The organism is Pseudoalteromonas sp. PSi26 (genome assembly GCF_054960575.1).
On sequence record NZ_JBHNYT010000005.1, the window covers coordinates 173,014 to 230,684 of the forward strand.

At 39.8% G+C, this 57,671-nt stretch carries 53 protein-coding genes (1 of these 53 running past the window's edge); 21 read left to right on the forward strand and 32 right to left on the reverse strand.

The window, feature by feature from the left end:
* Positions 1 to 585, reverse strand: partial view of a 2-hydroxyacid dehydrogenase gene (locus ACFI34_RS07335; RefSeq protein ID WP_462672979.1) — the 5' portion only. 402 nt of this gene lie to the left of the window's left edge; the window shows 585 of its 987 coding nt (coding positions 1-585); the start codon lies at positions 583 to 585; its stop codon lies beyond the left edge, outside the window.
* 95 nt (positions 586 to 680) lie between these two features.
* The gene (locus ACFI34_RS07340; RefSeq protein WP_462672980.1) at positions 681 to 1,232 is read right to left on the reverse strand and encodes a glutathione peroxidase; all 552 of its coding nucleotides are present in this window, start codon (positions 1,230 to 1,232) and stop codon (positions 681 to 683) included.
* A 121-nt stretch (positions 1,233 to 1,353) separates the two neighbouring features.
* On the opposite strand from ACFI34_RS07340, the gene ACFI34_RS07345 reads away from it, so the two are divergent.
* Positions 1,354 to 2,235, forward strand: coding sequence for an NAD(P)-dependent oxidoreductase (locus ACFI34_RS07345; protein WP_462672981.1), 882 nt, complete (start codon positions 1,354 to 1,356; stop codon positions 2,233 to 2,235).
* A 566-nt stretch (positions 2,236 to 2,801) separates the two neighbouring features.
* Here ACFI34_RS07345 and sbcB read toward each other — a convergent pair.
* Entirely contained in the window at positions 2,802 to 4,247 is a 1,446-nt protein-coding gene (sbcB, locus tag ACFI34_RS07350) for an exodeoxyribonuclease I (RefSeq protein WP_462672982.1), read from the reverse strand.
* Positions 4,248 to 4,505: 258 nt separating this feature from the next.
* Here sbcB and ACFI34_RS07355 point away from each other — a divergent pair, with 258 nt between their 5' ends.
* The 4 genes from ACFI34_RS07355 (at position 4,506) to ACFI34_RS07370 (ending at position 7,240) form a co-directional block, all read left to right on the forward strand.
* Complete coding sequence (locus tag ACFI34_RS07355; protein ID WP_462673060.1) at positions 4,506 to 5,261, forward strand: alpha/beta fold hydrolase; 756 nt, start codon at positions 4,506 to 4,508, stop codon at positions 5,259 to 5,261.
* 185 nt (positions 5,262 to 5,446) lie between these two features.
* Positions 5,447 to 5,851 carry a hypothetical protein gene (locus ACFI34_RS07360; RefSeq protein ID WP_462672983.1) on the forward strand — a complete coding sequence of 135 codons (405 nt, stop codon included), beginning with the start codon at positions 5,447 to 5,449 and terminating at the stop codon, positions 5,849 to 5,851.
* 307 nt (positions 5,852 to 6,158) lie between these two features.
* Positions 6,159 to 6,566 (forward strand): hypothetical protein, encoded by a 408-nt coding sequence (locus ACFI34_RS07365; RefSeq protein ID WP_462672984.1) that lies wholly within the window; start codon positions 6,159 to 6,161, stop codon positions 6,564 to 6,566.
* A 146-nt stretch (positions 6,567 to 6,712) separates the two neighbouring features.
* Positions 6,713 to 7,240 (forward strand): M23 family metallopeptidase, encoded by a 528-nt coding sequence (locus tag ACFI34_RS07370; RefSeq protein WP_462672985.1) that lies wholly within the window; start codon positions 6,713 to 6,715, stop codon positions 7,238 to 7,240.
* A 33-nt stretch (positions 7,241 to 7,273) separates the two neighbouring features.
* Here the strand turns inward: ACFI34_RS07370 and ACFI34_RS07375 are convergent, their stop codons facing one another.
* Positions 7,274 to 8,221 carry a sodium-dependent bicarbonate transport family permease gene (locus tag ACFI34_RS07375; protein ID WP_462672986.1) on the reverse strand — a complete coding sequence of 316 codons (948 nt, stop codon included), beginning with the start codon at positions 8,219 to 8,221 and terminating at the stop codon, positions 7,274 to 7,276.
* Positions 8,222 to 8,334: 113 nt separating this feature from the next.
* Here ACFI34_RS07375 and ACFI34_RS07380 point away from each other — a divergent pair, with 113 nt between their 5' ends.
* On the forward strand, positions 8,335 to 9,279 hold the full coding sequence (locus ACFI34_RS07380; protein WP_462672987.1) for a LysR family transcriptional regulator: 945 nt from the start codon (positions 8,335 to 8,337) through the stop codon (positions 9,277 to 9,279).
* Here the strand turns inward: ACFI34_RS07380 and ACFI34_RS07385 are convergent.
* The 3 genes from ACFI34_RS07385 to ACFI34_RS07395 form a co-directional block, all read right to left on the reverse strand.
* Positions 9,276 to 10,277 (reverse strand): LacI family DNA-binding transcriptional regulator, encoded by a 1,002-nt coding sequence (locus tag ACFI34_RS07385; RefSeq protein ID WP_462672988.1) that lies wholly within the window; start codon positions 10,275 to 10,277, stop codon positions 9,276 to 9,278. The genes ACFI34_RS07380 and ACFI34_RS07385 overlap by 4 nt on opposite strands.
* 70 nt (positions 10,278 to 10,347) lie before the next feature.
* Positions 10,348 to 11,868, reverse strand: coding sequence for an MFS transporter (locus ACFI34_RS07390; protein WP_462672989.1), 1,521 nt, complete (start codon positions 11,866 to 11,868; stop codon positions 10,348 to 10,350).
* Between the two features lie 32 nt (positions 11,869 to 11,900).
* On the reverse strand, positions 11,901 to 13,229 hold the full coding sequence (locus ACFI34_RS07395) for a GH1 family beta-glucosidase (RefSeq protein ID WP_462672990.1): 1,329 nt from the start codon (positions 13,227 to 13,229) through the stop codon (positions 11,901 to 11,903).
* Positions 13,230 to 13,454: 225 nt separating this feature from the next.
* On the opposite strand from ACFI34_RS07395, the gene ACFI34_RS07400 reads away from it, so the two are divergent.
* Positions 13,455 to 16,022 carry a glycoside hydrolase family 3 protein gene (locus tag ACFI34_RS07400; protein ID WP_462672991.1) on the forward strand — a complete coding sequence of 856 codons (2,568 nt, stop codon included), beginning with the start codon at positions 13,455 to 13,457 and terminating at the stop codon, positions 16,020 to 16,022.
* A gap of 52 nt (positions 16,023 to 16,074) precedes the next feature.
* On the opposite strand, the gene ACFI34_RS07405 is transcribed toward ACFI34_RS07400, so the two are convergent.
* The 3 genes from ACFI34_RS07405 to ACFI34_RS07415 form a co-directional block, all read right to left on the reverse strand.
* A complete protein-coding gene (locus ACFI34_RS07405) occupies positions 16,075 to 17,562 on the reverse strand; it encodes a tryptophan halogenase family protein (RefSeq protein WP_462672992.1) in 1,488 nt (495 codons plus the stop codon).
* Positions 17,555 to 19,105 (reverse strand): tryptophan halogenase family protein, encoded by a 1,551-nt coding sequence (locus tag ACFI34_RS07410; protein ID WP_462672993.1) that lies wholly within the window; start codon positions 19,103 to 19,105, stop codon positions 17,555 to 17,557. Before ACFI34_RS07410 ends, ACFI34_RS07405 begins: the two co-directional genes overlap by 8 nt.
* A 95-nt stretch (positions 19,106 to 19,200) precedes the next feature.
* Entirely contained in the window at positions 19,201 to 22,170 is a 2,970-nt protein-coding gene (locus ACFI34_RS07415) for a TonB-dependent receptor (RefSeq protein WP_462672994.1), read from the reverse strand.
* A gap of 804 nt (positions 22,171 to 22,974) precedes the next feature.
* Between ACFI34_RS07415 and ACFI34_RS07420 the strand changes: the two genes are divergently transcribed.
* The 5 genes from ACFI34_RS07420 (at position 22,975) to ACFI34_RS07440 (ending at position 26,244) form a co-directional block, all read left to right on the forward strand.
* Positions 22,975 to 23,661, forward strand: coding sequence for a Crp/Fnr family transcriptional regulator (locus ACFI34_RS07420; protein ID WP_462672995.1), 687 nt, complete (start codon positions 22,975 to 22,977; stop codon positions 23,659 to 23,661).
* Between the two features lie 72 nt (positions 23,662 to 23,733).
* Positions 23,734 to 24,237 carry an Mpo1 family 2-hydroxy fatty acid dioxygenase gene (locus ACFI34_RS07425; RefSeq protein WP_462672996.1) on the forward strand — a complete coding sequence of 168 codons (504 nt, stop codon included), beginning with the start codon at positions 23,734 to 23,736 and terminating at the stop codon, positions 24,235 to 24,237.
* Positions 24,238 to 24,282: 45 nt separating this feature from the next.
* Complete coding sequence (locus ACFI34_RS07430) at positions 24,283 to 25,074, forward strand: SDR family oxidoreductase (protein WP_462672997.1); 792 nt, start codon at positions 24,283 to 24,285, stop codon at positions 25,072 to 25,074.
* A gap of 101 nt (positions 25,075 to 25,175) precedes the next feature.
* On the forward strand, positions 25,176 to 25,766 hold the full coding sequence (locus ACFI34_RS07435; RefSeq protein WP_462672998.1) for a DUF2238 domain-containing protein: 591 nt from the start codon (positions 25,176 to 25,178) through the stop codon (positions 25,764 to 25,766).
* 22 nt (positions 25,767 to 25,788) lie between these two features.
* Entirely contained in the window at positions 25,789 to 26,244 is a 456-nt protein-coding gene (locus ACFI34_RS07440; protein WP_462672999.1) for a GNAT family N-acetyltransferase, read from the forward strand.
* A gap of 32 nt (positions 26,245 to 26,276) precedes the next feature.
* Here the strand turns inward: ACFI34_RS07440 and ACFI34_RS07445 are convergent, their stop codons facing one another.
* The 6 genes from ACFI34_RS07445 to ACFI34_RS07470 form a co-directional block, all read right to left on the reverse strand.
* A complete protein-coding gene (locus ACFI34_RS07445; RefSeq protein ID WP_462673000.1) occupies positions 26,277 to 26,672 on the reverse strand; it encodes a hypothetical protein in 396 nt (131 codons plus the stop codon).
* A 180-nt stretch (positions 26,673 to 26,852) separates the two neighbouring features.
* Positions 26,853 to 27,236 (reverse strand): hypothetical protein, encoded by a 384-nt coding sequence (locus ACFI34_RS07450; protein ID WP_462673001.1) that lies wholly within the window; start codon positions 27,234 to 27,236, stop codon positions 26,853 to 26,855.
* A 117-nt stretch (positions 27,237 to 27,353) separates the two neighbouring features.
* On the reverse strand, positions 27,354 to 27,662 hold the full coding sequence (locus tag ACFI34_RS07455; protein WP_462673002.1) for a DUF1272 domain-containing protein: 309 nt from the start codon (positions 27,660 to 27,662) through the stop codon (positions 27,354 to 27,356).
* Between the two features lie 139 nt (positions 27,663 to 27,801).
* The gene (locus tag ACFI34_RS07460; protein WP_462673003.1) at positions 27,802 to 28,230 is read right to left on the reverse strand and encodes a hypothetical protein; all 429 of its coding nucleotides are present in this window, start codon (positions 28,228 to 28,230) and stop codon (positions 27,802 to 27,804) included.
* A gap of 95 nt (positions 28,231 to 28,325) precedes the next feature.
* Positions 28,326 to 28,646: a hypothetical protein gene (locus ACFI34_RS07465; RefSeq protein ID WP_462673004.1), complete on the reverse strand. Its 321-nt coding sequence runs from the start codon at positions 28,644 to 28,646 to the stop codon at positions 28,326 to 28,328.
* Positions 28,647 to 28,766: 120 nt separating this feature from the next.
* A complete protein-coding gene (locus ACFI34_RS07470; RefSeq protein WP_462673005.1) occupies positions 28,767 to 29,096 on the reverse strand; it encodes a hypothetical protein in 330 nt (109 codons plus the stop codon).
* Positions 29,097 to 29,427: 331 nt separating this feature from the next.
* Here ACFI34_RS07470 and ACFI34_RS07475 point away from each other — a divergent pair, with 331 nt between their 5' ends.
* Positions 29,428 to 30,384, forward strand: coding sequence for an IS110 family RNA-guided transposase (locus tag ACFI34_RS07475; protein ID WP_462673006.1), 957 nt, complete (start codon positions 29,428 to 29,430; stop codon positions 30,382 to 30,384).
* A 28-nt stretch (positions 30,385 to 30,412) separates the two neighbouring features.
* On the opposite strand, the gene ACFI34_RS07480 is transcribed toward ACFI34_RS07475, so the two are convergent.
* Positions 30,413 to 30,751, reverse strand: coding sequence for a hypothetical protein (locus ACFI34_RS07480; protein ID WP_462673007.1), 339 nt, complete (start codon positions 30,749 to 30,751; stop codon positions 30,413 to 30,415).
* Positions 30,752 to 31,270: 519 nt separating this feature from the next.
* On the opposite strand from ACFI34_RS07480, the gene ACFI34_RS07485 reads away from it, so the two are divergent.
* Complete coding sequence (locus ACFI34_RS07485) at positions 31,271 to 31,756, forward strand: hypothetical protein (RefSeq protein WP_010556054.1); 486 nt, start codon at positions 31,271 to 31,273, stop codon at positions 31,754 to 31,756.
* A gap of 18 nt (positions 31,757 to 31,774) precedes the next feature.
* Here the strand turns inward: ACFI34_RS07485 and ACFI34_RS07490 are convergent, their stop codons facing one another.
* Positions 31,775 to 32,980, reverse strand: coding sequence for an anhydro-N-acetylmuramic acid kinase (locus ACFI34_RS07490; protein WP_462673008.1), 1,206 nt, complete (start codon positions 32,978 to 32,980; stop codon positions 31,775 to 31,777).
* 147 nt (positions 32,981 to 33,127) lie between these two features.
* Between ACFI34_RS07490 and ACFI34_RS07495 the strand changes: the two genes are divergently transcribed.
* The 3 genes from ACFI34_RS07495 to ACFI34_RS07505 all read left to right on the forward strand — a co-directional run bounded on the left by ACFI34_RS07495 (position 33,128) and on the right by ACFI34_RS07505 (position 35,497).
* Positions 33,128 to 33,616, forward strand: a complete 489-nt coding sequence (locus ACFI34_RS07495; protein ID WP_462673009.1) for a GNAT family N-acetyltransferase — start codon at positions 33,128 to 33,130, stop codon at positions 33,614 to 33,616.
* Between the two features lie 180 nt (positions 33,617 to 33,796).
* A complete protein-coding gene (locus ACFI34_RS07500; RefSeq protein WP_276755431.1) occupies positions 33,797 to 34,825 on the forward strand; it encodes an NADP-dependent oxidoreductase in 1,029 nt (342 codons plus the stop codon).
* Positions 34,826 to 34,879: 54 nt separating this feature from the next.
* Positions 34,880 to 35,497, forward strand: coding sequence for a glutathione S-transferase family protein (locus ACFI34_RS07505; protein WP_462673010.1), 618 nt, complete (start codon positions 34,880 to 34,882; stop codon positions 35,495 to 35,497).
* Between the two features lie 154 nt (positions 35,498 to 35,651).
* Here ACFI34_RS07505 and ACFI34_RS07510 read toward each other — a convergent pair whose 3' ends face one another.
* Positions 35,652 to 36,320, reverse strand: coding sequence for a response regulator (locus ACFI34_RS07510; protein ID WP_462673011.1), 669 nt, complete (start codon positions 36,318 to 36,320; stop codon positions 35,652 to 35,654).
* Positions 36,313 to 37,638 (reverse strand): DUF4118 domain-containing protein, encoded by a 1,326-nt coding sequence (locus tag ACFI34_RS07515; protein WP_462673012.1) that lies wholly within the window; start codon positions 37,636 to 37,638, stop codon positions 36,313 to 36,315. Before ACFI34_RS07515 ends, ACFI34_RS07510 begins: the two co-directional genes overlap by 8 nt.
* 282 nt (positions 37,639 to 37,920) lie before the next feature.
* Between ACFI34_RS07515 and ACFI34_RS07520 the strand changes: the two genes are divergently transcribed.
* Together ACFI34_RS07520 and ACFI34_RS07525 are read left to right on the forward strand one after the other, a co-directional pair.
* A complete protein-coding gene (locus ACFI34_RS07520) occupies positions 37,921 to 38,574 on the forward strand; it encodes a potassium channel family protein (protein WP_016899132.1) in 654 nt (217 codons plus the stop codon).
* A 2-nt stretch (positions 38,575 to 38,576) separates the two neighbouring features.
* Positions 38,577 to 39,941, forward strand: coding sequence for a TrkH family potassium uptake protein (locus ACFI34_RS07525; protein WP_462673013.1), 1,365 nt, complete (start codon positions 38,577 to 38,579; stop codon positions 39,939 to 39,941).
* Positions 39,942 to 39,977: 36 nt separating this feature from the next.
* Here ACFI34_RS07525 and ACFI34_RS07530 read toward each other — a convergent pair whose 3' ends face one another.
* From ACFI34_RS07530 to ACFI34_RS07545, 4 genes are all read right to left on the reverse strand, one after another.
* Entirely contained in the window at positions 39,978 to 40,286 is a 309-nt protein-coding gene (locus ACFI34_RS07530; RefSeq protein ID WP_462673014.1) for a YkgJ family cysteine cluster protein, read from the reverse strand.
* 140 nt (positions 40,287 to 40,426) lie between these two features.
* The gene (locus tag ACFI34_RS07535; RefSeq protein WP_462673015.1) at positions 40,427 to 40,834 is read right to left on the reverse strand and encodes a phosphate ABC transporter substrate-binding protein; all 408 of its coding nucleotides are present in this window, start codon (positions 40,832 to 40,834) and stop codon (positions 40,427 to 40,429) included.
* Between the two features lie 12 nt (positions 40,835 to 40,846).
* Complete coding sequence (locus ACFI34_RS07540; protein WP_462673016.1) at positions 40,847 to 41,920, reverse strand: porin; 1,074 nt, start codon at positions 41,918 to 41,920, stop codon at positions 40,847 to 40,849.
* A gap of 116 nt (positions 41,921 to 42,036) precedes the next feature.
* Complete coding sequence (locus tag ACFI34_RS07545; protein ID WP_462673017.1) at positions 42,037 to 43,965, reverse strand: RecQ family ATP-dependent DNA helicase; 1,929 nt, start codon at positions 43,963 to 43,965, stop codon at positions 42,037 to 42,039.
* 237 nt (positions 43,966 to 44,202) lie between these two features.
* Between ACFI34_RS07545 and ACFI34_RS07550 the strand changes: the two genes are divergently transcribed.
* Complete coding sequence (locus tag ACFI34_RS07550) at positions 44,203 to 45,507, forward strand: NAD(P)/FAD-dependent oxidoreductase (protein WP_462673018.1); 1,305 nt, start codon at positions 44,203 to 44,205, stop codon at positions 45,505 to 45,507.
* Between the two features lie 110 nt (positions 45,508 to 45,617).
* Positions 45,618 to 47,117 (forward strand): phospholipase effector Tle1 domain-containing protein, encoded by a 1,500-nt coding sequence (locus tag ACFI34_RS07555; protein WP_462673019.1) that lies wholly within the window; start codon positions 45,618 to 45,620, stop codon positions 47,115 to 47,117.
* Positions 47,118 to 47,537: 420 nt separating this feature from the next.
* Here ACFI34_RS07555 and arfA read toward each other — a convergent pair whose 3' ends face one another.
* The 8 genes from arfA to ACFI34_RS07595 form a co-directional block, all read right to left on the reverse strand.
* The gene (arfA, locus tag ACFI34_RS07560; RefSeq protein ID WP_462673020.1) at positions 47,538 to 47,738 is read right to left on the reverse strand and encodes an alternative ribosome rescue factor ArfA; all 201 of its coding nucleotides are present in this window, start codon (positions 47,736 to 47,738) and stop codon (positions 47,538 to 47,540) included.
* A 359-nt stretch (positions 47,739 to 48,097) separates the two neighbouring features.
* Positions 48,098 to 50,638 (reverse strand): TonB-dependent receptor plug domain-containing protein, encoded by a 2,541-nt coding sequence (locus ACFI34_RS07565; RefSeq protein WP_462673021.1) that lies wholly within the window; start codon positions 50,636 to 50,638, stop codon positions 48,098 to 48,100.
* 248 nt (positions 50,639 to 50,886) lie between these two features.
* The gene (locus ACFI34_RS07570) at positions 50,887 to 51,798 is read right to left on the reverse strand and encodes a sensor histidine kinase (RefSeq protein ID WP_462673022.1); all 912 of its coding nucleotides are present in this window, start codon (positions 51,796 to 51,798) and stop codon (positions 50,887 to 50,889) included.
* Between the two features lie 106 nt (positions 51,799 to 51,904).
* The gene (locus tag ACFI34_RS07575; RefSeq protein WP_462673023.1) at positions 51,905 to 53,041 is read right to left on the reverse strand and encodes an HDOD domain-containing protein; all 1,137 of its coding nucleotides are present in this window, start codon (positions 53,039 to 53,041) and stop codon (positions 51,905 to 51,907) included.
* A complete protein-coding gene (locus ACFI34_RS07580) occupies positions 53,038 to 55,047 on the reverse strand; it encodes an EAL domain-containing response regulator (protein ID WP_462673024.1) in 2,010 nt (669 codons plus the stop codon). Before ACFI34_RS07580 ends, ACFI34_RS07575 begins: the two co-directional genes overlap by 4 nt.
* A gap of 294 nt (positions 55,048 to 55,341) precedes the next feature.
* On the reverse strand, positions 55,342 to 56,625 hold the full coding sequence (locus tag ACFI34_RS07585) for a PAS domain-containing sensor histidine kinase (RefSeq protein ID WP_462673025.1): 1,284 nt from the start codon (positions 56,623 to 56,625) through the stop codon (positions 55,342 to 55,344).
* Positions 56,625 to 57,200 (reverse strand): chemotaxis protein CheX, encoded by a 576-nt coding sequence (locus ACFI34_RS07590; RefSeq protein ID WP_008133195.1) that lies wholly within the window; start codon positions 57,198 to 57,200, stop codon positions 56,625 to 56,627. Before ACFI34_RS07590 ends, ACFI34_RS07585 begins: the two co-directional genes overlap by 1 nt.
* Positions 57,197 to 57,562 carry a response regulator gene (locus ACFI34_RS07595; protein WP_462673026.1) on the reverse strand — a complete coding sequence of 122 codons (366 nt, stop codon included), beginning with the start codon at positions 57,560 to 57,562 and terminating at the stop codon, positions 57,197 to 57,199. Before ACFI34_RS07595 ends, ACFI34_RS07590 begins: the two co-directional genes overlap by 4 nt.
* Positions 57,563 to 57,671: the final 109 nt, after the last annotated feature.

The window sequence follows — 57,671 nt, forward strand, 5'->3', positions numbered from 1 at the left end:
GCTTTGGGTAAGTAACGTGTTTAGGTCGGTAATGGAGTAGTTACCCGGTATTGCATTTGGGTCGGACACTAAAACGTTTGCGCCAAATCCATTGAGTATATTACACAGTGCTAAGCCAATTTTTCCGCACCCAATAATGCCCACTGTTTTGTTGTGCAAGTTAAAGCCAAGTAACCCGTTTAGATCAAAGTTGTCTTCGCGCACGCGGTTGTAGGCTTTATGTGTTTTTCGGCTCAGTGTAAGCATAAGCGCAATACAATGCTCAGCTACGGCTTCTGGACTGTATGCTGGTACACGCAAAACATGAATGTTATGTGCTTTTGCCGCATCTAAATCAACATTATTAAAACCGGCACAGCGCAGTAATATAGTATTTACACCTTGAGCTGCTAATATCTTTATAACTTGAGCATTAACTGTATCGTTTACAAATACACACACTGCATTGTAATTGCTTGCTAACACCGCAGTTTGCTCGTTAAGCGATTGCTCAAAATAGGTTATTGCTAAGTTATTATTAGTTGCAATACTCTGATCAAAAAAAGGTTTTTCGTACTTTTGCGCGCTAAAAAAAGCAATGTTCATGGTGTGGCTCCAACAATTTGGTGCGTTTAAAATAGTTAACCTGTTTAAATTAAACTACGTTACTGCCATGTGCTCAAGTAGCGATTACTTTTTATTTACAGCGCTGTGCGCCTATTTAAAGCAGACATAATGGGTGTTGCTTTTATGTCACTTGATTCAACGGTTTTCTGTAGGTGTGTTTCGATAACCTGTTTAAGTGTTTCAGGTTTAGTACGCGGTGCATAGCGTGCGACTAATTGCCCCTGTGAGTTAATTAAAAATTTTGTGAAATTCCATTTCACTGCACGGTTTTGTGAAATACCACGGGTATGGCATTTTAAATAGCTAAATAAAGGGTGAGCGTCTGGGCCATTGACCATAACTTTACCAAATACTTTAAACGAAACACCAAACTGCATTTGGTAAAAATCTCTGATAGCCAAATTATCAAGTGGCTCGTTTTGCCCAAACTGGTTACATGGGAATGCAAGTACCGTAAAGCCACGATGCTTGTATTCTTGGTACAGCTTTTCGAGAGCATTTAATTGCATTGAAAAACTACATTTACTGGCTGTATTGACAATGAGTACGGTTTTGCCTTTTAACTCGCTTAAAGAAAAATTCTCACTGTTATAAAGTGGTGCATTAAACTGATAAATACTATCCATTGGTTACCTACTTAATTTCCAATTGGTGGAAATTTTATAAAGACTTTCATTCGCTTTTTTGTTGGCCGGTTGACATAATCGAGACCTAGTTTCTAAGTTAGCAGTTAAATAGGTCATTTTTATGTCAATGAAAGTCGCATTTATAGGTTTAGGCGTAATGGGTTACCCAATGGCGGGGCATTTAGCCAATAAAGGGCATAGCGTATGTGTATTTAATCGTACGCAATCAAAGGCGCAAAGTTGGGCTGAACAATACAAAGGAAGCGTTGCAGATACCCCACGCGAAGCTGCTCAAGGCGCTGATATTGTATTTATGTGTGTGGGTAACGACGACGATTTACGTTCTGTAGTTTATGGTGACAATGGCGTTTTGGCGGGTATGTTACCGCATACCATATTAGTTGATCACACAACAACCTCTGCAGAAGTTGCCCGCGAAGTAGCTGCAAAAGCGGCGCTGCAAAATATTGACTTTATCGATGCGCCAGTGTCTGGCGGACAAGCCGGTGCAGAAAATGGCGTTTTAACGGTAATGGCTGGTGGCAATGAAGCTGTATTTGCAAAAGTACAGCCTGTAATGGCGGCGTTTAGCCGTTTCAGCCAATTGTTAGGCAGTGTAGGCTCGGGCCAGCTTTGTAAAATGGTTAATCAAATTTGTATTGCCGGCGTAGTGCAAGGTTTAGCCGAGGGCTTACATTTTGCTAAGCAAGCAGGGCTTGATGGTGAAAAAGTAATTGAAACCATTTCTAAAGGTGCTGCAGGGTCGTGGCAAATGGAAAACCGTTACAAAACAATGTGGGCAGGCGAATACGAGTTTGGCTTTGCGGTAGATTGGATGCGCAAAGATTTAGGCATTGCGCTTGATGAGGCTAAAAACAACGGCGCAACGTTACCAATGACTGCAACGGTCGATCAATATTACGCTGATGTGCAAGCGCTTGGCGGCGGCCGATACGACACTTCAAGCCTACTTGCACGAATAGAGGCGCTGCATAAAAAATAATGTAATTAAAGTGAATGATTCACAAAGAGAATATGAGGCGCTGCGCTTTTAGAGGAAGTGATTAGGCAAAGTTATTATTGGCTTATGTTTTATCATTTACTCCTCATTATCTTTTCTTTGTGGGTTGTGTTTTATTTTAGCAATTAAAAGCTTCGCTTTTCACGTGAGCAATCTTTACGCCTACCGCGCTGGTTTAGATGTGGGTTTACTTGTGGACGCGAAGCTTGCGTGATGGGCAAAGCCCGTAAAGTGATTTATTTACGAAGAGGGTAAGAGGCGCTGCGCTTTTAGAGGGAAAGATTAATTAAAAGCTGTTTGTGGCTTATGTTTGCTCATTTACTCCTCATTTATTCCTCTTTGTGCAAATGTTTTTATCTTAAAAGCTACGCTTTTCACGTGAGCAAGCTCTACGTCTACCGCGATGGTGTAGATATGGGTTTTACTTGTAGACGCGAAGCTTGCTTGCGTGATGGGCGAAGCCCATAATAATTTAAACAAAAACGCGACGCTTTAGTAATTAAAGCGTCGCGTTTTTATATGCGCTATATAAATAAATTTAAAGCAAATTACATGCTCTGCGCGTAGTTATATAGCGCCTTTAAAATGGTGAGGTTCTTTTCGCTGTCGTCGTGTTCATGGGCCAAGTTTTCAAGGGTGATCATAAAATCTTGTGCGCTAATTGAGGGTTGATCTTCCCCGTGCATTAACTTGTTTTGGCAATACTGGCGCCATTGATCAAGCTCTTGCTGGTTGAGCGTTTCTGGCCAGTTTCGTGCGCGGTATCTAAACAGTAATGTATTGAATTTTTTATCTTCAAAATCTAAATTTAAGCCTGCTAGTTCATCTGGCTTAGCATCGCGAATAATCGCAAATTTAGCTTTATCGGCGTGGCTTGTAAAGCCATCGTAAAGTAAGTAATCAACGTTAGTGGTCGCGCTGTAATCGCCTTTTTCGTTAAACACCTCGGTGACTTTATCGCGAAGCTCGGTATTGGCTTTTAAAATAGCTAAATTAGCCAGGCATTGCTCGCGGTCAATGCCTAAACGGGCTGCGTTTTCAGGTAATAACGTTTTAGCAGGCGCTAAAATAGGGCACTTGTTTAAATGCACCAGTTTTAAGCCAACAGGTAAGTCACCCTCGACTAAATCAACGCGTTTTGTGTATAAACGTTTACGTAACTCTTCTACGTTTAAATCAAGCAATACTTGCGGGTTTTGGGTTAAATCAAAACATATAACGGCGTTTTTATTTACCGGATGAAAGCTCATAGGCGCCACCCACGTTGTACAACCTTGCGTTGCAGGAATACGCGATGATGTGTGTACCAGCGGCGTCATGTTAAATACATCAACCAACTCGCCAAGCGCTTTTTTATTCCGCAGCCCAAAAAAGAAGTTATAGAGCTTAGGCTGTTTTTCTTTTATTAGCTTAGCCAGTGCAATAGTGGCTGTCACATCGCTTAGCGCATCGTGCGCAGCGGCGTGTTCAATGCCATTAGCTACCGTTAAGTGCTCTAGTTTAAAGCTCGGGCTGCCGTCTTCTTTTAGCGGCCATTCAATACCCTCAGGGCGTAGCGCATAGCAAGCACGTACTAAATCAATAATATCCCAGCGGCTATTATTGTTTTTATATTCACGCTCGTACGGGTCGTAAAAGTTACGATAAAAGCTATAACGGCTAACTTCGTCATCAAACCGAATACTGTTATAACCAGCCACACAGGTGTTTGGCATACTAAATTCGGCATGAACTTTTGCTATAAACTCAGCCTCAACCAAGCCTTTTTTCATCGCCACTTGTGGCGTAATACCGGTAATTAAACATGCCTCAGGGTGGGGTAAGTAATCCGCTTGCGGCTTACAATATTCAATAAGCGGCTCGCCAATAATGTTTAAATCAAGATCGGTACGAATACCTGCAAACTGGCTCGGCTTATCTTTTTGAGGGCTCGCCCCCCAAGTTTCATAATCGTGCCAATAGATTGTTGCTTGATTTTGCTCTTGATATGCCATAGTAAACCCTGAGTAGTTAACTTAAAAACGCCTAAATATGCGCCAAGTTACTAAAATAATGAATTATTTAGATTATGGCATATGGGCGAGGGAGTTTATAGGGACCTTAATTTAAACTTTAGAAATTTTAACTATTGCCGCTGGAAGTCATATTTAATATCGCATAAGGTGTTTTTTAAATTAACTTAAGAAAAAAATATGATGAGAATACTTTTTACCGCAATCATTTTTTATTCGCTTTTCATCCCACACGGTTTAATGGCCAGTACGGCTATGGTTCAAATAAATGGCTTTGACGTTGAATACGAATTAGCAGGTGAAGGTAAACATACTATTTTACTTGAAGCGGGTGGTTCTGCTGGTTTAAGTGATTGGGACCCGGTTTTTGAATCACTTACCAAGCACGGTAAAGTTATACGGTATTCTCGTATTGGTAATGGTGGCTCTGCACAAATAAAGAGAAACTATAGCTCAGAAGAATACGCTGCTGAAGTTGTGTTATTACTCAAAGCACTGAAAGTAGAAGAGCCTGTTGTATACGTTGCCCATTCTTATGGTGCTTATATTGCGCGTGTATTTGCTGCAAAATACCCTAATCAGATTAAAGAGTTAATGTTAATTGAGCATGCATCAGAGCACGATGTAGATATTATGCGCGCAATTGATTTGCCCCGCGCTGAAAAAGAAATTGCTGCAATAAAGCTCGATGATATGAAAAATGGCATGTCGAATCAGTATTTAGATTTTTGGGCAAAACGCCCGCTACCTGATTACCCTCAAATTGCTGATATCCCCGTGACTGTTATCGCCTCCGTTAAAAAGTATAAAAAGCCATCTGTATTATTTTTTACCGACAAAGCGCGTGAAATGTGGGGCGACTTACATTCAAAGTGGGCTAATGCCTTTCCTCAAGGTGAAATAGTAATAACAAATAAAAGCTATCACTATCCACAAAGTGATGAGCCAGAAATGGTTGTAACCCAAATAGTTAAGTTACTTGAACGCACTCAATAAGTTTAAATTTTTGGTTGTTTTGATAAATATCAATTTTCGAAATTAATGGTCGGCATTAGACTAAAGTCTATAAGTTAGATTTCTTCACTTATTAGGTTTGTTTTTATCGTTTGTCGTTTTTATGGGAATTCTCTAAAGTTCAGTTGTCGGCAACAAGCACGACTTAACCAAACAGGATTATGACCATGAAAACTTTTATCAAAACTATCGCTCTTAGCTCTTTACTTACTTGTTCAGCTGTTGCAATGGCTGATCAAAGTGATTACAAATTAATGGTTATTGAAACTGCAACAGCGTCGCAGCCACTTGAGCAATCTTTTAACAGCTGTGCACTTAATGTTAAGTCAAAAAACTATGCACAAGCTGAAGAAGTTTGTACTAAAGCAATTGCGCTTTTAAAGGATGCTGACGCACCACGTTTTAAAGTACGCCAGCTTACTTCATACGCACTAAGTAACCGTGGTGTAGCGCGTTTGAAATCTAATAACGAAACAGCTGCATTAGCCGATTTGTACGAAGCTAACCAAATGTCTAACAGCACTATGGTATCGCACAACTTAAATCGCGCTAAAGAAGAGCTTTCTTTATAAGCTTTTAGCGAGCACATTTTAAAAAAAAGCCCCAGCTAGGTTTAACCTGCTGGGGTTTTTTTGTATCAGCATTATTGTAGTTTGTACGATTACGTTCTTATTGCTAAGAGTAATCGCATTACCCATAGTTTATTAAATGTAAGTACCTAAAAAAGTTGGTATATTTATAATGACGTTAGACTAAAGTCTATAGGTTAATTTTATTCACTTATTGAGTTTGTTTTTATCGTTTGTGAGGTTTGAGCTTTTACTCTAAAGTTAAGTTGTCGGCAACAAGCACGACTCACTTAATTAGGAAAGGCAAACCATGAAACGTACACTTTTAAAAACCATCGCTCTTGGCTCATTATTAACTTGCTCTGCAGCTGTAATGGCTGATTCAAGTGACTATAAATTAATGGTTATTGAAGCGCAAACTGCGCCGCAGCCACTTGAGCAATCGTTTAACAACTGCGCACTGAATGTTAAGTCAAAAAACTATTCACAGGCTGAAGCTATTTGTACTAAAGCTATCGCACTTTTAAAAGATGCAGATGCACCTCGATTTAAAGTACGCCAGTTGACTTCATTCGCGTTAAGCAACCGCGGTATAGCGCGTTTAAAAGCGAACAACGAAACAGCTGGTCTTGCTGATTTATACGAAGCTAAATCAATGTCTAACAGTACAATGGTGTCGCACAATTTAACACGTGCTAAAGAAGAGCTTTCTTTATAATAAGTATTATCATAGAGAAAAAGCCGATGTGAGAGTGATCTTGCATCGGCTTTTTTGTGTTTACTGTTTTTTAAAGTGCTCATTACCTATTCATCATTGCGGGTTAATAATACATTTAATTGTTTAACTCAAAGCAGAGTCCTATTTTGAAGCCCATAAAAATATTACTACTCACCTTAGTCATTATTATATTAACCCTAGTACTCGCCGTGTTTGCTTTGCCTGAAAAAATAGCTAATCCCGTATTGGGGGCAACACTCAACGATTGGAATCATACTACTTTTTGGTATGAGCCATGGGGTAAGTCAGGGGTTCATAAAGGTATTGATATTTTTGGTAAGAAAAATACGCATGTTGTTGCACCCGTTAACGGGCTTGTTGTGTTTAGTGGAGAGCTTAAAAGAGGCGGTAAGGTGGTTGTTATACTTGGGCCTAAATGGCGAATTCATTATTTAGCACATTTAAGTAACTACACTGTAAGTGAAGGTGACGTTGTAAAGCTAAATGAAAATATTGGCTTACTGGGTAGCACAGGAAATGCAGTAGGTAAGCCACCTCATGTTCATTATTCAATTGTGTCTTTATTTCCACTACCTTGGCTTGCAACAAGTGAAAGCCAAGGTTGGAAAAGAATGTTTTATATCAACCCACATACAAAACTGATTAGTCGGTAATGGGCAGTGGCAAGTCACCGCGCTAAATGTTAGTTATTGAATAGCGACGGCAAGCTGGTGGTAAAGGCCAATACCTACTATTACATTGAACGGAAAAGTAACACCCAGCGAGCTAAGCATGGCAAGGCCTATATCGGCTTTGGGAATAGCGGCTTTGATTGCTGCAGGTGCAGCAATGTAAGAGGCACTGGCTACTAGGCTACCTAGTATAACCACTGAACCAAGTTCTAATCCTAATACAGTACCTACGCCCACACCTACTGTGCCTAAACATAACGGGGTAATAATAGCAAAAGTCGCTAATTTCCAATGTTGCCATGGGAAAGGGCGCAGTGTTTGTGCAGCAACTAATCCCATTTCTAGTAAAAATAAAGCGAGCACTACTTTAAAACTGCTTGTTAATAAGCTGGTAACCTGGCTGCCTTGCGATGTGCCGTACATCATGCCAATAATTACACCACCCACTAATAAAATAACACTTTTGTTAGTGAGGGTTTCGTGCCAGAGCGCTTTTAATGAGAGAGTACGTGTTTGGCCTGTTTCTTTATCAAGCTTGCGGTAAAGCAATAAGCCAACAATAATAGCGGGAAGCTCTAGCATAACTAAATAGAGCGTTACTTCAGCGCCAACGGCTAAATTTGCAGATTCGGCATACGCCAATGCAACTGCGAACGTACCTGCACTCACCGAACCATAATGCGCCGCAATACTGGCGCTGTTAGCCACCGATAATTTAATAACATATTTTAAAATGGGGTACAGCATTAGCGGAATAAGTGCACCTAATAGCATCACTGTGCCCATTTCTGGTAGTAGTTGCCAGCTTAAATTGCCGTGAAGTACCATGCCGCCTTTTAAACCAATAGTTAGCATGAGTAATAAGCTTAGTGTTTCATAGGTTGCTTTAGGGATGGTTAAATCAGAGCGTAATATTCCCGCTACTAACCCTAAAATAAAAAACATAACAACTATATCAGGCACAACTTTTCCTTTTAAATATTAAATTAAGTAGCGCTATTGTATTTAAAACTTTGTATAGTAAATAATAAAATAAATACTAGTTAGGTATAGGTAATTATCTATAGGTGGTAATTGTGGATTTACGACATATTTCATTTAGGTTGCTCGAAGTGTTTATGAGTGTAGTAAAAACAGGCTCAATTAGTGAAACCGCGAGGCGATTGCACTTAACTCAGCCCACTGTATCGCTGCAAATTAAACGCTTACAAGAAGCCGTAGCTGAGCCGTTAATGGTTATGCATCACCAAAAAATGCATGTGACCGAAGCTGGACTTGAGCTATATAAAACGTGTCAGCAAGTATTTGGCCATTTTGAAGATTACCAAGACTTTTTAACAGAACTAAATGGTGGTGAGCGAGGTAGGTGTAAAATAGCCATGGTCAATACCGCACAGTATATTTTGCCTAAGTTATTGGGACCTTATAGTAATTTACACCCGCATGTAGAGCTTCCACTTGAAATTGGTAACCGTGCAGCAGTGCTAAACCGATTTGAGCGTGGTGAAGACGATATTTACGTATTCAGCCATCCTCCATCGCTTGAACATGCGCAAGCTGCACGTTTTTTACATAATCCGCTTGAGTTTATTGTGCCGGTTAATCATCCGCTTGCACAAGTAGAGTCAGTAAAGCTCAGCGACTTAATGCAGTACCGATTTTTATTACGTGAAAATGGCTCGGCAACGCGCATGTTATTTGAAAGCGAGCTACAAAGCCGTGGTTTAGTACTGAGTGATTCAGTGCAAATGGCCAGCAACGAAGCAATTAGAGTTGCGGTGTCGTCGGGTATGGGAATAGCCGTTTTATCTCGCCATGTACTCGCAAAAGACGATGCAAGCTTTAAGGTATTAACTGTTACCGATACTCATTTAGCTAGCCATTGGTATTTTGTTATGCGAACCGACAGGCATATATCGCATGCTGCGCGAAACTTTTTAAAATTTGCACAGCAACATTTAGAGCAATACCTCGATTCGCAGTGGGTACGAAACGAGTTAGAAAATTTGCAACTAAATTAATTTATATCCGGGGTTGAGTCTCTTAAAATTAGCTTAGGCTCAAACACCTGAGTAACCTTTATGCCGCTTTTTTGATAAATATCTTTAAGCACTAAATTTGCTGCTGCACGGCCCATTTCGGGTACTGGGTTATCTATTGTGGTAAGCGTAGGGTAAAGGTAATTGGTAAAAATAACGTTATCAAACCCGATTATTGCTAAATCTTTAGGTAAATTAAAGCCATGCTCGCGGGCGTATTTCATTGCACCTGATGCCATTTCGTCATTGGCACACACAAGAGCCGTAATTTGCGCTTTATGTTGAATAAAATGACGCAGGCCATCGCTGCCACCGGTTTCTTTAAAGTCGCCCACATAATATAAGCTTTCGTCAAAGGTGAGGTTATATTCTGCAAGCGCCTTTTTGTGACCTTTTAAACGATCAGAGGCATCTTCTTTAAACTGTGGACCGGCAATATAAGCAATCTGTTTATGCCCTTTGTTAATCATAGCTTTTGTTGCAAGGTAGCCACCCATAACATTATCGAGACTAATGCAGTTTTGCTCTATTTCTTTAACGTAGCGACTCATTAAATAAATAGGGGTTTTACCTTTACTGAGTTCAATTAAATACTCGTTAGATACCGCTTCTACGTGAGCAATAATGGCGTCGCAATTACGGCTAATTAAAAATTCAAAACCGTTTTTTTCTTTTTTTTCATCACTGTGGCCGGGGGTAATAATCACGTGTTTACCCGCTATGCGTAATTGCTCTTCAATGGCTGACATCATTTGTCCAAAAAACGGGCCGTCTAACTCAGACACTAAAATGCCTACACTGTTAGTACGGCTCGATGCTAAAGAGCGTGCAATAGAGCTTGGCTGATAGCCTAGCTCTTTCATGGCTTCCAGCACCTTTTTTTTAGTTTTTTTACTTACGTAGTCGTTGTCGTTAAGCACCCTAGATACAGTTGATAAAGACACACCTGCCATTTCTGATACTTGATAAATAGTCGCCATTTATATCCTAGCTTGTACGCATTTGTTTTAAATGAAATTTATAAAACATAAATTGTGATTAAAGGTTAATTTACACATTACTGCGCCTAATTGCTAAATCTTCTGTTATTTTTTGGGTTATTGCAGGTGTAAGCGGATAAATAAGCATCAACGCGGCACCTAAAAAAGCAAAAGCAGCAGGGATCCAGCTCATTAGTAACTGCATAGCGGGTAGGGCTTGGTTAATTGTAAGCTCATCCATACCGTTATAGCCATAGCCTGCAAGTACCACTAATACAAGTGCACCGGCAAAACCACCACCCGTTTTTTGCACAAAGGTACCTGCTGAATAAATAAGCCCAGTAGCACGGCGTTTATTTTTCCACTCTGAGTAGTCGGCAGAATCTCCCAGCATGCTAAAAAACAAAGTGGGCATCATAGCGGCAAAAAACTCAGCCGCGCAGCCAAACGTAAATACAGCGACAATATTATTGCTAGGCACCCAATAAAATGCAGTGGTTAGTAAGCCGCTTAGCAATAAAGATGCAATAAATAAATTGCGTTTGCCCATAATTTCAGCCAGCTTGCCTGTAGCAAGTGCACCAAAAATAGAGACTATTAATAAGGCAATAAAGTATTGGCCAGCCATGAGTTCATCAGCAACGTGGTACTTGAAGTAATAAGCAATAACACCGTATTTTATACCGTTAAACATCATGGTTAAAAAGCCAATACCCAATAAAACTAACCACGGTTTATTTGTTAGTAAATCGACCATATCGCGCTGCGAACCGGTTAGGTTTTGTTTATTAAGTAGTTTTTTTATAACAATAGTCATTGCCACCATAATTAAAGCAAAAAATAATCCGCTGTATAAATCGCGATAATAAAAAAACAGCGTTGTTGATAACAAAGGTAATATTATAAATGGCAGGTTTTTAGTTAAATCATATAGTTCAGATTTTAAACACCCTTGCTCTGAAGCTGGCGCTATTACACGCTCTTTAGTGCTTACAAAGGTAATACCCATAAGTGCAATAAGTAAACTTGCGAATAAGTACATAGTGAGTTGGTAGCCTTTGGCGTCATTACCGCCTCCAAAATAAGCGACAAGTTCCGGTAAAAAGCCCATTACTAATAATCCTCCACCAAAAGCGCCAGCAAATCTAAATCCTGATAGCTTGGTGCGTTCAGTATCGTTAGGGGTCATTACACCCATAAGTGCAGAGTAGGGTACGTTACTGACTGTATAAGCAAGTGTTAAACCAATATAAGTAACGTAGGCATAAATGAGTTTATTAGTTTCGCTAAAATTAGGTGTAGTAAAACATAGCACCATAAACAAACCCAAAAAGGGGGCAGAGTAGAGTATCCATGGCCTAAATTTTCCAAAGCGTGACTGCGTTCTATCGGCAATCATGCCCATAATTATATCGGTTACACCATCAGATAATCTAACCACTAAAAACAGCATAGCGGCCGCTGCAGCCGATATGCCAAAGGTGTCGGTATAAAATACCGCTAAATAGGCCAATGCGCCGCGCCATACTAAATTAGCACCCGCGTCACCCATGGCATAACCGACTTTTTCGTATAAAGGGAGTTTGTTCACAGTGTGTGTTCTTATTGTTATAAGCCGATAATTTATCGGCTTGTTATGAGTTTAGTGTACGCTTTACCACTGGCTTTAACAGTTCGTTTTTGTGTGTTGTAGTCTACGTGTACTATACCAAAGCGTTTTAAATACCCTTCTGCCCATTCAAAATTATCCATAAGACTCCACGCAAAGTAACCATTTACTTTAACGCCCTGTACTGTTGCATTATGTAGAGCGTTTAAATGTTCGTGATAGTAGTCAATACGATCGGTGTCTTTTACTTCACCGTTTTTTAATTCGTCAGCCATTGCTGCGCCGTTTTCGGTAATATAAATAGGCGGTAGGGTGTATTTTTCGTTTAACGATACAAGTAATTCTGTCAGTGCTTTAGGGTAAATTTCCCAGCCAATATCGGTCATTGGTGCTTTGTGTGGCAGTTCATGATAAAAATCTGTTTTACTTGCTTGATAATGCATGCGGGTATAAAAATTAACGCCTAAATAATCAAGTGGCTGTGCAATAATCTCCATATCGCCTTGTAAAATATCAGGGCGCTGGGCTTTAGGTAATTGGTTAATAATATCAGGATATTGACCTTGCATTACTGGCTGCATATACCATTGATTTATGTAGTCATCAGCAAATGCAGTGGCGTTTAAATCTTCTTCGCAACGGGTAACTGGGTAGCAAGGTGTAAAGTTAAGCACAATACCGTTGAGTGAATTAGGGCTATTTTTAGCAAGTACTTGCATCGCTAATCCGTGGCCAAGTAGTAAATGATGGGCAGCTTTTCTCCCGTATTCTCGCCCTACAATACCGGGGGCATGTACGCCAATTTCGTAGCCTAAATAAGAGCTACAAAATGGCTCGTTTAGTGTTGCGTAAGAATGTACTCGTTCACCAAAGGCTTGGGTAATTAAATCTGTGTAATGTGCAAATTCGTAAGCCGTGTTTCGGTTAAGCCAGCCGCCTTCGTCTTCAATATGTTGTGGTAAATCCCAGTGGTACAAAGTAACAAATGCTTTAATATTACGACGTTTTAGCTCATCTAAAATATCGGTGTAAAACTTAACGCCTTTAGGGTTTAAATGACCTGTTTTGGTCATTACACGCGGCCAAGAAATAGAAAGCCTGTAGGCGTCTACACCTAATGATTCAATTAAATCTATATCGTCTTGCCAACGGGTGTAATGCTCACAGGCAACATCACCATTTGAATTATCAGCAATTTTACCTTCTTTACTACAAAAGGTATCCCAAATGCAGGGGAGACGATCTGCTACGCCCCCCTCAATTTGAAAAGACGCTGTGGCCACACCATAAGTAAAGTGTTTGGCTAAAAGTGGTGAGCCACTAGGTAAAGATAATTGTTTCATTAAGCGAAAACCCCTGCTTTATTTTTAGTAAATTTGCTTTTATAAAGTAAAAAATTGGAAGCGCTTCCATAATTAATTTGATTAATCGCTAGGTATAGTATTTAATAACTTTCAGGAAGCGCTTTCATATTTAGGTTAGTGGCTATTTTTAAACAGGTCAATAGTTATATTTAAATAAGCAAATTACATTATAAAAACACACCCAGACAACACAGGGCCATAACAATGAAAAAAAGCTTAAACACAAAAGCATTAAAAATACTTCCCCTTTTAGTGGGAGGAATATGCGTTTTAACAGCCTGTGATAAACAGCAAACGCAAGGTTTTAACAATCATATTAACGCCTCGCAGCATGAGCAGGGCGATATAACACTTTGGCCAAAACTTAAAAGCAAAGTACAAAAAAGCGCCGAGATTGAAAATACAATTGCCGATTATTTAGAGTCGATGACACTTGAACAAAAAGTAGCGCAAATGATCCAACCAGAAATTCGCGATATAACCGTCGAAGATATGCGTAGATATGGGTTTGGATCTTATTTAAATGGGGGAGGCTCGTTTCCTGATGCTAATAAGCATGCTACTCCTGCTGACTGGGTAGCGCTTGCAGAGAGTATGTATCAAGCATCGGTTGATGATGCGCTTGATGGTAGTAAAATCCCTACCATGTGGGGCACCGATGCCGTACATGGACATAATAACGTCATTGGTGCGACGTTATTTCCACATAATATTGGTTTGGGCGCTGCTAATAACCCTGCGCTTATAGAGCAAATTGCAGCGGCAACAGCGGTAGAAGTAATGGCTACAGGTATTGATTGGGTGTTTGCACCTACCGTAGCTGTAGTGCGCGATGACCGCTGGGGCAGAACTTACGAAGGCTATTCAGAGGACCCTGCAATTGTTCGCGAGTATTCAGCCGCTGTTGTAAATGGCTTACAAGGTAGAGCCGATGGCGACTTTTTAAGTGATAAACGCGTAATTAGCACTGTTAAGCACTTTTTAGGTGATGGCGGTACAGTGAATGGCGACGATCAAGGTAATAATATTGATACTGAAAAAGATTTGTACAACATACATGCGCAAGGTTATATAGGTGGCTTAACGGCAGGTAGCCAGTCTGTTATGGCGTCGTTTAATAGCTGGCATGGTAAAAAAAATCACGGCAATAAATACCTACTTACTGATGTACTCAAAACCAAAATGGGTTTTGATGGCTTTGTAGTGGGAGATTGGAACGGGCACGGGCAAGTTGCCGGATGTACTAACGAAAGCTGCCCACAAGCGGTCAATGCGGGGCTTGATATTTTTATGGTGCCTACAGGTGCTTGGAAAGAACTTTATAACAATACAATAGCGCAAGTAAAAGCGGGCACTATTCCTATGGCTAGAATAGATGATGCCGTCGCGCGTATCTTACGTGTTAAATTACGCGCAGGTTTATTTGAAAAACCTAGCCCCGCTAAGCGTAAATTTTCAGGTAAATTAGCACTAATTGGTGCGCCAGCACATCGTGATATTGCCCGCCAAGCGGTGCAAGAGTCTTTAGTACTGCTTAAAAACAATAACCACATATTACCGATTAACCCATCAAGCAATATACTTATAGCAGGCGATGCGGCCAATAATATTGGTAAACAATCGGGCGGTTGGAGTATTACGTGGCAGGGAACTAATAATCAAAACGCAGATTTCCCTGGGGCAACGTCTATTTATGCCGGATTAAAAGCGCAAATAGAATCTGCTGGCGGCAACGCTACTTTAAGTCCAAATGGTACGTTTGATACTAAACCCGATGTAGCCATTGTTGTATTTGGCGAAGAGCCATACGCAGAAGGGCATGGCGATAAAGATAACCTTGAATTTGAGCGAGGTAATAAACGCTCACTGAAAATATTAAAAGCAGTAAAACAGCAAAATATACCGGTTGTATCTGTGTTTATATCGGGCAGACCAATGTGGGTTAATAGCGAGCTAAATGCATCTGATGCGTTTGTAGCTGCATGGCTTCCTGGCACTGAAGGCCAAGGTATTGCTGATGTATTACTAAGCGATAAACAAGGGAAAGTACAACATGACTTTAAAGGTAAGTTATCGTTCTCTTGGCCTAAATCACCAGTACAAACGTCTGTAAATAAGGGCGATGAACATTATGCACCGCTACTACCTTATGGATTTGGGTTAAGCTATAAAGATAAAAGTACCCTTGCCAATAACCTAAATGAAGACTCAGGTGTTGATGTAAGCAACCTTGCGCCACTGTCTATATTTAATGGCAGCTTTAAAACGCCGTGGCGTTTGTTTTTAAACTCTAATAACCAGCAGCATCAAGTGGCCAGCAACAGTGTAAAGCTTGGCGGCATTACCTATCGTACTGAAGATAAAACCATTCAAGAAGATGCTATGGCGTTTAATTTTACAGGCTCTAGCACAAGCTATATCGAAATTAACAGTAACTTTACTGAAGACAAAGTAGCTTATATTGAGGCCAACTCAACGCTTAGTTTTAGCTATAAAATAAATACAATGCCAACAGAGCAAATACAACTAGGTATGAAATGCGAGCAAGGCTGTGGTGGCGAGCTTAATATTACCAATGAGCTTGAAAATTCAGCCTTAAATACATGGCAAACCATGAGTATAGATTTAACGTGTTTTGCTAAAAAGGGCGTTGATTTTGCCAGAGTAACCAGCCCTTTTATTATTAAAACGGCAGGAGAGCTTAGCGTTTCAGTTGCAGATATTGGCTTTGAACCACAAAACGCTAAAAGTGCCAAGATTAAGTGTGAATAATAAAGTGTAAAAATTGTTGTGTGTACCCAAAGCCCTTTTTTAAGGGCTTTTTTCATGCAGGGCAATAGTGCTTTAAAAACTCATGATGGGGTGGTAATTCGCTTACGCGCTGTTCTATTTGCTGTTTAATACCGTGTAAAAAACGGGTGAGTTCTTCGTCGCTCATCATGCTGGCTATTAAGTGGTGTTGTTCGGGCCCAACACCTTGTCCAAGCATAACTTGCACCCAGGAATCGACTCTAAAAATGTCGCCATCGTCTAAAAATACACGGCCTGTTTGCTTAAATAAATCAATTTTATGCTGAAGTGTTTTTGGCACTTCCATGGCGCTACAATGCTGCCAAAACTCACTGTCATCGCGATTAGTTACTTTGTAGTGCAGCACAATAAAGTCGCGAATATTTTCAATTTCGCTTTTAAGCTGTTTATTGTATTCGTCAATAGCGTGATTGGTTATGCCATTAAACGGAAATAAACGCATAAAGCGAATAATACCCGACATAATTAAGTGAATGCTGGTGGACTCAAGTGGCTCTACAAAACCGCTAGCAAGGCCAAGCGCTAGGCAGTTTTTGTTCCAGCCTTTTAAGCGCCGTCCAGTTTTAAATTTAATAACACGGGGTTCAGTAAGCGCTTCACCTTCAATGTTATTTAATAAGAGCGCTTTGGCTTGTGCATCATCCATATATTGGCTGCAATACACTAATCCGTTGCCTACACGGTTTTGCAGCGGTATACGCCATTGCCAACCGCTTTTATGGGCAATAGAGCGGGTAAGTGGCAATACGGTATCGCTTGTTGATTTTGTTTGTACTGCAATGGCGCTATTGCATGGTAATAAGTGCGACCAATCTTCGTAGCCTGTATGCAATGCTTGCTCTATCAATAAGCCTCTAAAGCCGGTGCAATCTATAAAAAAGTCGCCGTTTATTTGCTCGCCACTATTTAAAAGTAATGATTCTATGTGGCCTGTTTTAGCATTTTTTACTACTTTTTGTATTTTACCTTCAACACGCTTTACACCTAATGGCTCTGAAAATTCACGTAAAAACAGCGCATAGCGGGTAGCATCCATATGGTAGGCGTAGTTAATAGGATTTTGTTGGTTAAACGCAAATTTACCGGCTTTAGCCGCTTGCAGCTCGTAACAGTAATCGCCAAATGGGTTGTGTATTCCTAAAGTTTGGCCTTGTAGCCAAAAGTGATGAAACTCACCCGCCCAACATTCTTTGCCCGTTACGCCAAATGAGTGAATATAACGCGTGTTTTCATCGCCCCAGTTTTCAAAGCTAATACCTAATTTAAAGCTTGCTTGAGTGGCTTTCATAAAAGATTGCTCATTTATACCTAGCAATTTATGAAACGTACGAATAGGCGGAATTGTTGCCTCGCCAACGCCTACAGTGCCAATATCGTCAGATTCAACAAGGGTAACGTGTATATTTTTGCCAATTAATTTTGCAAGTGCAGCCGCAGCCATCCAGCCTGCAGTGCCGCCTCCCGCTATTACTACATTTTTAACAGCATTTGTTTTAGTCATTATGTGGCTGCCTATTATTTGATAAAAGATAATTTAAAAGCGCGCGATTACTTGGCAGTCCATTTAAGCACTGCGCTATTTTTTCACGGTTTTGCTGATAAAAATAATCGCCAGCTTGAGCGCTGGTAAACGCATTGTGTGTTTGAGGTGTTTGTGTATTAAAGCCCATGCCGTATAAAACATACTGGTAACTACTTGATGAAAATACTTCTTCGTTTTCAATAAAGTCAAAGCGGCTAGGGGGCTGAAATTGCCAAAGTTTAAGTAAGTTTTGTAGGCGCTCTGGTGCAGTTGTTAAATCGCGAATGTTTTGCCAGTAAGGGGTATCGTCGCGTTCGCTTAAAACATAATGGAGTTTTAAAAATTCGACAACACGTTGCCAGCGCGTGCTAAAACGACTGTTAAAGCGATTTGCAAGTTGGCTCATATGCGTGCGGTTTTGTGGTAGTTGCTCGCTCAGCATACTAATTGAAAGTTCAACCATGGCAAGTGCAGAGGCTTCAAGTGGTTCTAAAAATCCAGCCGACATACCCACGGCAACACAGTTTTTAATCCAAAAATTTTGCCTGTACCCAGGGCTGAATTTTAATACACGATAATTAAGCTGCTCAGCTTGCTGCTCGCTAGTACTTTTAGCTATGTAGCTTTTTAAAGTATCAGTTGCGCTTTCATCGCTTTGGTATTTACTACTAAATACATAACCTGTGCCACGGCGTGTTGGTAGGGCTATATCCCAAATCCAGCCGTTACTTTGCGCAGTAGAGAGCGTTGCAGAGGCAATTGGCTGATTGATGTGTGCATTAGGTACTTGCGCTGCAACAGCGCTGTTGTTAAATAAAATATGATCTTGCGCTATAAACTCACTATTAAAATGCTCACCAATTAAACGCGCACGAGAGCCTGAGCAATCTATAAATAAATCACCTGTTATATCGCCATTTTTATTTGTTTTTAATGAGGCAATATAGCCATGCTCGTCGTTAATAACGTGGGTTACATCGTCAGTAATATGTGTAACGTTTAGGCTTTTAACGCAGTGATTTTTTAAAAATTCAGCAAATTTACCTGCATCTAAATGATAGCCATAGTTGGTGACCGCTGCGTATTCGGGTGTTTGTAATTGTTTTGGTGCAAGTGCAGCTTGGCATACAAAACTTTGCATATTAACAACGTCAGCAAACTTTTGGTTAGGTGCAATACGTTGCCAACTTGCGTGTAAATTGGTTTGCTCGTAGCCTTGAGGGTCCATAAAAGGGTGGTAGTAGTTTTCTCCCTTACTTAGGTTGCGCCAATTTATAAATTTAGAACCTTGCTTAAAGGTGGCATCGCACTGGGTTATAAAATCAATTTCTTTAATGCCAATACGCTGTAACGTATTTCGCATTGAAGGCCACGTGCCTTCGCCTACACCTAGTATTGGTACATTTGCTGACTCAATTAGCGTGACACTCAAATGTGGATGCTCAGCAGCTAATAAACCCGCACTTAGCCAGCCGGCTGTACCACCACCTAAAATGACTATTTTTTTGACTGGTTTGGTCATGAGTTAAAACCCTAAACTTGATAACACGTAAACTATATCGTTTTAAATACAAAAAAGCCGCTAGTAAAAACTAACGGCTTTGCTTGGTATTACCTTTAGAAGTTGTAACGCATACCAATATTGTAGCGTGCGCCTAGTTGTTGTAAGTTCCATAATTGCACTGATGTACGGCCATGTTCGCGGCTGTTTTGCTCAGTAATATTTATACCTTCAACAAAAAACGAAAGCTGTTCGCTGTAGTTATACGCAACGTTAAAGTCGATTTGATAATACTCTTCAGTAAAACCAGGTTCGTTAACGTAACGCGCAGCGCTATTTAAAAACTTATCACGCCAGTTATAGGCAATGCGGGCTTGAAAGTCATCGTTTTCGTACATGGCAATAAAATTAGCTGTATCACTTAGCCCTACCAGTGCAAACTGGGTTGTAGAAGGGTTAGCATTTACATCAAAGTTTATATCGCCATTAACGGTAGTGTAGTTTGCTTGAACGCCAAAACCGCTTTCACCAAAAAAGTGTTGAAATGCAATTTCAAAACCATCTATGGTGGCGCTTTTATTATTGGTTGGTACTTGTGCAGTGAAATCGAGTAGTGGGTCATCGCTGTTAGCAATAACATCGTACGCCGCTTCAAATTCCTCGTAAGTCATAGAATCAAAATCTACCCCATTTTCGGTGGCCGCAACCATTTGAAATAAGTTTGAATCTGTAACTGCAAGCCCACGGGCTTCAAGCTCTGCAATGGCAGCTTGCGCGCGAGGGCCCGCTGTAGCATCGCGTAAACCATAGTAATTTTGTGTCATTGGTGTTAAACCAATAAAGTTTTCGATATCTTTTGTGTAGTAACCTACCGATACATAACTTGTTTCTGCAAAATACCATTCTGCCGATACATCAATGTTATCTGATTCAAGCGGCACTAAACCTGGGTTACCTGTTGACGCTGTTGCTGGTGACGAACCTGCCAAGATTGTTGGCGCTCCTGGTACGCCCACAGTAGCGGCAGAGCTTAAGTTATCATACGTTGGGCGGGCAATTGTTGTGCTGTAAGAAAAACGCGCTTTAACGTTTTCGATGACTTCTATGTCAAAGTCTAAGCTGGGTAAAAAGTGATCGTAACTAGATTTTAGAGTGAAATCTTGTTTATCTGAGCCAAAGCGAACGTTAAAGTCGTTGTTGCCTTCCCAAGCAATGGCATTTGGCAGGTCGATATTAGCCGTTGAAGTAATATCAGTTGACTCGTGACGTGCGCCAACAACGATGTTGTAAGGCATATCATTAAAATAACCTTTATAAGTGAACTGAACAAAGGCTGCGGTTATATCTTCTTCTATGGTGCGATTTGTTGCAAAAGCGCCATCTGCTGCAAAATTAAAGCCGTATTGCTCGCCTGCCCAATAACCTATTTGTGAAGCGCTACCTGTGTAGCCTTGATTAAATGACCCTGATGTATCGTAATCGTCAAACTCAGCTAAAAAGTTGGTAGGGTTTAAGTAACCATCCGGAAGCTCACCCGGGTTTTCAACTCCCCAGTTTCCCATCGTGTTACGAGTAAGCGACTGCAGTGAATGGCTTTCCATAGAGCGAGACTCTACGCCAAAGTCAATTACACCGTTTTCAAGCTCATATTTACCATGAAGCCTAAATTCGTTTACTTCAGATTCTTGGCTAGCAAAATTAGAATCTGATATCGAGGTACCTACATCTGCAGGGTCGAGCGTATTGTTACAGTTTAAGTTCGCGCGTCGACAATCGTTAAAATCAATAATCATAGAAGGAAGCTCGCGGCTAAAGTCTACTTCTTGTGCATTAATAACATTTGCACCAAGGCCTGTATTAACCCAGCTGCCGTAGGGGGCATCAGGTTTACTTGTGGCTTTTGAATTATGCGCATCAAACATAAAGCTCAGCTCAGAGTTAAAATAATACTCAAGGTTTAACCCTATTGAGTCATTTTTATTTACTTGATTTAACTCTTGCAATGCTAAGCCTAAATCACGCGTTTGTAGATCGCGGCGCTCTTCTCGATAATAAATAGGTGTTTTAACGGTGTTGTCATCAAAGGTTAACGCACTTTTGTAATTGTCCATCCATAGAGACTGTTCGGCACGCGCTTCAAATAAATCTTGCTTAGAGTAGGTGTAATCAAGTGTTGCAGTTAAATCATCAATAGGGCTGTATTGAAATGTTAATTGCGCATTTGTACGCGAACGTTCTCTGTCAGCAATAGTGTAACGTAAGTCTGATGGCATTGAATAAAGCTGGCCAATCTCTGGTGCGTTAGTAAGTACAATATCGTCAGCCGCTTGAGGAATAGTGCCGTCAAAAGCAGATGTATTCCACTGATTTACAAATGCACCTGTTGATGAGCTATCGCGCTGTTGCATGCTTGCAGTTAACGATGCGCCAAATTTAGCTTCGCTGTCGGTCCAGCTAATAATACCCGACAGCTCAGGTGTAATGTCATCGCCTACGCGATTAGTTGTATCGTGAAGTGCTTTAACGCCAATACTTGAAATAAATCCGGGGTTATCTAATGGGCGGGCAGTATTAATATTGATAGTTGCACCAATACCACCTGAGGCAATACTTGCTTTACCTGTTTTATATACTTCAACTGATTTAACGCTATCAGATGCCAAATTTGCAAAATCAAATGCACGAGAGTTGGGAGTGCCACCACCTGCAGGAAGTGATGCTGCAGGCATTGTGCGACCATTTAGGGTTACCATATTGTAATCGGGGCCAAAACCACGGACGGTCACTTTAGAACCTTCACCGTTTGAGCGATCAATCGATACACCCGTAATACGCTGCAGCGATTCGGCTAAGTTGGTATCAGGGAATTTACCTATATCTTCAGCAGAAATGGCGTCTACTACACCTGCTGCGTCGCGTTTTAATCGAGTGGATTCTTTGATACTGCTTTTAAAGCCTGTGACTTGAATTACTTCAACATCTTGGTTCGCTTCTTCTTGTGCAAGCAACGGTAAAGATACAGATGCGCTTAAAATCAGAGATAGGCTGGTCGCTATCTTTGTTTTTTTCACAATATGGTTAGCCATATGTTTTCCCTCGTACTTTTATCATTATTATTAACAGCTTGTGTACGGCTGTTATTGTGTAAATATTAACATTGTCAAATGTGTGGAAGCGCTTCCAGAAAAGGCAATTAAAAAACACCTACATGGAAGCGCTTCCAGAAATGCTAGTTTAATTTTCTTAATGGGTCAATATTTGTTTTAACAAAATGAGAACAAATTGTTTTATTTTTGTTTTTATACCCAAGAAAAAAGAGCGGTCACTTTAATTTATCTCCTAGTTCTTTGTATTTGATAACAAGGCGAAGGTAAAATTTGGGATATTTTAAAAGTAAGTTGAAGCCGATGGGCTGATAGAAGGGGTAATACCTAGTCACTGTAACCACAGCGAAACAACGTATATAAACGATAAAATACAAAAGACAGTACGAAACCCAAGTGAAAAAGTAACCTATACACCTACATAAACTCCAACTGTATTATCGGTATGTGTGGCTAATGATAACGCTGCAATTACCTATCGTTGTGGTACTTTGCTTAACATAGGTTTAGAATACACAGCTACTTAAGCACAACCGTTTGGTAGCAACTATCGACAAATAGGCAAAGTAGGTTAGAGCATTTTGTTTTTTTATAAAGATCATTACTACGTCATAATAAATTTTGATGGCATGGGTAAGGGGGTTACTGCAAATGTATATAAAAACAAATCACTTATTGCGGAGTTTTTTCGGATAATGAAGCTTACAACGACTTTGTAATAGCCAGTAATTTAGACCTGCCAAAAGCGTTAGCTGTTGAGCAACAAACTCATATAAGTACAATGTAATGAGCGGATTAACCAAAGCACAACTTAATGTAATTACTCAAGGCCACTGGTTTTGTGAGCGAGACGAATACTTAAAGCAGTTTTTATTAAGCAACGCAAAGTGCTTAACCCTGAGTGCGCATCAATCACTTTTTTTACGGGGCGATAAACACAACGGTATTTATGCTGTATTGAGCGGCGTTATGCGCATTAGCGGTGTAAGTAACAATGGTAAAGAAGCGGTTCTAAGTTTTATTGATGCCTCGCTTTGGTTTGGCGAAGTTACTTTGTTTGACCAAGGTGTTCGAACCCACGATGTTTATGCACAAACAGATGTTGCGCTATGTTTTATTTCGCAGCGCGCACTAGAGCAATTGTTAAATCAGCATCCGCATTACTGGCAAGATTTTGGCCAGTTGCTAGCCCAAAAACTGCGGGTTATGTTTACCACAATGGAAGATCACGCTCTATTAAGCGCGGATCAGCGTGTAGCAAAGCGACTTTTATTACTGTGTGCTCATTTAGCCAACGCTCATGGCCATATCCTTAACTTATCGCAACAGCAATTAGCTGATATGACCTACCTAACACGCCAAACCGCCAATCAAATACTTAAAAAACTAGCCTCTCAAGATCTAATTGAGCTTGGTTATAACAAAGTAACTATTTTAAATCCAAATGCGTTAGAACAACTTTGCAACTTGTAAATGTCGGCTACCCGACAGAGTAATATTTTAAAAGCCTGATATAGTGTAAAAAACACAATAAAAGGCACATACATGAAAACCCTACAACAACAACTGGGCACATACGGTTTGTACCACCGCTCTAAACGCAATGTTTTAACTCACTTTTTTGGTATTCCGCTTATTGTATTTGCGGTGCTGTGCTTATTAGCGCGTATTCAGTTACCCCTTGGCAGCTTACTTATTGATGGTGCACAGCTTTTTGTTTTTTCAAGCGTGGTGTATTACTTAATGTTAAGTGTGTCGCTTGGGTTAATAATGGGCGTTTTGTTTACTTTATTACTTTTAGCGGCGCAACCAATAGCGGCTATGGCTTTTTGGCCTTGGTTAAGTATTGGCGTGGGGGTATTTGTTTTTGGTTGGGTGCTGCAGTTTATTGGGCATTATTATGAAGGTAAAAAGCCTGCGTTTGTTGATGATTTAATAGGCTTAATTATTGGCCCATTGTACGTAACCGTTGAATTATTATTTTTAATGGGCTTTTACAAACAGCTCGAAATTGAAGTGAACAATATTGCAGGGCCAACAAAGGCGTAAATTCACTTACTCAAATCAACAGCTTCATTGAGCAAAGAGGTGCCTATGAATTTTAATAATAAAACAGTGTGGATCACCGGCGCATCGTCAGGTATTGGCAAAGAGCTTGCCGTTCAATTTGCAAAGCTAGGCGCATGCGTTATTTTATCTGCCCGCAATGTTGAAAAGCTCACTGAGGTAAAAGCAACGCTTGAAGGTGACGGACATTTAATTATACCGCTTGATTTAGCAAACCCAGAGCAAGTGCTTAGTTCAGTGAATTCACAAATTGATGACATACCCGCTATAGATATTTTAATAAATAATGGCGGGGTGTCGCAGCGCAGTTTATTTTTAGAAAACGACTTTAATGTATACCGCCAGCTTATGGAAGTTAATTATTTTGGTTTAATAGCACTGACAAAAGCAATATTACCCTCAATGGTTGCAAGAAAAAGCGGTTCAATTGTGGCTATTAGTAGTGTGGCAGGAAAAGTTGGCTCAAAGTTTAGAACGGGTTATTCAGGATCAAAATATGCGGTTGTAGGATTTATGGATTGCCTGCGAGCAGAAGTAGCAGAGCATAATATTCATTGTTTAACGATTTGCCCAGGTTCGATAAAAACAGCAATTGCGCATAACTCGTTAAACGAGCATGGCGTTGCACAAAATAAACCCGAAGAATCAATTGAAAACGGCATGGCTGTATCTGATGCTGCTGCAAAAATGATTAAAGCAATTGCCAACAAAAAAGATGAAGTTATTGTAGGGCAAGGGTTAAGTGGTTGGGCACCAACAATAAAACGGTTTTTCCCTACTTTATTTAATCGGTTAACGGCTAAAACTAACTATAGATAAGAGTACTGTTTACTATTAATTGAGCCAATAACAGGTGGTGGTTTTGTTAATATTGAAAAGGTAGACTGTATTAAAATTAAATAAATAAGGTAAGGATACTCGTGAAATTTGCATGGCTTAGCCTTTTTTTTGGTGTATTAATTTGGTCTGGCATTAACCCTAAAGATCAATTTACTTGGCTGCTTGAAGTTATCCCCGCAGTGATTGGATTAGCACTTATAGCAAGCACGTATAAACATTTTAAACTAACCACTTTGTTGTACTTTTTTATTTTAGTGCATTGTATTGTGCTGATGGTGGGGGGCCACTATACCTATGCGGAAGTGCCTTTATTTGATAATTTATTTGGCAGCGAACGCAATAACTATGACAAAGTAGGGCACTTTTTTCAGGGGTTTGTGCCTGCTTTGCTAGCACGCGAAATACTACTGCGAAAGCAGGTTGTGAATGGCCGAGGTTGGTTAACTTTATTTGTTATATCTGTCAGTTTGGCGTTTAGTGCGTTTTACGAATTAATAGAGTGGTGGGTGGCAGTACTGACCGGTGAAAACGCTGAGGCATTTTTAGGGACGCAAGGGTATGTGTGGGATACACAGTCTGATATGGCATTAGCGTTATTTGGTGCTATTTGTTCGTTACTGCTGCTTTCAAAACTACACGATACACAGTTAAAGTATGTAAAAAACTATTAAATACTTCACTGGATAGTTAAAAATGACTCAACAACCTTACAAGTACACAATTAGTTCAGACAAGTCTAAGCTTAACTTTAACGTTATTTATAACTTTATTGCTAATAGTTACTGGGCAAAAGGCATACCTAAAAGCGTTATGCAAAAAGCGATTGATAACTCAATGTGCTTTGGCGTTTACAGCGCTCATAACGAGCAAGTTGGTTTTGCGCGGGTAGTTACCGACAACGCTACTTTTGCCTATTTAGCAGACGTATTTATTACCCCTCACCTGCAAGGGTGTGGCCTGAGTAAATTACTTATTAAAACGATAGTAGAACACCCTGAGCTACAAGGGCTGAGGCGCTTTTTATTAGCCACATCGGATGCGCATGGCTTGTATGCACAATATGGGTTTAAACCAATTGAAAACCCCGCACAGCTAATGCAAATTAATCCTGTAAATGTGTATGATGAAAATAATAGTGAGGCCAATTAAGCGAGAGGAAGAGCAATGTTTTTTTAAACTCCTTACAGGCCCCAAACTCTTAAAGCTGCTGTATGAATTTCATTTAAAAGTAATAACCCTGCAATACTACCAAATAGCACCCACTTTTTAGATTTTTCAACTTCCTTGGAGCGTCTGTAAGTAACATAGCCAATAAAGGTTACTAGTACAATAACGGCTATGAATGATAATTGATTCTCTTGGTTAAACTTAAAATTCCCCTCACTTATGTGATGAGAGAAAAATGAAATAACCCAAAGCGTGAACAAAACAGTAAGACCAATTACATAATTAATAATCTTAAATGTATGAATTGAAGTACCACAAACAGGACAAACATAACTTCGTTGCCTAGCGTTGGGTGTTTTAATCCTTGCGGTAATTGTTGAATTACATTTTTTACAAATTAACAGAGACATAAACTCGATTCTATTTAGGGTTTATAATAAGACTGTAGAATAACTTCAACAGCCCAATTCAATTAAAAAAGGGTTCCTGTAATTAACTCTAAATGTTTTTAAAGCATTAGGTAATGCTATTTGGAACCCATAAAACAGGCTGTTTTTTTAAATGAGTAATTCTAGAGCTTCAACGCCTCATTATATGCCGTTTTTATTAGAGCAGTGTTTAATTATGCTATTTTTAAAAGCTTTCGCAAGAGCGTCAGTTTTACGATAAAACACAGCGATATCTTCATCTAAATGCTGGCCATCTATATCAATTTCAAAACTAGTTTTAATATCAGTTTGCTCATACATAGTTAAATTGACTTCATATTCATCGAGTTCAAAAGAAAAACTTGAGCCATTTGTAATTAAGTTTTGAGTATTTTGAGTATGTTCAAATGTAGACTTCATGTATTCTGAAGTTACAAGGAAATCCACTTTCATTCCTAAACCTATACGGTTGTCATTTTCAATTTCGCAACCAACAATAAACATTGGTAATAGTAAAACTAATAATCGATTCATAATCTTAGGCATATAACGCCGTATTAAGGCGAATTATAAGCGGAGCCGTTTTTGGCGTATAGTGTAGCGAAGCGAAACGCCAAAAACGAGCGGAGCTTATAATTTCGTATTGAATACTTTGTTATACGTTTACCTCTCATTGGAAGGTATACCTTTTATACCATTTGAAAACACTGAATGCTCATTTGTATTTACCGGTTTATAAACCACTTTATCGACCGGCGGATGATTAGCCAAACAATTGCCGCCCTTAAGATTAGATTTAGGGCGAATTGGACGCTTACAAAAACCGCCACCACAATTTGGACATACATTGAATAATACTGAATCCACACATGATCTACAGAATGTGCACTCATAACTACAAATCATCGCTTCAGTGCTGTTTGGCAATAATTCACAATTACAATTTTCACAAGATTTACGTAGCTCTAACATAGAATTTTCCGTAATTTTAGACTAAACGTATAACGCCCCGCTTAGGGGCAGATTGTTGCTGGCTATAATAACAAGCGAAGCGCAGGGAGCCAGCAAGAATATGTCCCGGCGAACGCAGTGAGCAAACTAAAGCGGCTTGTTATAAGCACTGTTGCACCTTAGCTTGAACATATTTGACGATAGACGGTACTGTATAGTTTTTTAAGTAATCAGTTCCACATTTATCAAGACATTGATAGGTAATTGATACCGCAGCATCGCCACCTGAATGCATAGTTTCGTGAAAACCAAGAATTACCATCTGCTCTTGTTTATTAGTTTTATCAAAATTCGTTCTCGTTATGAAAATTGGATTTTGATTAAAACTATATTCAACCATCGTTGATACTGGAACCCATTTTTGGTTTATCACTTTAGGGTAATTTAACCCAACGTATTCGTCACCTGGACGATCTAAAGTAAATCCTAAGCAAAATGCTTTTTCAGGAGTTAATTCGATATCAGTAGAGGTTACGCTAGCCAAACTAGAGAAACTTAAAAAAGACAACATAATTAGAGTATTACGCATGAGCTCCCCTGTGCTTATAACGCTTAACATATGGGGATTTTAGGAGCGCTTTACCAGCGAGTAAAATTCCCACCATAATGTTTTTGTTAGCTGTACTATGCACTGTAAAAGCCACTTATGACAACAGCAAGAAAGGTTAAAAATCCAAATAAGAGTTGTAACTGAAGTAATTTACGAGCATTTATTAAATCTAATTTTAGTGATTCATTAGATACGCTTTTAATAGCGCTACCTGACCATAATTTACTCATGAAATTAAAATCTTTGTGTATATCGGATGGACTCTCGTATGTAACGCCAAAAATATCTAGCTTATTTGAAATACAGAATGCTTGTGCTTTTGTAATTGTTTGGTTGTAACGAACTTTGAAATAAATAGATACTGCAATTAAGAGTATAAATACAATTACTATCACAAAACTTTCCTTGTACAGCTAACGCCCCAAGCAGGGGCAAGTACATGCAGGCTAAAATACGGAACGAAGTGACGGGAGCCTGCATGTAATTGTCCCGCTGACTTGGTTTGTTATACGCCCCTAACGGCTTGCAATAGCAACGAGTAGATTATTTCTACTATCTCCCAGCCAAAAGCTGGTGCCAGAATAAATTTTTACAGGGCCGTTAACTTTACTTGAAAAAGAGACTTCGAAGTTACCACTAAAAATAACGCCATTAACTTCTACTTGGCTCGCTTGCCCCTTAACATTGAGATCGGCAGTACATACTTTACAGGTGAGCACGGGGACATCTTTAATAATCCAGACCTCGTTGTTTGGCACGACATAGTTTTTCCCACCTACTAGTTCTACCTCCGAAGCGTTCAGAGAAAATGAAAAGGCAACCAACAATATTGATAAGAATTTCATGACTATCCTTGGCGTATAACGCCTGGTTAAGAGGCGAGTTTAGCTTGCTAAAATGTTTGCCGAAGGCTCGAGCAAGCTATTACGAGACCTTCTTGAACCACTTGTATGGATAATACACCCATCTTAATTACTATTTAAACCCCATTTCGGGTAATGTGAGACCCAGGCTTAAGCAGCAACTTAAGCTTCCCTTGTCGTAGTTCGATTGAGCAAAGGCTCCTCTGTTGAGAGACCGATAACAAGAACGAACGCGACAAAGGACTCCAAGCACCACACTCGAATAGTCTACTGGGTCTCGAACCCGCATTATGCAAGTAAGAGTTAGCTTATTATGAATACAAAAACAAAGCAAAACATAAACGTAGGTGTTGATACCGGAAAGTACCAACTCGATATTTATATCCGTCCATTGGACATTTACTTCACTGTTCCAAATGATGATAAAGGCATTAAAGAAGCCGTCAAAACGATTAAGAAATACAAGCCTGAGCGCATCGTAATTGAAGCCACTGGTAGGCTTGAAATGCCCTTTATTTTGGCTTGCGCTAATGCCAATTTACCTTTCACAATCGCTAACCCTATTCATGTTAAACGGTTTGCAGGAGCAATAGGCCAACGAGCCAAAACCGATAAGCTTGATGCGCAATTAATTGCCCATTATAGCGAAGCGATTAAACCTAAATTATCACAGCTTAAGCCAGATACCATGCAGGCAATGAGTGATTTAGTGACTCGACGTAACCAGTTACTTACGATGCAAACAATGGAGAAAAATCGCTTACAAATAATGCCCAAAGCACTGGCGATGACAATCAAAACAATACTAACTTTATTTAATAATCAGATAAAAAAGATTGAAGAAAAAATCGTTAAACTCATTGAAAGCTGCCCTGAATACCTGGCTAAAAATACGATATTACAGAGTATGACTGGTATTGGAAAAATAGCTGCTGCATCAATCATCAGTAACCTACCTGAACTGGGTTACATCAACAGCAAACAAGCAAGTAGCCTGATTGGTGTTGCCCCAATGAACCGAGAAAGTGGTCGATATAAAGGCCATCGAAAAATTCAGGGTGGTCGACCTCAAGTGAGAACGGTTTTATACATGGCGATGATGTCAGCGATGCAATCAAACCCAGTTTTCAAAGTAACATATCAACGTTTATTGGCAGCAGGGAAACCCAAAAAAGTAGCCATCATCGCCTGTATTAGAAAGATGATTGTGATATTAAATTCGATGCTAAGAGACGGTGTAATGTGGGAAGCGCCAAAAGTTAATAATTAGCTATTGACGCCATAGTCTCTTGTTATGTTTACTGTTTAACCCAAACCCGATTATTTATGTTAATGGACACCAGACTATATCTTTTATAGCCAGCTGGAAAATACACAACATCAGCTAAAGAGCCAATTTTTACATTGTTATTAAATTGCTCACAGTCCGATTCTTTTAGTTGAGCTTTAAACGAATACTCTCCAGACTTTAATTTGAAGCCAATATTTAACATATTATTTGTTCGCCAAACATCTTCGCAGCTGAATGACAAAACAGGCAAAACTTCGCTAATAAGAACTTGAGACTTTGTTGGTTCAGTCTTCTTTAAAAAGAAAACAACAAGGGCGAAGATAAATAACGAAACTATCCATTTCATGCTGAATCCTTTGTAAACATAACATGTTTATAGCGAGCGAATCGCGCGTTTTTCTACCACGGCGGAGCTCGTTTTCTTGTTTGTTTATTTTTAACAAACTTGCCAACTAATTGCCAGCGTTATTAAAATCCTTCAGTGCTCGCTTTTCTTCATAGTATAAAACGAGCAATGGGGCCGCTTTCTTGACTATGCGAGCGACCGTACTATGGCTGTATATATACAGCTAAAATTCATAGAATTGAAAATGAAAACTCGCTCTGCGTATATAAATTATATTGCTGGCTACATGCTTACCCCACAATATTTATAAGCACTATTTATACTCTCTTAGGCTGGATCGCAAGTTTCACCTACTTTGACAACAAACGTCACCTAAATTCAATGAAAACCCTATAACGATCTTTTTTGATCAAAATGCAGCGATTATCCGATTAAGTGCAATTTGTCATAAAACTGCAATCTAAGTAGGCGATAATTTAAACTCAAACTGTATTTTTTATAATCTAGAAGACGAAGTAAATGACCACACCTCTAGTGCAACTAACATTTGCACTGCAATCACTTGATGATCCGATGTCTGCGGCTATGAGCCACACCATGGAATACGAAAACCTTTCGGTACAAGCCAATGCGCTTCATGCAATTACATTGCAATGCGATTTGCCAGATGCTGTAAATGAAGGTGATGTTATTTCGCTGAGCGCAACACATCCAAGTGCCCGTGGCGCTCAGTATTTTACTGAGAGCGTTATTACGCAAGCCGATTTAGAGCGCGGTTACGTTAACCTTACTTTAAACAAAATTACCCATAGCCAATGTTTTGTAATGCAGCTGATGTTGCACGGTAAATACGCTACATTAAAAAATAGCCTTCAGTTTGATATGAATATTAACGCATTTGAGGGCGGCTATAACGCGCCACTCGTAAATATCGAGCAGTCAAAACCACACGGTTTTCGCCGATATTTTGCTGGGGTAGGCTCGACCTTTTTATCATTGTTTTAAAACGCTTATCAATATCGGTTAGTCGGGAAAACTTATTTTTCCCATAGTCACTCCCGCAATACCTTGCGCGGTATTATTAAGGTGTTGCTGCTCACCTGCTAGGCATTCGTTGGCTAAAATAGCAAATAACACGGCTTCTTTAGCATCGGGATCTATTCCTAGTACCTGTGTGTTTTTAAACGCTTTAACCTCTGGGCAAAGTGTTAAAAGCTGCTCCATTAGTAGTGGGTTATGTATTCCACCACCACTGGCATACACCACACAATTTGCCTCGTGTTTAGCACACTGTTTTATTGCATCGCTTATTACATTAGCACTAAATGCATTGAGTGTTGCCATTACATCGTGGTGAGTTAAGTCAAGCGTATTGGTGAGTGCTTGAGCCGCTTTTAAATACGCTAAATTAAACACTTCTGGCCCTGTTGTTTTGGGCATGCTTAAATTAAAAAAGTCATCTGCGCATAATGCATGTAGTAAAGGTGTATTTACTTTCCCTGCTTTTGCTATTTTTGCTCCGTCGTCAAAATGCATCCCCTCAAAATATTTTTGTACATAGGCATCCATTATTGTATTACCCGGGCCAATATCAGAGCTAAATACACTGTTTGCATCACCGCTTTTGGGTAAAAAAGTTAAGTTAGCTATGCCACCCATGTTGAGTAAAATACGGTTTTCAATAAGGCTTGAAAAAAACAAGTAATCGCCATATACCGCAAGTGGGGCACCTTCGCCTCCTGCGGCTATGTGCTTTTGCCTAAAATCGCCAATAGTTGTAATACCGGTAGTAACGGCTATTTGGTCGCTGTCGCCAATTTGTAACGTGCCATTAGTAAAGCTTTTATGATTATGTTGCGACTGTGGGCAGTGGTAAATTGTTTGCCCGTGACTGGCTATTACATCAATACTTGCTGGTTTTACCTGCCAAGTATGTAAGCACTGATTAACCATATCGCCATGGAGTTTACCTACCCACGGGTGTAATAAGGTTACTAGTTCTAAATCACACTCTCGTTTGGCAAATACCTGCTTTATTTTACTTTTATACTCGTTGTTATAGTCAACGGTGGTAAAGTTAAGCACTTCAATTTGCGTATTTATACCTGCGCCCGTTACCTTACACAGCGCTACATCGAGCCCATCTAACGAGGTACCACTCATTAAACCTATAATTAAACGGCTTGGTTTTTGGGCACTATTATAAAGGGCGGCTATGTGTGGGTGCATAAAAGGTATCTTAAACAGTATTATATTTTGCTTATATTAGAGTACTTTAAAACAAAGTTATAGGCGTAAGCGGTTAATCTTTGTGATTGTGCTATCTCTAATTGCTTGCTAAGTTAAACCGTACTCACCCTATACTTAATTTAAACAATGATTACCCTAAGAGACTTTAAACCACAAGACGCGCCACACATTATTAATACCTTAAATGATGAACAGGTTACGCGCTTTTTATCGTCTAAAATTCCATTTCCGTATACCCAAGCCGACGCCGATTGGTGGATAAACCAAGGCTCTAAAAATGGGATTATTAAAGCAATTATTGTAAATGAGCAATTTGCGGGGTGTATAGGCATAACGCCCGGAGAGTTCGAGTATAGCCGCAGTGGCGAAATAGGCTATTGGCTTAATAGTGACTTTTGGGGGCAAGGAATAATGACTCACGCGATTACAAAAATTTGCGATTACGCGTTTAAAACCTCAAACCTAAACCGTATTTTTGGCGCTGTATTTGCTGGTAATGTAGGCTCTATAAAGGCACTGACTAAATGTGGTTTTAAGGCCGAGGCCGTTCTCAACCAAGCCATTTATAAAAATGGCGCATTTTACAATAGCCATATTTTTAGCAAGCTCAAATAATCTGTTTAGAATAATTACTCCGCTTAAGGTTGAATTAACAGCCCCTCGCCCAAAACTCTTGTTATAAAGTACAAATTTGTACATATTTATACTACTTAGCGCGCATTATTGTTTATGACAATCGGGTTATTAAACGCATACACATTCGTTAAGTGGGTTCATATTCAAAAGGAGAATTTTATGTCTGCAACTAGTCGTCAACTTACTTTAGCATCACGCCCACACGGTGCTCCAACCGATAAAAACTTTGAGCTTAAAACAGTCGATTTACCAGCCCTTAAAGATGGCGAGGTACTGCTGCGCACTATTTACTTATCACTTGACCCATACATGCGTGGCCGCATGAGCGACGCAAAGTCGTACGCCGATCCAGTAAACGTGGGTGACGTAATGGTTGGCGCTACCGTGTGCCAAGTAGAAGAGTCTAAAAACGATAAATTTAGCGAAGGCGAGTGGGTACTTGCCTACACAGGTTGGCAAAGTTACGCCATTAGTAATGGCGAAGGCCTTATGCAATTAGGCAAAGAGCCTGCTAATCCTTCGTACGCGCTAGGCATTATGGGTATGCCGGGCTTTACGGCGTATATGGGCCTACTTGATATTGGCGCGCCTAAAGAAGGCGAAACGGTAGTCGTAGCCGCAGCAACGGGGCCAGTTGGTGCAACCGTTGGCCAAATAGCTAAAATTAAAGGCTGTAAAGTGGTAGGCGTTGCCGGTGGCAGCGAAAAATGTGCCCATGCCGTTGAAAAGCTTGGTTTTGATGCCTGTATTGATCACAAAGCCGATGACTTTGCAGAGCAGCTAGAAAAAGCATGTGATAACGGTATAGACGTTTATTACGAAAATGTGGGCGGTAAAGTGTTTGATGCCGTATTACCACTACTTAATACCGCAGCTCGTGTACCGCTGTGTGGTTTAGTATCACAGTATAACGCTACAAGCTTACCTGAAGGCCCTGATCGTATGGGTATGCTAATGGGGCAGTTGCTTACTAAACGTATTAAAATGCAAGGCTTTATAATTTTTGACGACTACGGTCACCGCTACGATGAATTTGCGCAAGACATGCAAAAGTGGCTGCAGGATGGCAAAGTACAATACCGCGAGCACATGGTAGAAGGTATTGAAAACACTGTAAGCGCATTTAACGATATGATCAGCGGTAAAAACTTTGGTAAAACCGTTGTTAAAATCAACGATGCACTTTAACTAAAATATATAAACACAGCGTTGCTGAAACCAGCAACGCCAACAAGGAATGACATGATAAAACTACACCATTTAAATAAATCGCGTTCTAAACGTATTATTTGGCTTTTAGAAGAACTAGAAGTTAATTACGAAATTGTTGCTTATCAACGTAACAAAGACACATTTTTAGCGCCTGATGAGCTAAAGCAAGTTCACCAACTCGGTAAGTCGCCGGTTATTGAAGACGATGGTTTAATTGTTACCGAATCTGGCGCTATTACTGATTACCTAATCACCAAATATGGTAACGGTAAATTTGCACCAAAGGCTGGCACCGCTGACTACGTTGATTACCAACAATGGCTGCACTTTGCTGAAAGCTCTGCAATTTTACCGCTACTACTTAAAATGTTTGTGCTTAAAGATGGCGCTAAAACACAATTTTTAGAAGGCTACGCCGACGCTGAAACCGCGAAAGTAATTAGCTACTTTAACGACCGTCTAGAAGGTAAACGTTATTTAGTTGGCGACACCCTAACCGGCGCCGATTTTATGATGTCGTTTATTGTTGAAATTGTTAAAAACTCAGGCCAGCTGGGTAACTTCAAAAACCTAGTAAAATACGACGAGCAATTACAAAACCACGAGAAGTTTCATACGGCTAATGAGCTAGAAGCTAAATACGACTAATTTTATACGCCTATGACTGTGGAAACACAGTCATAGCAAACATTTTTGCTGCTCTGTTTTATTTACACTAATTTGCTCAAGCGTATTAAAATTCAATTAAAAATAATTTATCTGGATAATTGTGCTGTAGAGTAAAACTCTAAAGTTCTCATTTTTAGTCAACCAATCGATAACCCACGGCCGGTTCAGTTAAAATATATTTTGGACTCGCAGGGTTAGCCTCTAGTTTTTGTCTGAGCTGTGCCACATGGACTCGCACATATTCAGGACGGTCTATATACTGCGCCCCCCAAATATGGCTTAAGATTGCATTATGGGTGAGTACTTTATTTTTATTCTGAAACAGCAATAAGAGTATTGCGTACTCTTTTTTAGTGAGTTTTACCTCACCTCCAGAAGCAGTAACACTGTGCTTTTGCGGATCTATTTTTATATTCCCGCAGGTAAATGCCACACTCGGTTGGCTTTGGGTGCGTAATAAAACCCGAATTCGGGCTAGCAACTCATTCGCGCTAAACGGTTTAGTAATATAGTCATTTGCCCCATTATCAAGCGCTGTGACTTTTTCAACTTCGCCATCTCGAGCTGATAGTACTAAAACAGGTAAGGCACTCCATTGTCTAAACTCAATTAACCAGTCTTGGCCATCCATGTCTAACAGGCCTAAGTCTAACAATACAAGATCGTAACTTTGCTCACTTAAACGTGCAAAACCATCTAACCCTTTATCACAAATACTTAGTTCGTAACCACTGGCTTGCAACAAGGTTTTTAAAAAGCTTTGTAGAGGGGGAGAATCTTCTAATATCAAGATTTTAGTCATTACTTTTTTCCCAGATTAACTCTGCGTACGCCATATTTTTTTCTTTATCAATTGTTAATGTAAATGTGCCCTGGTGAAATTTAGCAACCACATCACAAATAATACTGCCTAACCCAACGCCTTCATCGCTACTGGTTTGCCCATTAATTACCAAGTTATTAGTTAGAAGTAACTGATAACCTACCTTTTGCTGATGAGTACGTCGCGTAAATTCAACGCTCACCTTTTTATCACCATAACGCCATGCATTTTCGAGCATATTAGCCAGCGCAATTTCTAACAAAGTCACATCCCCTTCGCATGTTGTCTGGGCGTCTATATTGGTATTTATGACAAAGTCAGTGAGTTGCTGCTGTCTTCTAGCTTTAGCTTCACTAAGTAGTGCTTGTAAGTTTATTGTTTGCCAACTTAGGTTTTCACCCATTTTATTAACTCGACTTAACTCCATTACTTTGTCAAAGTGCTCATTAAGTATTTTACTTTGTTCATAAATATTACTCGCTTGCTCTTTTATCACGCTGTCACTGAGGGTAATCTCATCATCTGCAAGCATGCTCGATGCGCCCATAATCGTTGCCAGCGGTGTACGTAAATCGTGAGACAAACTGCGTAAAAGTGCATTTTTAGCGCGCTCTAATTCCGCTTGCACCGAAATAGCAGCCGAATGTTGGCGTAATAATGTTTTTTCATGTACCTGATAAAGAAGCGAAATAGCGGTGTCAGCAAAGGATTTTTGCCCTTGCGTTAACCGTTTAGTAAAATTAAACCCGCCCCAGCTCGGGTTAACTTCACTAAGCAATATAAATTCACTATTGCCTTGCGATGCTACAGGTGTAAACGTACAACTTGCGTTTAAATGCTTACTAATGCGCTGCACAAAGTACTTTTTTTGTTCATCCAGCGTATCTAGGCTGTTTAAGTCTTTGGCCAGTTCGTACAAGGTCCGACTATTACTCGCATGTAATTGCACATCCCTAACTTTAGTACTGAGCTCGCCTGCCAATTGGCTGATCACAAAGCCAACAATCAGCATAACCATAAAGGTTACTAAATATTCTATGTTTTCAATATGAAAAGTAAAATTAGGGGCAACAAAAAACCAATCTGTACACGCCACACTCACTAAGGTGGTTAGTATGGCAAGACGACGATTACTGCGCACAGCAACCCAAGTCACCCACAATAACTGAAGCATCACGATATCGGTGGTAGTAAACCAATTACGTACAGGGTAAATGGCAATAACCACAATTAATGGCATTATAACTGCCAAAAACAATGCGTTATACCAACGTGGTTTAGCCTCTGCCTGATACATTAATTACTCCTCTAACATTTGAACACCTAGATTACTGCCTTTTTGATATTGCCTCTATAAAGTTTTTATAAAGTTTTTTATCTGATTCGTTAAATCTTTATAAAGCTTTTAACGCCTACCTACATTGTTACTTTAATAACTCATATTCTAACTTCAGCAGAAGGAGTAATACGTATGTCAGGTTGGATAAAAACAGTAAAGCGTACAGCCTTTGTATTAACTGTTTATTGACCAAATGGCTCTTTACCACTTCTCTCTTTTAACTTTAATTTAGGTATCAACATGGCACATTTTACAGTGATCGGGTTAGGTCGTTTTGGCATTGCAGCAAGCCTTGAATTAATTCATTTAGGGCATACAGTCACAGGGGTTGATAGTAACCCAAAACTAGCTGAAAAATATGTTGAGCATTTATCTGAAACCGTTGTTTGCGACTCCACCGATGAAGCCGCACTTAAAGAGCTTGATTTAGCGAGTAGTCAGGCTGTTTTAGTCGCGATTGGAGAAGACATGCAATCGAGCATTCTGTGCACACTTGCATTAAAAAACTTAGCTGTTGAGCAAATATGGGTAAAAGCGAGTACTAAAGCCCATCACACTATTATCTCTAAATTAGGTGTAACACGCATTATTCATCCTGAAGAAGAAATGGGGGTGCGCGTTGCACAAGCGCTTAATTACCCGATAGTGAACGACTATATTTCATTAGGCAATGGCTTATACGTTGTTGAAGTAAGTATAAAAGCTCACCTACATAAAACAAAACTAGGGCATCTACTCAGAGAAATAAAAGGCACTGTAGACCCTCTATTGGTAAAGCGCGCCAAGCAAACGTTTGTCAAACTTGATGACGACTTTGAGTTACATACCCACGACACCTTACTGCTATCAGGTAGCCGAGTCGAATTAAACTATCTAGCTCCAAGGCTCTTATAATCATGGTTTTATGGCACCCTCTCAAAACGCCTATTGAGCGCAAAGTCAGTGGGCATAAAAAAATCAATGCGGCTCCGCCTCTTATTTTATGTTGCAGTTTTTTAATATTAATAACGCTAGGGGCATTGGCATTAAAACTGCCTTTTGCAACCTATGAGCCTATTTCATGGATACAAAGTGCGTTTACAGCAACCTCTGCGGTGACTGTAACTGGATTAGTTGTTGTCGATACTGGTTCAGTGTTTACTCCTTTTGGACAAGGCGTTATTGCACTATTAATTCAACTAGGTGGTCTGGGTTTAATGACCTTTGCGGTTGTAACCTTAATGGCACTGGGTAATAAAGTTGGCTTTATTCAAAAAACAGTCACCAAAGCTGCTTTTAATCAAACAGATACATCTACGTTGGTCAATACCGCTAAGTCTGTTTTGCTGTTTTCACTAATCGTAGAATCTGTAGGCATTATAATTTTAACGCTGTATTGGCTACCTGAAATGGGTTTACAAAAAAGCTTTTTTCATGCTCTTTTTTATACCATTAGCGCTTTTAATAACGCAGGGTTTGCATTAAGCCCCAATAGTTTAATGCACTATGTAGAAGACCCCATTGTAAATTTAACTATTACCTGTTTGTTTATTATTGGCGGCCTGGGCTTTACCGTATTAATGGATTTATATAAATCAAAGCGTTGGGCAAAGCTCAGTCCCTACAGTAAATTAATGCTGATCAGCACTGTTATTATTAACGTCATTGCATTATTGCTTATTTACGCGATTGAATACGATAATCCAAAAACACTGCAACCACTGTCTGAAGTAGGTAAATGGTTAGCTGCTTGGTTTCAAGCTGTCACTCCACGTACTGCGGGATTCAATACCATTGCTATTGAAGAATTAAAAAATGCCAGCACCGCTTTAACTATGATGCTTATGTTTATTGGTGGCGGCTCTTTAAGTACCGCAAGTGGCATTAAAGTCGTTACGTTTATCGTTTTAATTTTAGCAACCTATAGCTACTTAAGACGTGACAAAGGCGTCACCGTGTTACGCCGAGAAATAGACAAAGATTCTGTATATAAAGCATTAGCCTTAACCGTTATTTCAGCGGGAGTCACATGGTTGGCTATTTTTACATTACTTGTCGTTGAAGATGCAGCTTTTTTAGATATTGCTTTTGAAGCGGTATCAGCACTGGGGACAGTAGGACTCTCACGCGGTTTAACGTCATCGTTATCACCGCTGGGGGAGTTTATCATTATGTTTTTAATGTTTATGGGTAGAATAGGCCCGCTCACTCTCGCCTACTTTTTAGCAAGTCCACGAAGTAAAAAACTAAGATACCCAAGCGCACAACTCTCTATTGGTTAAAAACACAAACGCGAGTTTATTAGTTAGTCCATATTTTTAAATACCCGCTATTTCGCGCTCTGTAATACACTCGTTCGAGGCCATTTCAAACTCGCGGCAAGTAAGTGGGCGGTTTTCGTAAATGGTACACATTAGTGTGTTGCGGTCGAGTGCTTGGCACCAACCGTCGTCTGCGCGTTTCATCACTTCGCTGCCCCATTTGTCGTAATCAATGTACTGAAAAGGCACTCCGGTGTCGGTTACTATGCGCACTTCTAATTGGCAGCAACATGCTTGGCAATTGGCGCAGGTTACGGGCTCAGGTGTAGAGGAAATGGTTTTACTTGGAATAACGGTATGTGGCATGGTGGCTTAAATAAAAGAAACACATAAGATAGGATACACGAGCACGCTAAACTCGCTAGTTAATTTTAATGGTGAACAAATACAGTAAAATAAAGCGTGCTGCTATTTAGCACGCTTTATTGTTGGCTTTTAATCTTAAATTAAAAGTTTAATACCACCTTCACATCATCAGACACAGCAGATGCCGAAACAAACCCAATCGTATTTGGGTTAGCTGCAACCATTTTGATCACCTCTGAGTCATTTTCTAGCTCTTTGGGTGGTGTTCCTTTTCCCGTAAAAATAAGCTTTGACCAATAGGCTCTTAACTGCGAAGCACTTTTATTAAGCAGTTTATTGTTAAACTGCTCCGTAGTAGGATTTTTTGAATCTTGTGAAATTGGAATTACCGTATTGCCATTACTAAACGACTTTTCTTTTCCGGTATAAATTCGACTAATGACGGACTCATCAAAACTACTGTCGTTTGAAGGATGTACAATAATAGCAAAATCAGCAAAGGCAACATTGCTAAACAAAAACAGTACACATAACATTAATTTTTTCATTTTTAATTCCCCTTAAAATACAACATCAACACCAAGCGTGATCGCTTTACTATCACCCGCTACCGCTAACTCGAATGAATCATCTTTTACCCTGTCGTACTGCATTTTGAGTGCCGCCGAAGGATGAAAATCCCAACGAACCCCCACCGCAAAGGTATTATGGCTTTCAGTATCCCCCTCACCTTTTTGCTCAAAATCTGAAAACATCACATAAGGCGTAATTACATCAAACCGATACCCTGCACTGATCATATAAGTGTCTAGGTTTCCGTCTAAATCTAAACGGTTAAGTTCGCTTAGTACAAAAAAATCGCCAAAATCAAAATTGGCAGCTAAGCCATAAAATTTGCCATCACGGCTATCTTTTCCCTCCCATAAAACCGGCTCTCCAGAACGAAAGCGCTTATTAGTGTATTGCATATGCGTTACTCTCAGTTCAAGCCAATCATGGCTTAACGAAAGTACACCACCTAGCATATCTTCCCAAATTTCTCGGGTAGGCTCTTGAAAGAAAAAGTCTGATAGTAGCTTATTGTCGTCATCGTCTTCTTTACCAGCATACACATTAGCAGACACACCCCATTCTCCAATCGAGCCAGAATAGAGTAGGTTTATTCCCTCATAATTAAATACTTGCCATGTATAATTGTCGGCTGGTGCACGCATCCATACATATGCGTAACCTACGTCAAAAAAATCTGAGTAATAAAAAAGAGGCAAACGTTTTTTACCCGCTTGAACCGTCCAATTATCATTTATTTCGTACGAAATATATGCCCATTCAAAATTAGCATCAAAATCATTTACACCTCGGGCAACAATTTGACCTGTGACAGATAAGCCCTCGCCAAGGTCCCCCGACACTTGTATACCAATTAACGACTCTGGAGAGAATGATAAGTCTTCTGTGTAGCCACTCACATTAGGGTAGTCAGCCAAAAAGGTTGGCTCAACACCATATTGCGGCACACCACTTCCACTTAGCACTTTACCCGCGTTAATACTTGCAAAGCCTGAAATATTAATTTCAGCGTAACTAGTCCCTGAAATAAACATTCTTAACAGCATCAATTTTTGCAGTTTCATCGTTCACCTCATTTTATATGACCTTTATAGTCATGTTGAGTATAGTTAAACGCTGAAAAAACAAACAAAAATTTAACATTTTTTATAATTTGCAGGTTTGATCATTACTTTAATGGCTATCTGCCAAGCAGTGTGGCTTTTATATCGCTATATCGTTGTTGCTCACAGAGCGCAAATCCGCTGAGTTGGCGTACTTTATTACGAGCAAATAATGGCACGCTCATACCAGCTAAAAAACGGCACTGGGTTTCAACACCCACGTTATGAACTCCCTTAGTGGCCATATGCGCCAAAAACTCATCTACTTTTTGATAAATAACCTCATCTGCAATAGTTACAGGCGCTAGTGAGTACTCTAGTTTTACAGCATTACCACGGCATACACTGCAATGCCCGCATTGCGCTGGCGCGTTTTGGTCGTCAAAATAGCGCGCTAAGTTATAACTCAGGCAAGTTTGCAGCTCAAAAAAGCGAACCAATGCGGCTATTCGTTTAATCTCGGCTTGTTCTTTATCGCTAAAATAGCTGTGTAATTGTTTTGCAAGTTCAGGGTTACTTATAACTTCACTATCCACTTTATATACTTGGGTAATACGTTTGGTTTCAAGGGTTATAAGATTTTTTTCGGCTAGGTAATCAAGCGCTGCTACTACGCGTTTACGGTCAACCTGCGCGGCTTGTGTGAGGGTGTCAAAATTAAGCGTGCCCCATATTTTTTTAAAATCGGTGTGGCTAAATATTTGCGTTAAAAAGGCTTGGCGCTGTTCGTCAAACTGGCTAAGTAGCTCGTTTTTATCAACCAAAAACTTGTATTTAAAATCGGCATAATAGGCGTACTGCGGCGTAATTGCGCCTTGCATTTCGAGTTGAACCAGCAAAGTTTTAAGTGCTAATTGGCGAATATTACTTTCGCTTGAAAGGCTGTATTCTTGCATTTCCCATTGCTGTTGGCTTTGGCGAATATCGTTAATAACGTGCTCAATACCACTAAGCTCGGGGGTGTCGCCGTACACAAAATTCTCTACTGTGTTTAGGCCATCTAAATTAGCCAATGTATAACAATTTGAAGGGTTGCCATCACGCCCTGCGCGGCCAATTTCTTGGCTGTAGTTTTCAATCGATTTTGGTAAATCGTAATGAATAACAAAACGAATGTCTGATTTATCAACGCCCATACCAAAGGCTATAGTTGCTACAACTACGTTAATTTTACCCGCCATAAAATCATCTTGAATTTGCCACCTGAGTGTATCTTCAAGCCCTGCATGATACGCAACCGCCTGAAGTCCTTGCGCACTTAGCGTGTTAGCCACTTGCTCAGCACTTTGCTGCAGTGTTACATACACAATACCTGGACCATTTTGCGCACGCACTATGTTTGTAAGCTCAGTGTTTTTATCAGCCGTTTTTACACTTAGTACACTTAAATCGAGGTTAGCGCGGTAAAAGCCCGTTTGTACAATGCACTCAGGGGCAATATTAAAACGCTCGCTCATGTCGCGTTTTACTTTTTTAGTGGCGGTGGCAGTAAGTAATAGTACCAGTGGAATATTTAGCTCTTCGCGGTATCGCGGTAGTTTTAAGTAATCGGGTCTGAAGTTATGGCCCCATTCAGATATACAGTGCGCCTCATCTACCACCAGCATAGACAGCGCAACTTGGCTTATAAACTCTCTAAATCGCTCGTTTTTAAAGCGCTCTACCGACACCATTAACACTTTAATTTTACCATTTCGCACATCGTTCATTACAGTGCTGCTTTGCATTTGATCTTGGCTTGAATCTAGGCTTGCAGCATATATGCCTTTGCTATTTAAAAAGCTAATTTGATCTTTCATTAAGGCAAGTAATGGCGACACCACTAACGTTAAGTTTGGTAAATGCATAGCCGTTAGCTGATAACACAACGACTTACCCGATCCTGTAGGGAATATAGCAAGGGACGATTGCCCATTTAAAAGCTGCTCTATAGTTTGCTGCTGCCCTGCTCTAAACTGATTAAAACCAAAATGTTGCTCAAGTGATTGTAAAAGCGGCGTATTCATAAAATGTCCTTTTTGGCGTTGATAACACAGGGCTATAACAGAAAAATGCAGCCTAGATGAAGTATTTGCAAGTTAGTATACCGTAAATTAGGGGATTTACTGCTGACATATCCATTATTTAGGCGCACACTATAGCCCCATAAAAGTGAGCGTTGCCAAAATAATTTTTTGATACCCAAGTCATTTTAAAAATAATAAAACAGATTGCTTGGGTATATTATTTTTAAGGGCATAGTCATGAACATAACCACTCCTAAGATCGTCGTTATTGGCGGCGGCGCTGGCGGATTAGAGCTTGCAACTCAATTAGGGCATAAACTAGGAAAGAAAAAACACGCAGAAATTCTGCTAATAGACAAAAACCGCACCCACATATGGAAACCGTTACTGCACGAAGTAGCCACAGGCTCTATTGACCCCGATTTAGATGGCGTAGTTTACTCTGCTCATGCCGCAAAACATCATTATAACTTCCAACTTGGTACCTTTTGTAACATCGACCAAAGCAATAAAACAATTACTCTCGCACCACTTTTTGACGAACTTGGCCACACTATTTTGCCCAAACGTACTGTACGCTACGACCACCTTGTTATTGCTATTGGCAGTGTAAGTAACGACTTTAATACCCCAGGCATAAAAGAGCATTGCTACTTTTTAGATTCAAACCAGCAAGCTGAGCGTTTTCAGCATTCTTTGCTCGATAGCTTTACCCGCCTTCATCAAGACGACAACCAACAACAATCTCTTGATATTGCCATTGTTGGCGGCGGCGCAACAGGCGTTGAACTCTCAGCTGAGCTTTACCATGTGTCTGAGCTATTAAAGCTATATGGGCTTACAAATATGTCGTCTAAGCGTTTGCACATTCATTTAATTGAAGCCGGCCCACGTATTTTACCTGCATTACCAGAGCGTATTGCCGTAAGCGCCAAACGCGAGCTGTTAAAATTGGGCGTAAACGTGCTAGAACAAACCCAAGTAAAAGAAGCCACAGAGCACGGGTTTATTACAAAAGACGAAGAACATATTAATGCTGATATTATGGTATGGGCGGCAGGCGTAAAAGCGCCAGACTTTATTAAAGACTTGGGTGTTTTTGAGCTTACCCGCAGCAACCAGATTCAAGTAAATGAGTTTTTACAAAGCACCGTAGATGAAAGCATTTTTGTTATTGGTGATTGCAGCGCCTTTACCCAAGAAGACGGAAAGCTCGTTCCACCGCGTGCGCAATCGGCCCATCAAATGGCGCTATGTGTAGAAAAAAATATTATTGCCACGTTAAAACAACAACCATTGTGCGGCTTTAAATATAGCGACCATGGCTCTCTCGTTAACTTATCGCGCTATAGCACAGTCGGTAATTTAATGGGTAACTTAACCAGTAACACCTTTTTTATTGAAGGTAAAATAGCCCGCTTTATGTATATATCGCTGTATCGCATGCACCAACGGGCCATACACGGTAGCGCAAAAACCTTTGCATTATGGATAAGCGAAAAAGTACTACGTGTAGTACGCCCTAAAATGAAATTGCACTAATAAATAACCCATGGCGGTAATAAGCAGATTTAATAAATTTTTATTACCGCTGTCTTTGATTTTTCACAATTCCCATGTAAATTTATACAAACCACTCAGGGAATAAGGCAATGACGAGTAAAACGCTAATTTTTAATTTTGATGGTACTGGTGGCGAGCCTCGCGATGCAGAGCAATTTAGCTCAGACCATTTTAAAGAAGACAGTAGTATTTCTAATATTGTTAAGCTGCACTTGTTATTAGGCGGCAAACTTGATGGTTCCCCCACTACACCTTTCTCGCAACAATTGAGCTTTTATTATCAAGGTATTGGCACTAAAGGTAGCCGGTTAAAACGCATTTTAAATCAAACTTTAGCGCCACGTGGTGACGATGTTGCCAGTATTTTAAATCAAGCCATGCGTGATTTTAAAACGCATTACCAACTAGGCGATACCCTTTTACTTACCGGTTTTAGCCGAGGTGGCGCTCTCGCTAGGCGTTTTGCAAAAATTCTGGAACCTTTGATTAGTAATAATGTGTACGTATGTGTATTTGATACCGTGGCCTCAATTGGCTTATCAAAAGTGAGTAAAGCGACACGCGGCGCAGAGCACGTTATTTTTGAAAACCACACCATTGCTAATAATATTTCACAAGCACTGCACTGCGTGGCACTTGATGAAAAACGCCGTGCGTTTGAGCCTACGCTGATGAACCATCAAAATAACATTACTGAACTGTGGTTTGCAGGCGCGCATTCAGACATTGGCGGTGGATACTACCGTGATGGTTTAGCTGATATTTGCTTACGTTATGCACTTGAGTGGATTATTGAGCAGCCGTTAGCTATTTCATTGTTAACAAGTCACGATATTAACTACAAAACTCTTCTTCCAGATAGTAATTTAATTGCACAAGACGATCTCACCGTTATCCCCGACTCACTTGCACTGAGCCACCAGCAAAATTACTTTTGGTTAAACTCGTTCTTTAAGCTGGTAGATAGAGAGTGCTTTGTGCTGGTGGATAACGAAGCGAGTAATATTAGGCCATTAGTTCACCACAGTGTGGCTACACGTATTAATAAGCTCACTAGCTACCGTCCAGAGTCACTTAAAAAACAGTCATACAACGTTAGCTACAGTGACAACAGCACCTTAAGTTTTACCGGCTTAAGTGCGCACATTACGCTTGCCAACCAAAATATGAGCGTATTAAGTATTGGCCAAAGCCAAGATGTGGTGGTATTTGCCAGTGAGTTTTATAACAAAACGGGCTTAATGCTTGAGCAGGGTGCAACTTATCGCTTTACCCCCTACCCTGATCAACACTGGTTTGACGACGGCATACAGTGTACACCTAAGGGATGGCATCGAGATGACGTGCAATTAGGCGTTAAAGAAATTCCAATGGCGTTACTTGAACCATTCAGGCGACTTCCAGATGCTCAGTGGTTCTCATTAGTTGGCGCAATTAATAATAACGAAGATTTTTTATTTAAAATAGCCAATGGCGCTACGGTGACTATTACTAAATCAGGTGAATTTAGTCCCTTCGCCAATGACTTAAGCCGCTTTTATGGCGCCAATGCAGGAAAAATAAAAGTAAAAGTAAGCCGCATAAGTTAAATGGGCTGAAGACGCGCAGCTTGATGGCGTTTAAAAGCAACGCTTTAACTGGGAACCACCGAGAAGCGAAGAAGAATACCTAGAGAAGTGACTAAACGATACGGGTGTTTTCAATGTGTAGCGCGAAGCACCTCGGTTTACTCGGTGGTCATATACAGATAACTTATACTAATTTGCTTTGGCTGCTCGTTTACTCCTCTCTCTTCTCTTTGTGCATTTTTTAATAAAGATCAATAAACTACAAAAAGGTTGAGACGTGCTTTGTTCGGGCTAGAGCTCATACAGCAAATGCGCTTCTTATTGCGTTAAATTTACATATCGTGGGCGCCTCAAAGCACCATATTATAGATAAAGACAACACACTTACCCGCATGCTGCGGCAAAAGTAGGCAGTTAAAAGTCTTATTTGATCGGTGCTATTTAAGCCGCGATTAAATAAGACTCTCGTCCTACGTGTTTGCTGCTGCGTTTAAACGAGCCTTTCCCTTTTTTAGCTTTTACCACTTGAGGTTTAAACACTTTAGAGGTTACTAAAGCCGCCAGCGCATTATGATGAATAACCCCTCGGCCGGTGTCTACCGCACTATTATTTGCGGCTTTGCTTTTCGATTTTTTAGCCATTTTATTTCCTAACTATTTATAACAATAAGAACCTTAAGAAGTGGCGATTGTATGCCTAATTTTCAAGCTTGCAAGTGTTTTAGCGCTCTTTTTCATAATAAATAAACATAAAAAAAGCGCAGTAAATAACTGCGCTTAGTAGTAACCTGAACACTGGATAATAAATCTATCTCTAGCAGCTATTTCCAGCGCTAACAGCGTTGAATTTACTTGCAATAGGCTAGCTATTGACGCGTAAATTCGCCTTGTTTCCACTGAAAACCTCTGGCTAGAGAAATAAGCTTAAATATCATCATGATAAAATTTGTTGGTATATCTCTTAACCAGAGTTCAGGTTAAATAGTTTTTAGCTCAAGTAATTAAAATTCAAAGCTTACTTTTGCGTAGTAAGTACGCCCGTCAAAACCATAAGGCAATGCACGTACAGGATATTTAAACGCACCATTGGTGATAAAGTTTAGCACTTCGTCGTCACCCAACTCATTAGGTGTTTCATCAAATACGTTGTCGGCACCAACCGAAAGCGTAAACATCTCATTAATGTCATAACTTACGTTTACATCAACCAACACTGCTGATTCAACTGTACTTGTTGGTTTAAACGACCCCGTTGGCGAAAGTTGACCGGGTAATGAAATATGGTCGTTACCAAAATATTTTACATCGGTTTCGCCAAAGTAGTTAAAACGAAGCGTTGAAGTATATGCGTCGCGCGCATAATCAAATGTCAGTGTTGCACGTTCACTTGGCTGCCCATCAGTAAAAAAGCTACGTTGTAAGTCATCAAAGGCAACCGCTTCTGGAATACCTTCTTCAGCATTAACGTCATCAATTTTAGTGTCGCTCAGATTACCAGCGAACGTAACACCCAAATTAGCACCGTCAATTTCAGTACGGTATGAAGCAATAATATCAACACCTTGCGTAGTAGAATCAACGGAGTTCGAGAAGTAATTAGCCTGTACCGCACCTGTAGCTTGAAGCGCAGCAAGCGCGTCTGGACTAAACGAGACGTCGTCAGCCGATAACAAACTTCCTAACGTTATGCGGTCTTTAATTTCCACACGGTAAAAGTCAACTGTAAGTGAAAGCTCGCTGCTTACATCGTAAACAAACCCCGCGCTGTAGTTAGTTGAAGTTTCAAGCTCTAAAGTGTCAACCCCTAACGCACTCGGAAATGCCGTACCTGTGTTAGCAGTAAACGACTGAGTTAACGAGCCATCCGACCCTAGGTTGGTTGTAAACGCAGTATAACCGCTTTGCTGAAGCGAAGGCGCTCTGAAGCCAGTTGATACCGCACCACGAACAGCAAAGTCATCATTAAACTCGTAACGTGTCGCTAGTTTACCTATTAAATCGTCACCCGCATCTGAAAAGTCTTCAAAGCGAAGTGCACCACTAACGTTCCATGCATCTGTGATCATCGTTTCTACATCAACAAATACGGCATAACTATTACGATCGCTCTCGTTTGCCGCTTCTGGGCGTAGGCCGTTGTAAGCCTGAAATCCACACTGCGCAAATTGGTTTTCATCATTAACTGAAGGGTATGAAGTGTCAGTATTAGCTAAACCACAGGCATACGACGCTTGGCTGCCTGGTACTATTTCGTAATTTTCTTTACGGTATTCTGCGCCAATAGTTACGTATAATGGTTCACTGCGACCAATATCTACAATGCCGTTAAAATCGGCATTAAATGTAGTTTGATCAAATCTAAATCCACCTGAATAGCCACCTGTTGGGCCTGCATTAGCTGCAATATCAGCATCGCTTGCTTCAGGGTTATTAAATAAATACTCGGCAGCGTATGACGCATTTAAGGTATTACGCGAGGTAAAGTCGTATTGGTTTTCACCATATACAGCCGACACATCGTAAGTCCAATCAGGGTTTATGTCGCCTTTAAACCCTATTGCAAATGAAAGATCTTGAGCTTCATTGTATATACGCGGTAAAAAGCCATCACTGTATACTTGAGTCACGTTTTTAGACGCTTCGTTAAAGTTACGATAAAAACCATTACCCAACGCGCTACGTTCTGAGTAACCACCAAACGAGTAAAGCTCGCTATCGCCAACAGGCAGTGCCATATTATAAAACAGTGATGTAAATTCGCTATCAGCGTTACCCTGTCCCCAGCGAACATCCTCTGAAAGCGTTCCAGGTGCTACATTTAATGAACCACCCGTATCGCGCTCTGCACGGTTAGTCCCGTCGGCATCTCGATACTCCAGTGATAAATTAATAAAACCGCCTTCATTACCTAACTCAAAACCACGGTTTAAGCCTGCAGTAACCGTATCGCCATCGCCTTCGCTTGTGCCGCCATACTGAACAAAGCCCGTTGTTACACCTGTTGAATTATTAAGTGATAAATTGATTACACCCGCTATTGCATCAGAGCCATATTTTGCCGCTGCGCCATCGCGCAGTACTTCAACACCTTTAAGCGCAGTTAACGGAATTGCGTTCATATCGGTACCCGCAGCACCTGCACCAACCGTCCCATTCAGGCCAAAAATAGATTGATTATGACGGCGCTTGCCGTTAACCAATACAAGTGTTTGATCGGGTTGTAAACCACGTAAGGTCGCGGGTCTAAATAAGTCAGAACCATCAGAGACCTGCGTACGCGAAAAGTTAAATGAAGGGGCTGTTGCTTGTAAGCTTTGGCCAAGCTCAGTATAACCGCCTTTATTTAAATCATCCGAGTCTATTAAATCTATTGGCGAAGATGACTCGGTTGATGTGCGATTTGAGACTCGTGAACCTAAAACAGATATTTGCTCAATATTTTTGACAGCTTGAACGGGAGCTTCTTGTGCATTTACAACGCCTGGTGCGCATACTGCAAACGCAACTGACGCTGCAAGTGTATTTAAACGATATGTTGACATAGTGACGACCCTGTTTATGTGTGTTCTTATAATTTATATAGCGATTGTGTATCGCCAATGAGGAACATCCTAGCAACATATACAAGCAAAAAGAAATGAAAAAATTTAAATTTATGACCTAAATATGCAAATTAAATTCAACTAAAGAAAAAACAACCTCAAAACGATTAAAATTAAAGCTAATAAAGAATTGAAATTATAAAGCAAATAATTAACACCTTATTTACAAAGGGTATTTATATACAAAGTTATACTTTTAAGGGAAATAAGCATGAAATGGATGTACCTGTATCTAAAATACTATTAACGCGCACCTTTCCTGCATGTTCTTGCATAATTGATTGCACAAGCGTGAGCCCCATACCTGTATTTTTACCCACCTCTTTAGTTGTGAAAAAAGGGTCAAACATCTGCTCTTGAACCTGGTTTGACATACCACAGCCATTATCTTTTATCTCAACACAAATATAATTATCTTTTTCAAAAATGCTCACATCAACAATGCACCCTTTAGTGTCGTTATGCTCGCATGCATCTCTGGCATTAAGGAGTAGATTAACAAATAGCTGATTAATTGATGCTAAATTGCAATATATCGGGGAGGTATTTTCAAAGTGAGTATTAACTGCACATAATTTAAGCTGGCTTTCGAGTAAACGCAGTATATTGTTAGCAACATCAGCCATGTTAACAAGTTGCATTGCGTGGTGCTCATTAGAGTCCATAAAGTTTAGCAAGTTTTGAACACAATAATTAACCTGCTTTAGGGTGCTGGCACTTTCTTTTATTCTTGGTGATAAATCATTGCTGATCCAAGCAAATGGGTGTTGTAAATTAAGCAAATCAAGCTCGTGTTTAAACTGGCTTTCTTTTAGCTCACCGTTTAAGTATTGCTCACTTATATTTAATACTGAGGTGATAATTGGGCTCGAATAATTAAAGCTATCAACAGTACCAATAGCTTTCAGTAAAGGCGTGTTTATTTCTGAAGCTGCGTCAACGCTCAAAGTACCTAAAGTCGCCATTTTAGTACTCTGCACTAACATTTTTTTATAACGAGTTAGTTCGGCTTCTTTTTCGCTGATTTGCTTTTCGAGCTGTTTACGTTTTACCTGCTCGTCTAAAAGTGCACTCTCTAAATTACTTTCTACTTCATTCATGCCAGAATCCCTATAGCTATTGCTTTAATATTTAGTTCGCAAATTATAAACACGCAACCTAAGTAGCTTTATTAATGTAAACAAAAGTAATGACCGATTTGATTTCTCACCAATCAAAAGTGCCAATTGCTTCATAAATTGATGAATCAACACCATGATGTTGGCAAAAAGGAATCAAAGCCTCGTTAGATTGTTTATACAAAAGCTTTTGCTGAACAATAAACAAAACATTACCCAACTTGTCATCAGGCGCTTGAAGCTCGCTAGAGTTTATAATTAATGAACACACTTGAGAGCTATAACCCCAAAGTTTCATCACATAAGCAGAAATGTGTAAATAAGAAATGCCGTTTTCAGGTAACGTCTCTTCTGCACTTAAATCACTTTGCTCTTCTCCTCCAAGCTTTATTAATTTGCCAACAAAACTTAACAGTGCAACAGAAAAAAGCAGCGCCTGCTCTTTTTGACTCATTTTTATATGTTGTGCAAATTTTTTAACACAGCTCGCGTAATGTGTAGCTTGAGATAAATGTTGTTCATGCTCACTCGCAGGTAAACGTGTTTGGCTGTCCTGAGCTACTAATAACGATGTACTAATTGATAATAATATAGTTGTGCCAAGGCGAGACACCGCTTCTTCAATTGAACTCGTTTCACGCGTAAACCCTAAGTAAGCCGAGTTAGCGAGTTGTAGTAATTTAGCCACAATAATTGGCTCTTTAGCTACCACTTCAGCAACGTTAGCCAAGTCGAAATCGTCACTGTTTATTAGGTTGTTAAGCTCTTTAAGTAGTAAAGGGTAAACAGGAAAACTAGGCATTGAGCCTAACTTGCGTCTCATCGTATCTGAAAATGGCAACCCCTTTAAATCGGCAACATTTTCAAACAATAAGATTAAATTATCTTTATTAAATGGCTTTGCCAGGTACATATGCACAACGTTACTTTGCCGCATTTTTGAAGTTAACGATGAATCGCCTGTTAGCAGCGCCCTAACCGGGTACGGGTTTTCAGTTAAGCAGCGCTCTAACACATCAAGTCCGTTAATATGCGGCATTAAATAATCGCTTATGACTAAATCAATGGTTTTATTTTCTTTAAGGACTGCCCAAAACTCATCTAACTCAGTAACCGTAATTACGTCTGCAACAGGGTAAATTCGATTAATTGTTCTTTGAAGAGCCTTTAAAATAAAACGCTCGTCGTCAAATAAAACTATGGTCATTGTGTTCATTGAGTTCATTGAGTATCGCACTTATTTTTAATCGTTAAATAGCGACAAAACTCATCAGCATGCAAAGGTTTAGAAAAATAAAAGCCTTGAATATAATCACACCCCAGCTTTTCAACTAACTTACATTCGTGCACGGTTTCAACACCTTCTGCAATTACTTTAAGGTTTAAATCATGCGACATGCGCACAATGTTTCTGATCATGCTTTGCATTTCAAGTGATGAGTCCAAACCACTAATAAGCTCTTTATCTAATTTAATCGCATCAATAGATAACTTAGAAAGATACGCAAGCGATGAATAACCAATGCCAAAATCGTCAATTTGCACTTCAAAACCCAAGTCGCGTAGCCTTGTTATTTGCAGCTGACATTCGTGTAAGTCATCCATTAAATACGTCTCTGTAAGCTCAAACTGAATACTTGATGCACACAGGCCATTTTCTTTTAGGCGCGCTAGCATAAAGTCTATCCATTCAGGGTCTTCTTTAATTTGCCGAGCAGAAAGGTTTATAGCGAGTTTACCTACTTCAACTTTTTGCTCTTGCCAAGTTTTAAGCTGCTTAAAACTTTGAGAAATGACAAATCGGCTAATAGCAATAATTTGGCCATCGCATTCTGAAATAGGTATAAATAAACCAGGAGACACCCACCCATACTTTGTTGGTTCGTACCAACGAATAAGCACTTCGGCACCACTTACTTTATGTGTTGTTAAATCTATTTTAGGCTGAAAACATAAACTAAATTCTTCGTTATCAATTGCTTTAAAAAGTAACCGGCTTAACTCAAAGTTTTTTCGGTAGTCATTCACAAGCTCTGCATCAAAGCGGGTAAAAAATCGTTGCTGTTTTTTAGCCAAGTAGTTCATATTCAAACTAAGGTGATTAACTAACTCTTTGCCCGTTAAAACATCGTCAGGAAAAATGCCGTACACACCATAAAGCTCTAAACTCATTCCTTTGTAACGTTGGGGGATAGCCTCTGTAAATAAGGTCATTGTTTTATTAAGTGCGGCAAGTAATGTGGCATCGTTACTTGCGTGAGGCACAGATAGCATAAACTGGTTAGAGTGCTTTTGACACATTTTTACCTTCTCACCAAAGGTATTGTGCAGTACTTTTGCAAGCAAATGTGTAAATTCGTAAGCGCTTTGGTAATCTAATAAATCCGCTATAAGTTCAAATTTAGCAATACCGATAAAAATAACCGTGTAACTGGTATTTTCACTTTCATAATCATTTAGCTGTTGATAAAAAACGGGCTCTTTAATAAGAAACTCACCAAAGCTTTCTATTAAAAATTTGTTACTCGATTTACTCGGGTTAACCGACAACTTCAGTAACTGACAAAAATCATCAGACCAATATCGCTCCAAAATGAACTCGTATTCCTTTTCGCTCTCGGGACATTTACGAGCAATAAATAGCATGTCGGTTTTGTTATTTAAAAAAGCCGTTAAGTCAGTTTTGTTTTGCTGTGAATCTATACTGGTTATGTAATCATCAACATAGCTGTATAATCCAGGGAAAATAGTCTGGGCGGGGGCATTAAAGCGAGTTATTTTGCCTTCCTCATTTATTTCAATAAGTGCCGTTACGCTTCCAAGTAGTAGTTGATCACGCTCGTGCTGTGCAATGCGTTTGCAATACAGCCTTTGTGCTTGTTTAATTGTGTCAACCAGCTCACCTTCGCCCCATGGCTTTTGTAAAAATTTAATCGCAAGCCCTTGATTAAGAAGCTCAACAACCGAATTAAAATCAGCATGACCACTAAGCACTATGTTTATTATATCTGGCCAATGTTTTTTGGTTTCTCTTAGTAAGTCGGCCCCTGTCATTTTAGGCATTCTGTAATCGGTAATAATCACCGACACATCATGTACTTTTAAGTAAGCCAGTGCTTGTTGTCCACTAGTCGCTAGCCCTACTTGTTTAAAGCCGGCGCGCTTTAAAACGCGCTTTAAAGAGCGTAAGACATTTTCTTCATCATCAACCAAAAGGATACTAGGTTCCACTATTGGCTCCCATTGTTATTTAATCTCAAATAAAGATTAAAACGGCTAATACGACAGCGAATAAAGCACTTATCGTCATTTAAATTGTTATGGCTATAACTTACATGTTTTTTTACATAACCCTATTGCAAAAATATCGCTTGCTATTTACAAATCAAAAAGCAACCCTAAAAAACTAAATAACCCAACAAAAAGCAATACAATATAACTAGAAAGATACTAACGTATATTAATAAATACCTGCAATACGTATAAGGTCTTAATGTGCACGGCTAAAAATTGCCATTAACTAGATTAATTTAAAGGCGCTTCAAAGGTGTTAAACACAAACGTAAAGCAAGTGCCTTCCCCCTCTTTGCTCAACACATCTATACCTGCCTCATGCTCCTCAATAATTGTATACACCTCAGACAAACCTAACCCCGTTCCTTGTCCAATTTCTTTGGTTGTAAAAAACGGATCAAAAATGCGTTCCAAGTCAGACTCTGCAATACCGGCACCAGTATCTTTAATTATTAATGTTATTTTGTCGCCATGTTGCTTACAGTCAATGGTAAGCGTTCCTCCAGTGTCCATAGCTTGCAACGAATTTAAAATCACATTAAATAAGAGCTGCCTTATTTTGCCAGCTTTACCCTTTATAAAAACCGGCTCTTGGGGTAAGTCTTTTTCAACCTGAATTTTATATTTAAGCTCATTTTTAAGCACAACTAGCGTAGATTCAATTTCGGCGCATAGGTCTACTTCTGTCCAACTTTCTTCATCGCTTAATGCAAAATCTCGTAAGCTATTAACAATTTTTTTAACTCGCTCTGCGCCATCTAGCGACTCATCGAGTAGCTCTGGTAAATCTTCTAGTATAAAGTCAACACCCTGGCGTTCGTATACATCCTCAAGTAACTTTATAAAGCGATCCTCAGCCTGTTTTACAATGATTTTTTTTTGTGTCTGCGTTGTTTTTATTAGTTTTAGCGCATAATCCTTGAGTGTTTCTAGGTTTGAGCTCACAAACCCTATTGGGTTATTAATTTCATGTGCAACCCCTGCAGCCAACTGACCTATAGACGCCATTTTCTCTGACTGGAGCATTTTCTTTTGCGCTACTTTTAACTCTTGATGCAGTGCCTTTAATTGTTGATGCTCGTCTTCTAGCGCATTTTTTAAATCAGATTGCTGAATAAAATAACTGGCCTCTGCGGTTACATCTGTCACAAAAATACTGACATGCGTCACCTCCGCATTTTCATTTGATAGCGGCATAAATTGCACATTTTGGTACATTTGCGACTCATCCCCGGTAATAGGACGACTGCTTCGCATGGGGAATACATGGGGGCGTTGTTGCCAGTAACTAAAGCTTGGGTTTTTTAAAATAAATACACTGTCAATTTTACGTTTTAAAAAACGCGCTTGCTCTTCAAATACAGTTAATAGAGGTTGGCCAACTAAATCGGGTTGGCGAATGGTTAATCCACCTAAAAACGTAGGGTTAGCGAAAGTGATTGTCATATCCTGATTTATAATACAGGCACCAATAGGAAGTTGATCAATGACACGTTCAAACTCGCTTTTTTCCATCAATCCTCCAATAAGGCTTTGATTGGTATTAACAGCTGTTCTATAGACCCTTCACTTAAGCCAATGAGTATGCGCGCATCAAATTGCATTTGCTCAATAAAAAATTCAACTTCTATAATTAAAATAGACGACCACTCATTACTATGAGCAGATTGCACCGGATAATAAAACGCAGGCATATTTAATTGCGTTGATAACTCAAGCTGGCTGGTAAAGCCTTGTAAGCAAGCAGCAGATAAAATGTTGGTAATTTCTAAAACAAGTTCTTCTGTTGCGGCTTCATCGAGCGGTAAGTCAAAATCCATCACTTGAGCCAACGCATTGCAACCGTCTTTGTGCATGCTCATTATCACTTCACCACGAATGGTGCCTGTGAACGACTGCCGGGCAAACCAGTTATTTGAAAGGCTATTAATCATTCCCTGAAAATCTTCAGGAGACATTGCTTGAATAGCAGGAATAGACAAAGACACTTTGGTTTGAATCAGTCGAGCAAGCGCATCGGCCGCTTGCCCCATAGAAATGTTCATTATTTCTTGAAGCGCATCGCGCTCGTCTTCGTTTATTTCAATCATAATAAGCCAACATCCAGCAAGGTTTCGCGTAATTGGTCGGCTTTTAAAGGCTTTTGTAAAAACCTAAAAGCGCCCATAGAGCTAACAAGCGCCTGTGCTGCAGGTTGAATATCTGCACTAATGACTATAACAATGGTTTTTTGATGCTCTTGATGCAGCTCTTTTAACACTTCAAAGCCATCCATTTGTGGCATTTGCAAGTCTAAAAACAGTACCTCCGCTAACCCAGCATGCACAGCGTCTAGCGCTTCAACTCCATTTTTAGCTTCGTGAATCGTAATATCCCAATCTTCAGGAAGTGCGCGTTTAATTGTTTTTCTTGAAAGTGCTGAGTCATCAGCTATTGTAACCGGTATTGGCATACAGTCCTCGCTATACAATATTAGTACGTAACCTTCTGTTTTAGAGTAGAAGTAATTAGTAATTTCTGCAAAAAAATAGCCTAAAAATTCGCTTTTTACGCTGGGTTTT

Bases quoted from the DNA above. Each gene is read 5' to 3' on its own strand.
- ACFI34_RS07540 (WP_462673016.1), bottom strand. From the start codon at position 41,920: ATGAAACTGCAAAAATTGATGCTGTTAAGAATGTTTATTTCAGGGACT.
- ACFI34_RS07395 (WP_462672990.1), bottom strand. From the start codon at position 13,229: ATGAAACAATTATCTTTACCTAGTGGCTCACCACTTTTAGCCAAACAC.
- ACFI34_RS07565 (WP_462673021.1), bottom strand. From the start codon at position 50,638: ATGTCAACATATCGTTTAAATACACTTGCAGCGTCAGTTGCGTTTGCA.
- ACFI34_RS07445 (WP_462673000.1), bottom strand. From the start codon at position 26,672: ATGTCTCTGTTAATTTGTAAAAAATGTAATTCAACAATTACCGCAAGG.
- ACFI34_RS07500 (WP_276755431.1), top strand. From the start codon at position 33,797: ATGTCTGCAACTAGTCGTCAACTTACTTTAGCATCACGCCCACACGGT.
- ACFI34_RS07520 (WP_016899132.1), top strand. From the start codon at position 37,921: ATGGCACATTTTACAGTGATCGGGTTAGGTCGTTTTGGCATTGCAGCA.
- sbcB (WP_462672982.1), bottom strand. From the start codon at position 4,247: ATGGCATATCAAGAGCAAAATCAAGCAACAATCTATTGGCACGATTAT.
- ACFI34_RS07545 (WP_462673017.1), bottom strand. From the start codon at position 43,965: ATGAATACGCCGCTTTTACAATCACTTGAGCAACATTTTGGTTTTAAT.
- arfA (WP_462673020.1), bottom strand. From the start codon at position 47,738: ATGGCTAAAAAATCGAAAAGCAAAGCCGCAAATAATAGTGCGGTAGAC.
- ACFI34_RS07385 (WP_462672988.1), bottom strand. From the start codon at position 10,277: ATGGCGACTATTTATCAAGTATCAGAAATGGCAGGTGTGTCTTTATCA.
- ACFI34_RS07455 (WP_462673002.1), bottom strand. From the start codon at position 27,662: ATGTTAGAGCTACGTAAATCTTGTGAAAATTGTAATTGTGAATTATTG.
- ACFI34_RS07485 (WP_010556054.1), top strand. From the start codon at position 31,271: ATGACCACACCTCTAGTGCAACTAACATTTGCACTGCAATCACTTGAT.
- ACFI34_RS07555 (WP_462673019.1), top strand. From the start codon at position 45,618: ATGACGAGTAAAACGCTAATTTTTAATTTTGATGGTACTGGTGGCGAG.
- ACFI34_RS07510 (WP_462673011.1), bottom strand. From the start codon at position 36,320: ATGACTAAAATCTTGATATTAGAAGATTCTCCCCCTCTACAAAGCTTT.
- ACFI34_RS07530 (WP_462673014.1), bottom strand. From the start codon at position 40,286: ATGCCACATACCGTTATTCCAAGTAAAACCATTTCCTCTACACCTGAG.
- ACFI34_RS07535 (WP_462673015.1), bottom strand. From the start codon at position 40,834: ATGAAAAAATTAATGTTATGTGTACTGTTTTTGTTTAGCAATGTTGCC.
- ACFI34_RS07400 (WP_462672991.1), top strand. From the start codon at position 13,455: ATGAAAAAAAGCTTAAACACAAAAGCATTAAAAATACTTCCCCTTTTA.
- ACFI34_RS07365 (WP_462672984.1), top strand. From the start codon at position 6,159: ATGAAACGTACACTTTTAAAAACCATCGCTCTTGGCTCATTATTAACT.
- ACFI34_RS07410 (WP_462672993.1), bottom strand. From the start codon at position 19,105: ATGACCAAACCAGTCAAAAAAATAGTCATTTTAGGTGGTGGTACAGCC.
- ACFI34_RS07480 (WP_462673007.1), bottom strand. From the start codon at position 30,751: ATGAAATGGATAGTTTCGTTATTTATCTTCGCCCTTGTTGTTTTCTTT.
- ACFI34_RS07475 (WP_462673006.1), top strand. From the start codon at position 29,428: ATGAATACAAAAACAAAGCAAAACATAAACGTAGGTGTTGATACCGGA.
- ACFI34_RS07355 (WP_462673060.1), top strand. From the start codon at position 4,506: ATGGCCAGTACGGCTATGGTTCAAATAAATGGCTTTGACGTTGAATAC.
- ACFI34_RS07550 (WP_462673018.1), top strand. From the start codon at position 44,203: ATGAACATAACCACTCCTAAGATCGTCGTTATTGGCGGCGGCGCTGGC.
- ACFI34_RS07595 (WP_462673026.1), bottom strand. From the start codon at position 57,562: ATGCCAATACCGGTTACAATAGCTGATGACTCAGCACTTTCAAGAAAA.
- ACFI34_RS07590 (WP_008133195.1), bottom strand. From the start codon at position 57,200: ATGATTGAAATAAACGAAGACGAGCGCGATGCGCTTCAAGAAATAATG.
- ACFI34_RS07460 (WP_462673003.1), bottom strand. From the start codon at position 28,230: ATGCGTAATACTCTAATTATGTTGTCTTTTTTAAGTTTCTCTAGTTTG.
- ACFI34_RS07360 (WP_462672983.1), top strand. From the start codon at position 5,447: ATGAAAACTTTTATCAAAACTATCGCTCTTAGCTCTTTACTTACTTGT.
- ACFI34_RS07585 (WP_462673025.1), bottom strand. From the start codon at position 56,625: ATGGAAAAAAGCGAGTTTGAACGTGTCATTGATCAACTTCCTATTGGT.
- ACFI34_RS07470 (WP_462673005.1), bottom strand. From the start codon at position 29,096: ATGAAATTCTTATCAATATTGTTGGTTGCCTTTTCATTTTCTCTGAAC.
- ACFI34_RS07430 (WP_462672997.1), top strand. From the start codon at position 24,283: ATGAATTTTAATAATAAAACAGTGTGGATCACCGGCGCATCGTCAGGT.
- ACFI34_RS07505 (WP_462673010.1), top strand. From the start codon at position 34,880: ATGATAAAACTACACCATTTAAATAAATCGCGTTCTAAACGTATTATT.
- ACFI34_RS07575 (WP_462673023.1), bottom strand. From the start codon at position 53,041: ATGAACTCAATGAACACAATGACCATAGTTTTATTTGACGACGAGCGT.
- ACFI34_RS07405 (WP_462672992.1), bottom strand. From the start codon at position 17,562: ATGACTAAAACAAATGCTGTTAAAAATGTAGTAATAGCGGGAGGCGGC.
- ACFI34_RS07525 (WP_462673013.1), top strand. From the start codon at position 38,577: ATGGTTTTATGGCACCCTCTCAAAACGCCTATTGAGCGCAAAGTCAGT.
- ACFI34_RS07420 (WP_462672995.1), top strand. From the start codon at position 22,975: ATGAGCGGATTAACCAAAGCACAACTTAATGTAATTACTCAAGGCCAC.
- ACFI34_RS07340 (WP_462672980.1), bottom strand. From the start codon at position 1,232: ATGGATAGTATTTATCAGTTTAATGCACCACTTTATAACAGTGAGAAT.
- ACFI34_RS07490 (WP_462673008.1), bottom strand. From the start codon at position 32,980: ATGCACCCACACATAGCCGCCCTTTATAATAGTGCCCAAAAACCAAGC.
- ACFI34_RS07425 (WP_462672996.1), top strand. From the start codon at position 23,734: ATGAAAACCCTACAACAACAACTGGGCACATACGGTTTGTACCACCGC.
- ACFI34_RS07415 (WP_462672994.1), bottom strand. From the start codon at position 22,170: ATGGCTAACCATATTGTGAAAAAAACAAAGATAGCGACCAGCCTATCT.
- ACFI34_RS07515 (WP_462673012.1), bottom strand. From the start codon at position 37,638: ATGTATCAGGCAGAGGCTAAACCACGTTGGTATAACGCATTGTTTTTG.
- ACFI34_RS07345 (WP_462672981.1), top strand. From the start codon at position 1,354: ATGTCAATGAAAGTCGCATTTATAGGTTTAGGCGTAATGGGTTACCCA.
- ACFI34_RS07450 (WP_462673001.1), bottom strand. From the start codon at position 27,236: ATGCCTAAGATTATGAATCGATTATTAGTTTTACTATTACCAATGTTT.
- ACFI34_RS07495 (WP_462673009.1), top strand. From the start codon at position 33,128: ATGATTACCCTAAGAGACTTTAAACCACAAGACGCGCCACACATTATT.
- ACFI34_RS07570 (WP_462673022.1), bottom strand. From the start codon at position 51,798: ATGAATGAAGTAGAAAGTAATTTAGAGAGTGCACTTTTAGACGAGCAG.
- ACFI34_RS07440 (WP_462672999.1), top strand. From the start codon at position 25,789: ATGACTCAACAACCTTACAAGTACACAATTAGTTCAGACAAGTCTAAG.